Consider the following 57,671-nt stretch of genomic DNA (forward strand, 5'->3'; position numbering starts at 1 on the left):
AGTTGCGACTGTTGGGAATTTTATCCGCTCAAAGGGTGCTGATACAATTTTGTCAATCTTACAATCAGCTAATCCTGATCTTTATGAGTTTCATATATTTGGTTATATGCAACCAGATTATGAAAATGTTCTCAGAGAAATGAAGAAGGATAATGTGATACTACATGGATCCTATGGGTTGGGTGAGGTTGCAGCACTACAAGTTGCGGATGTAGCAATGACCTTGTCTATATGGCCTGAAACTTATTGTATTTCTCTATCTGAAGCATGGCAAAACGGATTAATTCCGATTGTTACCGATGTTGGTGCATTGGGGGATCGTGTAAAAGACGGAGTTAATGGGTTTAAGGTTGAGATTGGTGCGGTGAATACTGTGATTGATCGTCTAGAGCTTATCCGATCAGACGAGATGCTACGCAAACAAATAATGGAAAATATTACCCCAGAATTGTGGGTAACTGCCGCTGATTATGCAAAAGAATTATTAAAGGTTTATGAGGATGTTATTCCTTATGATAAGCTGGGGATCAGCAATTTGAAATGGGATATTGGTCGCCTACATTATTTGCCACATGCATCATGGAAAGATCAAGCGCCACCTCGCCATATTTTTGATCCACCAACAGGCAATGATTTGCATGTTGAATTACCACAAATTGTTGATGATTGGGCGGTGGTTCAAGGGGCAAATTATTATTTGGATGACATTTGTTATCATATACTGAACATCGATGATAACAAAAAATTCAAGCCTGCACATGAGTTCCATATCCGTGGTTGGTTTATTTCCCCTGGATTATCAAATGCGGGGTCGTTATATACAGTTTTGATTCACGCGGATAGCGATTTGACGATCTTCTTAGAATGTCAACGTGAAAATCGTGCGGATGTTGCGGAAAGTTTTACAAATGCACCTATTCGTAACGGTTTTTCTGGGCAAGCTGCCTTAAGAGGAAAATGGTGTGAAGGTCGTTTCAGAATTGGTTTAATTAATATTGTTAACGGTTCTGCTGCGTTTCAGCTGACAACAAATGAAATAGAAGTGGAAGAGGGGCAAGTTAAGAAGATTGATACTATTTCTCATAGTAACCAAGTTATTTTGGATGATTTCAATCGTATTATTGAAAAAGATGGTTTAATTCGTGGAATCAAGTTGGATACATTTATTGAGAAAAATATTCTTGCTCAACGTTTTGGCGAGTTGGAATATTGTATCGAACATTTTACTGGATTTATTCAAGATGATGAAGGTGAAAATGCTGTTGCAACAGTAGATAAAAGCACCTTAAAAATTGCTGGATGGGCCTTTAATCGTACTAATCTGATGGCTGGTCGGATGTATATTGTATTTATAAATGATCAATCAGAAGATTGCTTTATTGTAGGCACATCAAGATCTATGCGTCATGAAACCTCTGACATCTTTCAATCAGCACCTTTGAATAATGGTTTTGTGGCTAATATTCGTTTGAAGCAAGGATGTTTTAAGCAGTTTAATGGGCATTATCATGTGTATCTAGTCAATATTGTGCATAATGAATATCAAATTGCCAATACAAATATTCTTGTTAACATTGTGAATAATGCTGTTGAGGACGTCGCAGACAGTGTTTTGACTGAGGATATTATGAATAAAAACGTTCAAATAATTAATAAAAAATTCAAATAGTTTATTGATTTTTTCTGAATAGAATAGGTGTTGATCTGGTTTATTATTTAATAAACCAGATTGTTTTTACAGTATGGTTTATTGATATTATGGTAAAAAAAGATATATTAACTCCGAAATGGGAAAAGTTTGACAATGAATGGTATCGTCAGCGCTATTCTTCCATTCTCCCGATAATTGAGGATATTTATGCTGGAGATGTTTACTTATACTATCAAGAAAAAGGCAGAAAGATTGGGCATTCACCTAATCCATATTTTGACGAAAAATGGTATTTAAAAACATATCCTATTGTTGCTGAAGCCGTTCAATTAAATCAATTTTTGTCTGGTTTTGATCATTATTGTCGTGAAGGATATAAAGATCATTCGCCTCATTGGTTATTTACAGAAGATTACTATCAAAAACAATATAATGAATTAACCAATCATTTTGCTGGTTATAAAAATGGTTACGATCATTATTTAAATGAAGGCGATTTATATCTATTTTCAGGGAGCATCTTTTTTAATCCTTCGCTTTATGTCTTGCAGCAAGATAACCAAGAGCTTATTTCTGTAGCAGGTGGATCTTACCAGCATTTCTTAGGAAACTTGATTTCCAATATTGGTAAAATAAGACTATCTTGGTTTTTCGATGAAGAATGGTATGTAAACACTTATCCAGATGTTCAAAATTCAATTAAACGTCATGAATATTCGTGCGGATTGCATCATTATTTGTCAAACCCAACGCCTTTAGATTTTTCCCCTTCAGCTGATTTTTCTGAATCATTTTATCGTCAATATTACAATGATGTGGCTTCTTCTGTTGGTGTTGGTCATCCCTTAAGAAATGGATATATGCACTTCATTTTTCATGGTTATAAAGAGGGACGTAAACCAAATGAAAATTTTAAGTTAGAGCAATTAGTATTACAAGGTGATATCATCAAAGCGATATCTTCTCGTATGTTCCATAATGCTTTTGAATATTGGGTTGCAAAACAAGATCAGGTATTGTTTGATCAATATTGTAATGAATTCAAGTCCAAGATCCAGGCTGAAGACCTCACTGCGGCTCAATTGTCCTTATCAAAAGAAACAAAAGTAGTTCATGAAACTGCTTCTCAGGTTGTATCAAAATCAGTTGAAGACAGTGATGCAACTGATGAGGTGATACAGTCCTTAGGTAAGGATTCCATTCCAACTATAGCAAAAGATCCGATAATTGATGAGGATGAAGATTTTCCAGTTTTGACGGTAGATGAAGATAAATCTTTATTGACGATTGAACCTCAGAAAGAAAAAATTAAATTTACAGAATATTCAAAGATATCAGATGCTTTAAACGAAGATGAGGACAGTAATGTATTATCTGAGATGGATCGCAAGAAAGATCCTCAACCTAGTCCTGTTCCAAGTCCCAATAAAGCTTTTTGGAAAGATTTCGATGAAGAATGGTATGTTCGCAAATATAGTGACGTAACTTCGGAAATCAAAGCCTTGGATCTTGATAGTGTTGAAGAATATTATCATTCATTTGGTTGTCATAAGGGGCATTCCCCCAATCCTTATTTTGATGAGCAATGGTATTTAAAAACTTACCCCGAAGTGAAAAGCCAGATTGAGCAACATCAGTATGTTTCTGGTTTCGAACATTACTGTCATCAAGGATATCAAAAATATTCACCGCATTGGTTATTTTCAGAGGCTTATTATCGCCAGAAATTAACACATTTAACGGATGAAAACCTAGCAAGAAATGGTTTTGTAAATGGGTATGATCATTATTTGCGCGCAGGCGATAGGGAAGGGATCAGTGGTAGTGTATTTTTTGCCCCTGAATTTTTTATAGGTCATTATAATTCTCCAATACAATCAGGATTGGGTGCTTATACGCATTATTTAAAGCATATTGATACGATCAGCAACTTGACTAGAACGTCATGGTATTTTGATCCAGCCTGGTATTTGCAACAATATCCTGATGTGCAGGCACTAATTGATAATGGTGAGTTTATTAATCCATTACATCACTATTTAACCAATGACGATCCAAAAAATTATTCTCCTTTACTGTGGTTCGATGAGCAGTTCTACAATAGTGAGTATGCTGACTTATTTGAACAATTAGAGCCAGAGCAAAACTATAGAAATGGTTATGCTCATTTTATTGATAAAGGAATTGGTTTATTATTACAGCCGTCATTACCGATCAACCTAGATATATATTCTTTTAAAACAGAAGTTAAACGAGATATTAATAATGGTTTATATTCAAATGCTTATGTACATTGGCTAGCAAATCATGCAGATATTCACGATGTGGCAGACTTAAAAGAGGACGACACTGAATATTATACGCATATCAGTGATATTCTAGCAGATGAAAATGCTTATCAAGGTGCAGTATGGGCACAATTTGATGAGGAATGGTACTTAATGACCTATTCAGATGTTCCACAAAAAATGGAGATCTGTGGTATTGAGAGCGTTAAAGAATATTACGAACAAATTGGTGTTTTTTTAGGTCATTCTCCTAATCCATATTTTGACGAGCAATGGTATCTTTTTGAGTATGAATTTGTAAAGAAAGACATCAAGAGAGGAAAGTTTAAAACAGGTTTTGATCATTATTGTCGTATAGGCCACAAAAAATGCCAACCACATTGGCTGTTTTCTTCTGAATATTACTTATATCATAACCCGAATTTTACATATGAAATTAATGCGTCATCCGAATATGTGAATGCTTATGATCATTACTTAAAAAAGGGAGATGCGCTACGTAAAACAGGATCGCTCTTTTTTGATCCATTGGTTTATGAACGTCATTGTTATGAAGCTGGTAATGTAGAAAAGACTTATTTTCCGTTTCGTAATTACTTGTTAAATATGGGAAAAACCGATCTTAGAGCAACGGTTTCACTATATTTTGACTCGAGATGGTATCTAGATAGATATCCCGAAGTTTTACATGAAATAAAAGGGGGTAAATATACAAGTACTTTACAACATTATTTTATGAACCCAACGCCAACTTCATATGAGCCTTTGCCTTGGTTTTCTGAAAAATTTTATGTGGAAGAATATCCAGATTTAGCGGGTGTTATTTCAACTGACAGAAATAGTAAATTTCGTAATGGTTATGAACATTTTCTGTTACACGGTTCATTGGAATGCAGAAACCCTCATCCAGATGTGAATTTAAAAAAATATTATCTATCAGGCTCTGTTCGTGATGATATTGAAAATGGGTTTTACAGAGATGCGTTTGGACATTGGGTCTTTGATAAGCGTCTGGAAGCGTGGATTGATCATCTTCCAGAAGATTCTCACTATCGGTTAAATGATAAAACTGTCCAGTCTAGAGAATATTTTCAGAAGAAAGCGCATTTTATGTTGCCCACGGTGGCTCATCAAAAATTGGATTTTTCTTACGAAGGAAAACCAGATATTAGTGTCATTATGTTGGTTAAAAATCAGCTTGCAGTGACATTGACTGCACTGGCTTCGTTGCGTGCGAATTTCAAAGGAAAAATTCAGCTGCTTATTGGGGATAATCATTCAACTGACGATACAATTTTTATACAAAATTGTTTGATTGGTGCTCATTTAACCAGATTTGCTTATAATTTTGGTTATGGCAGAGCTTGTAATTACTTAATTGAACAAGTCAAAGCCCCGATTACAGTTTTCTTGAATAATGATATTTACTTATATCCTGGTGCTATCGATATTTTGTGTAAACATCTAGTATCAAAAACAGATATAGCCGCTGTTGGCGGAAAAATTATTCATCCTGATGGTCATTTGCAAGAAGCGGGCTCTATTATTTGGCGAGACGGGACGACGATTGGATATTTGCGGGGGGATGACCCTTTAATTCCAGAGGCAAATTTTGTGCGTAATGTTGATTATTGCTCTACAGCAATGATGGCTATTAAAACATCTATTTTATTGCAATTGGAAGGATTTTCGTCGATTTATTATCCAGCATATTTCGAAGACACCGATTTGTGTGTCAGGATTATTAAAGCGGGATACCGTGTTGTTTATCATCCTGATGCTGTGGTGGAACATATGGAATATGCTTCGAGTGATCCTATTGTTTCCAGTGGTTTGACGCGTCGTAACCATCAGAAGTTTATGAAGGCTCACGCAGATTTTTTACGTTTCCAACACCCAAGACACTCTGATAATGTTGTCATAGCTCGAGAAAGAACAGAGAAGAATAAACGCATTTTGTTTATAGAGGATAGAGTTCCCTTACGTAATTTAGGGTCAGGATATGTGCGCTCGAATGATATTGTTCGCCAAATGGCAAAATTGGGCTATAGCGTAACTGTTTATCCGATTAATGATCAATATCCTCATCTGTTTCAAATTTACTCTGATTTACCTGAAACAGTAGAAGTTCTCTATAATAGGACTATTCATGAACTATCTGAATTCTTTTTTAAACGTGCTGGATATTATGATGTAATTTGGATTGGGCGTACTCACAATTTACAGCGCATTTTACCAATGATGGGCGAGGCTAATCGCTATATTCCTCAGGATTGTTTAATATTAGATACAGAAGTTATCGCAACACCAAGAACATTGCTACGCCAAGATATCTTAGGTCTTAAAAAAGATGAAGAAGACACATTAGAAATTGGCCTTGAGCGCGAGCTTTCCTGTGCAAGACATTGTCAAACGATGGTCACTGTGAATGAAATTGATGCCAATTATGTAAAAGCAACAGGGTTTGATCAAGTATCAATCTTAGGGCATATGCTGGATGTTCGTCCTACCCCAAAAACTTGGGAAGAGCGAACAGGGTTATTATTTGTGGGGGCATTGCATGATTCTTTATCACCAAATTTCGATAGTTTAGAATGGTTCTTGAGTGAAGTTTTTCCAATCGTTGTTAAAAAAATGGATCAAGAATTTACATTCACGATTGCTGGATATGTTCATCCATCTGTTGATATGTCGGTATTTGCAAAATATCCTCAGGTTAAATTATTAGGTGCTGTAGATGATTTAACGTATTTGTATAATGATAATCGTGTATGTATCGCACCAACACGTTTTGCAGGGGGTATTCCTTATAAGCTACATGAGGCAGCGTCTTTTGGTATACCGATTGTGGCTACTGAACTATTGGTTCGTCAATTGGGTTGGACAGATGACAAGGATATCTTTGCAGCATCAATTTATAATCCAGAATTTTTTGCGTCTCAAATTGTAAGACTTTATCAAGAGGAAAAACTATGGAATAAACTGCGTAATAACGCATTGTCACGCATTGATAAAGAATGTAATGAACAGCAATTTAGAGACAATCTTCAACAAATCTTAACACAAGTAACTTCTCATAAATAGGGAATGGGCAAAATGGCAGTAAGAACAACTAAAAAGAAAGCTCCAGCAAAAGTATCGAATGCTACTGAAGCGACTAAAACAAAAACGACAAAGGTAACCAATGCTGATGCAACACCTAAAGATGTTGCTGTGACTAAGGTTATAAGTGAAAAAATGAGTGGCAAAGTATTGGTTTGCAGCGGTGGTAGATATGAATCCCAAGCAAATGCTCAAATCCGTGAAGCCATTATGTCAGGTTGGGAAAGCGTTTTTGGTGAAGGGAATGTGATTTCAACTAATATTGCTGGTGCTTCTGCGGCAATTGATTATATTAAACCAAGAATTGTATTCTCGATTGGCTCTTATTTGCCAGAAAGCACCTATTTTGGTGAAGTATGCCAAAAGGCTAAAGCTGTTGGGGCAACTACCATTTTTTGGGCAACAGAAGATCCTTATGAACAAGATGCTAATTACCGTGTTGTTGATGATTTCGATGTAATTTTTTCATGCGATCGTTGGGGAACCAATTTTTACGAACATCCACACGTGCATTTTCTGCCATTAGCAGCATGTGAAAAATTACATTATCGACCTCTTGATGAAACCCTCGAAAAGAATATTGATGTCATGTTTTGTGGTGTTGCATTTGGTAGTCGCAAAGATGTTATGCGTAGTATTAAACCTGCTTTAGCTGACTTGAATATCAAAATTGTTGGCCCGGGTTGGGGAGAATTCGGAATTGGATTTTCAGATGCACGTATTGAAAAAGATCAATTAATTGAATTATACCAGCGTTCTAAAATTGTATTAAATTTGGGTCGTAGTTTGCATTTCGAGAATAAACGGTTTATCATTATGCCTTCTAATCCTGGTCCCAGAACGTTCGAAGCTGCTGCCGCTGGTGCGATGCAGCTATTTCACGAGGATAATTATGCAATTCATGATTTCTATGAACGTGATGAATTACCTGTTTTCTCAACTTGTTACGATTTTCAACAAATATTGGATAAATATTTAAATAATCCAGAATTAATTATTGAAACTGCTAAAAAAGCACAAGCAAGAACCTTAAAAGACCATACTTATTCAAAGCGTATCGAAACAGTATTGTCTTTTGTAAAGCAAGATGGATTTTTAGATTAAATTCTTGATCATTTGGAATAAAAAGAGAGCATGCTGTATATAGAGCATGCTTTTTTTTATTTGTGGAATATTATTTGCTATAGTCGTTATATATAAAAATATTAATTCAGAATGGTGATTTTATAAAATGATAATTGAAAGAGTAACAATAACAAAAGTTGATATTTTACAATCTATTGCTCGGAAATGTTTTTTCGATACATTTTACGAAGTTAATAGCAAGGAGGATATGGATGATTATCTGGAAAATAAATTATCAATAAAGCAATTAAGTTTTGAGTTGAATAATCCTCTTTCACATTTTTATATGGCTAAAATAAATGAGCATTACGTTGGATATATTAAACTAAATTTTGGTATGGCTCAGAATGAGTTTGAGAATGACGATGCGATCGAAATAGAAAGATTGTACGTTCTACAACAACATCATGGAAAAAAGATAGGGCAAGCATTATTTTCGCATGCTATGTCGATTGCGGATCAAAAGAGAGCTGATTATGTTTGGCTAGGTGTTTGGGAGCATAATCAAAAAGCGATCTCTTTTTATAAAAAAAATGGGTTTGTTGCTTTCAGTCAACATGAGTTTATACTGGGGCAAGATAAACAAATCGATATATTAATGAAAAAGAAACTGTAAATATTGAAGTCAAAATGGATGAATCGTATAAGTCTTCTCTAAACTATGAATTTTTAATAGCATGCACAGAACGATTGCAAAATCTGTTAAATGAACATGGAAAAGATGATGTTTCTCTGAGAGCGCTATATGAAATACTAGAACCATTATTCAAAAAAATTTATCAAAAACAATTACAAGATGGAATGGATGAATCTTTCATCAATGGGATCATAAGTTGTGCTGGGTATCAAATCAGCGATTCAGGTCTAGATTTTTATTATCCTGATCTAAAAATACTTTATTCCGATTTTTACTGGGAAGTTCAAGGAATAGGCAATCATCCTGAGAGAAAAGCTGGGCAATATTCTAGGAATAGTATGAAAGAAGAAAAATATAGAAAAGGATAGTTCTTGATGAATAAAACTATTTTTTTTTATATAGATTTCTTATTATTCCTAGATCATGTGTTTTTATTAATTTATTATGACTGCCCAACAAAATAAGATAATTTACCAGGATCAATAGAGATAGAATGTAATGCATTACGCCATTTTTTTGTATAATGAGGGTTGAACAGCATTTCTTCATTACACGGGGCAATATGCCAAATACTATTTCTTAATTCATCCTCTAATTGCCCAGGTGCCCAGCTGGCATGTCCTAATGCTAATAAAGAATATTTAGGACCTTTCCCAATCGAAAGATCTCTTAAGACGTCAAGGCTGGCATTTAACAAAACTTGATCTGTAACAGCAATACATCCGTTTGTTTCCCAGTCAGTAGAGTGTAAGACCAAGCCATGAGCATTTTCAACGGGACCTCCAGCACTAACAGAAAATATCGCTTCTTGTGGAATAGGGGCTATGCCAAGTTGCTGTAACAATTCCTCGGGTGTAGGTTTGGTCAGATGGCGGTTGACAATAATTCCCATCGCTCCTTCTTGAGGAGAATAGGCACAAAGAAAAATAACCGTTTGTGCAAAAGGTGGTGCGGTAATAAATGGGCTGGCGATTAAAATTTGACCAGCAAGACCGCTGGAAAGATCAGAAAAATTCAAGACTATTTTACCTTGTTTATATAAGGAAACAAAATACGATATTATAAAATCATTTTATGGGAACAATGAAGTTTTTTAAAGAGTATAATGTAAAGATATGTTTAAATTATTATTTTTTCAGTGGCGAATTATTTTTATTATTTTATAATTTACTATAAATATTGTTATAACAAGGAAAAAATAATGGCAGAACAAAAAATTGCTTTGGTAACGGGTGCTTCTGCTGGGTTCGGAAGGGAAATCACGTGTCGGCTGGTTCGTGATGGATACAAAGTTATTGCAACAGCACGTCGTAAAGAAAAACTGGAACAATTAGCTCAAGAGTTATTTGGGAATATTTATCCTGTTGTGATGGACATGGCTGATACCAAAGAAATTGAAAGAGTCATCCAAACATTACCTACTGAATGGCAAGATATTGATGTGTTGGTGAATAATGCAGGGCTAGCTTTGGGAATTGACCCTATTCCCAATATCTCTTTGCCAGATTGGGATCAAATGATTCAAACAAATGTGATTGGGCTTATTCATTTGACACAGCTTATAATCAGTGGGATGCTGAAAAGAAAGAAAGGGCATATTCTTTCCCTTGGTAGTATCGCAGGGACATATCCTTATCCAGGAGGGAATGTTTATGGTGCAACAAAAGCATTTGTAACGCAATTTATGTTGAATTTAAAAACAGACTTATTGGGCACTCCAATCCGAGTGACAAATATAGAGCCTGGCCTTTGTGGTGGCACTGAATTTAGTGAAGTTAGGTTGCAAGATTCTCAAAAAGCAAAAGAAGTCTATAAAGGAACAAACCCTTTGACCGCAGAGGATATTGCTGAAACGATAAGTTGGATCATTGGATTGCCATCCCACGTCAATATTAATCGGATTGAGATGATGCCTGTGTGTCAGGCACCTGCAGGCGTTGCTGTAGCAAGAGAAATTAAATAATATATCAAAGCAATTGGAGAATAATAATGGTTGATAAATCGGTATGTGAAATATTAAGATCAAAATATAAAGTTGAGCATGGAAAGAAATTTAAACTTTCTGATTATGATCCTTCTGATACAGCGGGACTTTCTTTAACTAAAAAAGAAGCAAAAAAAGCGTTAAGAAAACGAGTCAAACGTTTATGTGAATTGCAAGAGTTGTTATACGCTAATGATGATCGCACTTTGGTGGTCGCTTTGCAAGGAATGGATACGTCGGGCAAAGATGGCACTATTAAACATGTAACGTCAGGGGTGAACCCACAAGGTATTCATGTGGCTTCTTTTAAACAACCTGGCCCTGTTGAGCTAGCTCATGATTATTTGTGGCGTATTCACGTTGCTGTGCCACCTAAAGGCAAAATCGGAATATTTAATCGTAGCCATTATGAAGAAGTATTGGTAACCAAAATTCATTCGGAAGTCTTAGAAAAACAAAGGCTTCCTGAAGAAGTAATGAAAGATAAGAATTTCTGGAAATACCGTTATGAAGATATTTGTAATTTTGAAGCCTATTTGCATAGACAAGGCTACGCTTTTGTTAAGATATTTTTGAATATATCCAAGGAAGAGCAACGTTTGCGTTTGTTATCACGTTTGGATCGTACTGAAAAACAATGGAAATTCTCTCCAAGTGATCCAAAAGAAAGAAAATTTTGGGATCAATATCAAGAAGCTTATCAAGAAGCGATTGAAATGACAGCCACCCCAGAAGCACCGTGGTTCGTGGTTCCAGCGAATAATAAGTGGTTCGCACGTCTTGTGGTAGTCGAGTTAATGATTGCTGAATTAGAAAAATTTGAAATGGTTGCGCCAAAACCTAATCCTGAGATTCTTGCGTCTCTGAATTTGCTTAAAGCAGAGTTAGGTGGTGATCCAGATCATAAAGCATTGGTAAAAGAGAAAAAAGCAAAGAAGATTGCAAAGTTAAAGGAAATTGAAAAAAAGATTAAAGAAGAGAAGCAAAATATTAAAGCGCAGTAATTAATCTTAACTTAAGATAGATTAGTCATTTGTAATATCCTTTGTTAATATGGTTACATATTGGCAAAGGGTAGGATGAATGACTTATGTCAGATTTTGAAATCAAGATTTGAGTAAATAATTTTCCCTTTACGAGAAGATTACAAAGTAAAACCAGCCATATTTGACTGGTTTTATAAAAAATTATTTATGAAGATTCTAAAGCTGCTTTCTTTTGTCGTTTACGCTTCTGTAAAGCCGCTGCTTTATATTCGAAACTCAGCTGATCGTTATCGACCTGAATATGAACCTCTCCACCGTTGACGAGTTGTCCAAATAAAATTTCTTCCGCCAAAGTTTTACTAATATTATCTTGAATAATCCTGTTTAATGGCCTTGCACCATAAACAGGATCATATCCGTGCTTGATTAACCAATCTTTTGCTGGTTGGGACAGAGTCAAGCTAACCTTTTGTTCGTTCAACCGTTCTTGTAATTCTTGCATAAATTTATTGACGACTTTGCTGATCGTCAATTTTGATAAGGGCGCAAATGGAACGATTGCATCAAGACGATTTCTAAATTCAGGTGAAAAAGTTTCTTTAATCGCTTCGTTATTATCTATATTAATATGATTATTTACAAATCCAATAACAGGTTTGCTGAACTCTGATGCTCCTGCATTAGTGGTCATAATGATAACGGCGTTTCTAAAGTTAACCACTTTGCCATTATGATCGGTTAATGTGCCATGATCCATCACCTGCAATAGGATATTATATATATCAGCATGTGCTTTTTCGATTTCATCAAGTAATAGTACACAATGAGGGTGCTGATCGACAAAATCAGTCAATAACCCACCTTGGTCAAAACCAACATAACCAGGAGGGGCTCCAATTAATCTGGAAATAGAATGTTTTTCCATATATTCAGACATGTCAAACCGTATTAACTTAACCCCTAAGACATGTGCCAGCTGACGTGCAACTTCTGTTTTACCAACACCTGTAGAACCACAAAATAAATAGCTGCCTATTGGTTTTTCAGATGGGCGTAATCCTGCTCTGGACATTTTAATGGCTGAGGTTAATAAATCAATTGCTTGGTCTTGTCCAAAGATGGCTTTTTTAAGTTTTAGGTCAATCTGCTTTAATGATTTTTTATCATCTGAGGAAACTGTTTTTTCAGGAATTCGAGCAAGTTTTGCAATTGTCTTTTCGATATCGTGAACGTTAATAATTTTTTTTCGTTTATTTACTGGCAAAAGGGCTTGGATTGCTCCGACCTCATCGATAATATCTAGTGCTTTATCAGGCAGTTTTCGATCATGAATATATTTAATTGACAAAGTTACAGCTGTTTGAATAGCTTCTTTTGTATAAGAAATATTATGATGTTTTTCATAGTTTTCTTTTAATCCTAAAAGAATTTGAAATGTTTCATCTGCCGTTGGTTCAATCACGTCAATTTTTTGAAACCGTCTTACCAACGCATGATCTTTTTCGATATGTTGGCGATATTCTTTATAAGTTGTGGAACCAATACAACGTAGGCTGCCATTTGCCAAAGCAGGTTTTAATAAATTGGATGCATCTAAAGAACCATTGGAAGTCGACCCTGCACCAACGATCGTGTGGATTTCATCAATAAAGAGAATTGCTTTCTCTTCGTTTTGTAGGGCTTGAATAATTGCTTTTAGTCGCTCTTCAAAATCACCGCGATAGCGTGTACCTGCCATCAAAATTCCCATATCAAGGGCATAAATGGTAGAATTTTTCAAAATCTCTGGAATAGTTTCATCAACAATTTTTAATGCTAATCCTTCAATAATTGCGGTTTTGCCAACGCCAGGATCGCCCACCAACAATGGGTTGTTTTTTGTGCGACGACATAGGATTTGAATAGTCCGTTCAACTTCAGCATCGCGACCAATTAAGGGATCGATTAAACCCGAAGCTGCTTTTTCGTTTAGATTAACGCAATATTGATATAGAGGGTTTTCATTATTACTGTTTGTTTGCTCTTTTTGTTCGTCTAGAAAGAAATCTTCTAGATCGTCATTGTCTTCTGAAAGATGAGGATAGTGTGGAGGAGAAGATTTTTTTGTAATTTTGTGAGCAAGAAAGTTCAAAACGTCGAGTTTGGTTAGGTTTTGAGTTTGTAAAAAATAGACTGCATGGCTTTCATGTTCGGAGAATAAAGCAATAATAACATTGGCGGCATTCACATCTTGGGCTTCATTGGATTGGACATGGATGCTTGCACGTTGAATGACACGTTGGAATGCTGTTGTTGGTTTTGGATTGGTTTCAATATTTGTTGTTAAAATAGATAAATCATTTTGTACGAAATACTGAATATCGTGCCGTAATTGTGGAATATTTACTCGACAAGCATCAAAAATAACAATTGCATCAGGGTCTTCGGTCAATCCATACAAAAGATGCTCTAGTGTCGCGTATTCATGGTTATATTTCCCAGCTAATTCAAAAGCCCGACAGAGGGAATGCTCTAAATTATTGGATAACACAATATTACTACCTTAAAATATACTATAAAACCAACGTCGATTCATTCTATTGCAAGAAATATAATTTTCAAACAATATTTTATCAAAAAGAATGTATTATAAACATAATCTCACTTATTTTGATTTGTTATTAAATAAGTTGGCATTGAATTATTCTTTTTCAAGGACACATTGCAAGGGATGTTGGTGTTTTTTTGACAATTGCATAACCTGATTTTGTTTGGTTTCAGCAATTTCATAAGTAAAAGTTCCACAATGACCCATGCCTGTATTATGTATTTCGTACATAATTTTAATGGCTTCTTCTTTCTCTTTTTGAAAAATGCTTTCAATGACGTAAACCACAAAATCCATTGGGGTAAAATCATCATTTAACATGATAATTTTATACATTGGCGGTTTCTTTGTTTGTTGTAGTGACAGGGTATCGACGCTATCCAGTGTCTGAGAATCGACAGACAATGACGTATATTGGGTTGTGCGGTGATGAAAGGGTAACAAAACAGGCATATTCACTGACATATTTTAATGGGTATTGTTCAAGAATGATTTATAGTTTTATATAGTTTTTAAACTATCTGGAAGGGAACTAAGCATATCTTTTTTTCATTTACAAGCAGTTATTCCTTTGTTTTGCTTTGAAAATATTTTTTAAGCGATTAGTTAGTTTTTATTCGCAACATAATCAAGTTGTGATTATACTTTAAATTATTGTAATATGTGGTTGTATTTTAAGTTTTTATTTGATTCTTGGATTGATCGAGGGGGATAAAAATGTTAACCTTAGAGGGTGTACATACATGAGGACTGTGTTTGATTATGTTCAGAGAATAAAAGATAGTTTCTTTACATAATTTTTAATGAAAATGATTATTATTTTTATTCATTCAGGCAATATTTAGGGGAGCAACGTGACAGGATATATTTCTGATTGTAATCACGATCGTTTGATGAAAAAACATTTTACGATTAAAAAAACTTTGTTTAAGTTAAACACTAAGAAGGCAATTGGTTTTTTTGCGTTTTCAGTATCGTTATGTGCATTTCTTTTATCCCCTACGGCACATGCTCAATATACTGGTCGTATCAGTACTATTGTAACTGATATTAATGGCAAGGTCATTTCCAAAGATGATCCTGATTTGCAACGATATCCTGCCAGCCTTACAAAAATGATGACATTGTATATGACGTTTCGTGCGTTACATGCCAATGCGATCTCTCTAAACCAAAGAATTCCTGTTTCAATTCATGCAGCCTCTATGGAACCTTCTAAATTAGGCTTACGTGCAGGATCAACCATTACTGTTCGTGAAGCAATTTTGGGATTGGTCACTAAATCTGCGAATGATGCGGCTTGTGCGTTGGGTGAATTTATCGGTGGTGGTGACGAACCACGTTTTGCGCAAATGATGACCCAGCAAGCCAGAGTTATTGGGATGAATGATTCCACTTTTCGGAACGCATCAGGATTGCCCAACCCAGATCAAGTCACAACGGCAAGAGATATGGCAACTTTGGCGCGTCATTTGATCTTAGATTATCCAGAATATTATCCTTTCTTTAAAGTTTCTTCCTTTAATTTTCGTGGTCGTACGATACCTAATCATGATCCCTTGATTAAAGGCTATGCAGGGGCTGATGGCTTAAAAACGGGGTATACTGCGGCGGCTGGGCATAATTTAGTTGGTTCTGCAGTACAAGGAAACGTGCGTTTGGTTGGGGTCGTGATGGGAGCCCCCAGTAATTCACGACGCAATACAACAATGATGAGTGCTTTGGATGAGGGGTTTTCAAAATATGGGGTCACACCAGCTGAAAGACCTTTGGTCTTAGCGAGAGCAACACAACGAGGGGGTTCTCACAAGCGCTCCAAAGTAATCCTGGCAAGAGCTTCGCGCTCTTCCAAGGGTGGGGTTGTGCAAGTTGCTCAATTGCCAGTAAAGTCTAAAAAGGCAAAGGCTTCAAAAACAACGACAAAATATGTTGTTAAACACAAAAAGAGATAAAAATCATTCTATAATATTTGATCCTATTATTAAATGTTATCAAGAATGAGTTTACCTTACCCAACTAATATGTATTATTAGTTGGGTATTTTATTTAAAGTTTATTTAATTTGGAGGATGATATGGCAGATCGTCGGATGGTATTTTATACTCAAGAAGACTTTGTTGGGTTAAGAGCTGCAGGACGCTTGGCTGCTGAAACGTTGGACATGATTACCCCGTTTGTAAAAGAGGGTGTCACCACAGAAGAGTTAAATACAATTATTCATGAATTTACTCTGGAACATGGGGCAATTCCTGCACCATTAAATTACAGAGGTTTTCCAAAATCTTGTTGTATTTCGATCAACCACGTCGTTTGTCATGGCATCCCAGGGGATAGACGTTTAATGAATGGCGATATTTTAAATATTGATGTTACTCCTATTTTAGATGGTTGGTATGGCGATAGCAGCCGTATGTATGTCGTGGGTAAGGTGTCTCGGCTTGCACAACGATTAATTGATGTGACGTACGAATCTTTGATGCGTGCGATTAGGGAGGTAAAACCTGGCAATACGCTGGGTGACATTGGCTATGTGATCCAAGAATATGCCGAGGCACAACGTTTTTCAGTGGTCAGAGATTTTTGTGGTCATGGCATTGGTCGTGTATTTCATCAAGAACCAAATGTTTTGCATTACGGGAAAAGAGGACATGGTTTGGAATTAAAACCAGGAATGGTATTCACTATTGAACCGATGTTAAATGTTGGTAAGCCAGATGTGAAGATCCTCGACGATGATTGGACAGCTGTAACACGTGATCGCTCTTTGAGTGCGCAGTTTGAGCATATGATGGGTGTTACCGAGGATGGTGTTGAAGTATTTACCTACTCTCCCAAAGGAATGAACCAACCTCCATATGAATCATAGGATTTCATTACTTATCCGTTTTTTGTAGAAATGTAGTAGCTCATTAACATAACAAATGTATTTCATTATGTTAATGAGTAATCATATAAAAACTACGATTTGCTATATCAAGTTTCGATCGGAAACGTTTAAAAAGCAATTTGTTATTTGTCATAAAACTCTGTTACAAACAAAGCTCTATGTGAATATAAATTAATTTCAAAAACTTTATTAACCGTAATAAGCAATATATAAATCATTTATTATTTTCTTTCTTTCGGATCCTTCTTTACAGCTAACAAGCAGTTTTTAGTAATCATAGCTTCGCACACTTTATTTGCGTTCTGATAATTTAAACAAATTATAAATGAATGTTGATTTTGTTTATATAAATCTGATGTGGTAGCTGTCCATAACATACTCTTGGAGCAGATACCGTTCTGGCTTAGAGTAACGATAACGATGATAACTCAATATCAGAAGTAACAACAATAAACGTCAGCCTATCACTGTAACCCAGTATATTTAAGCGGCCATGAAATATAGGTTAAAAGCTATTTTTATTCTATTTATGGTATCTCACGTATTTATTTTTTGAGGGCTTCGAAATGTATAAAAACTTTAGCCATCTTCATGCATTGATTTAATTTTTGCTTTGCTTTGCTTTGCTTTGCTGTGCTGTGCTGTTGATTGCTGAGAGGGTGGAATATTTAATTTGAGCAGCGTAAATGATGTTCGTTCTAAAATCTTGGTAATATTGGTGGGTGGTGTCAAATGCGGCGATGGTAATTATCCAGCAATATGCGAAGCCTAAAGTGAGCATATAATTGATCAATTTAATAACTTTGGTAAGCAGCGCGATTTTTTCGTTCGCAGGAAATGGCAAAATATTATCTGCACTTTGTGATTCAAACACGACCAAAATTTGCATGTATTGATATATTTTCACAAAATCTTGAATAGTGACTTGTCATGCCTGTTTGCCTTGGTGCATAGTAATAATAGTTATTTAACAATTTTAAAAATTAAGGGATGGATCATGTCGAATTTTTTTTTTAATGATCGTAAAGAACTTGTAAATGACGCTATAGAGGGGAGCTTAGTAACAGCACCTCATAAAAATCTTGCTAAACTTGATACGGATCCTTCAATGCGTATTGTTGTGCGTAGGGATTGGGACAAGAAAAAAGTAGCGGTCGTTTCTGGTGGTGGTGCAGGGCACGAGCCAGCACATCTTGGGTTCGTTGGAAAAGGCATGTTGACGGCAGCTGTTTGCGGTGATCTGTTTGCTTCCCCCAGTGTTGATGCAGTATTAACAGCAATTATCGCTGTAACAGGTGAAGCAGGTTGTTTGCTGATTATTAAAAATTATACGGGTGATCGTTTAAATTTTGGTCTAGCTGCGGAAAAAGCAAAACATTTGGGTTATAAAGTAGAAATGGTCATCGTTCGTGATGATATTTCTTTGCCAGATAATAAACAACCTCGCGGGATTGCGGGAACTGCTTTTGTTCATAAAATGGCTGGTTACGCAGCAGAAGCGGGTTATTCTTTGGCAGAGGTCAAAGAATTCGTGGACCACGCTAATAAACAAGTATTCAGTATCGGTGTGGCAATGTCTGGCTGTCATTTACCTCAGGCTAAAGGTGATGCACAACGTATTCCAGAAGGTTCTATTGAAGTTGGCTTGGGTATTCACGGCGAACCAGGTGCTAGCAAAGTTGCCACTCAAAATAGCCGTGAAGTGATCGAATTGATGTTATCTGAATTAATCCCTCATATTACCAAGAATGATCGTGTGGCGGTGATGGTGAATAATTTAGGCGGTGTTTCTGCGTTGGAAATGGGTATTTTAACCAAAGAACTCTATCATAGCACGCTTGCATCACAAATTAATTATGTTGTTGGGCCAGCTTTGGTTGTGACCGCTCTGGATATGAAGGGCTTATCGTTAAGCCTTTTGATTCTTGATGAAAAAATTGAAAAAGCATTAACTGCGCCAACAGAAGCATCTTCTTGGGTTGGGGCTGTAAAGCCTGAAAAAATGTCTGTTGTTTCTTTGGAAACTGTTGACACGAAAGTTCAATATACACCTTCTGATGATAAGCTCTCTGGTCAAATCGTCGATGTCGTTACCCAGACATTAAGTGAGCTTGAAGATGAGCTAAACGCGCTTGATGCCAAGGTTGGTGATGGCGATACAGGTGCAACTTTCGCGGCTGGTGCGCGTGGGATATCCGCTTTGTTAAAAGCTAACGATTTACCTTTGGCAGATCAGTCAAAGCTATGCTTGGTTATTGGAGAACGTTTGGCCGTAGTGATGGGCGGTTCCAGTGGGGTGTTATTCTCAATCTTCTTTACGGGCGCTGGTCAAAAACTAGCCGAGGGTAAATCTCTGGTCGAGGGGTTGTTGTTTGGATTGAATCAAATGAAACATTATGGTGGTGCTGACCTTGGTGACAGAACCATGATTGACGCATTGCAGCCTGCTTTAGAAGCCTTACAACAAAGCAATAGTTTGGAAGAAGCTGCAAAAGCTGCAGGTAAAGGTGCAGAAGATACCGCAAAATCAACCAAAGCAAATGCGGGTCGTTCTTCTTACTTGAATAGTGACAGCTTGTCTGGAAATCCTGATCCTGGAGCGGTGGCTGTGGCTAAAGTGTTTGCAGCATTACTTAAAGCAAATATTGTTTAGCAATTATTTTTGACAAAGCATAAATGAATTAAAAGCCATGTTCTAGTATTAGAACATGGCTTTTATTATAAAATATCATAAACATGTCTGTTTCATTTGCTTAACATATCGGTGATGGATACTATCAAAAAGAGGATTATTCGAATGCAAAAGAACAGTTTTATGATGCTTTAAACGCGCCAGATGGCCATCAAAATCCATTTATATTATTACGACTGGGACAGGTTTTATATAATCTGAATGATAGTAAGGCAATAGAATTTCTCATGCGTGCCTATATGCTAGAAGGCGAAAGTATTCTAGATGATGGAAATCTTATTTATTTATCCTTAGTGAAACAAACACCATGTTAATAATATTATTATCAAGCAGCAGTAAAAATGGTATTTATTAATTTTAAGCTATTTTTTATAGTGTAACAAAATGATCGAACTTTTATTGAAAAGTTTGCTTCAGTGGAGATTTGTTTGATGGGCTTTCCCTCTCTTCGTATTGCAGTGATAACAAAATGTTATCAAGAACATGTTATGTTGCCTGTATGGATCAAGCATTACAGCCGTTTAGTTGGTGAGGAAAATTTATTTATTCTGGATCATGGTAGTTCCCCACCTTTGCAAGTTCAAAATAATATTTATGTTGAGCGTATTTCACGACAAGAATATTTAGATGAATCGGAAACGGTTCGTATTATCAGTGAATGGCAACAAAAATTATTGCAAACTTATGATTGGGTTATTTTTGTTGATACTGATGAATTTATTTTACCACGCCCATCTCGTTGGAATTCACTTGGTGAATATCTATCTCAATGTTCTGCGCAGATTTGTCGTTGTGTAGGGGTGGAAGTGATTGATCCTATGATTAAACCTCCCGTTGATTGGTCAAAATCCATCTTAAGGCAGCGTTCGAACGGCGTGATTACCAGTTGGTCTTGTAAGCCATCTGTGTCATCTGTTCCAACAATTTGGGATCCAGGATTTCATCGTTGTCAAAACTCACACTCATTTGAACATGATTTGTGGTTATTTCATTTAAAATATGCAGATCAAAATCATTTATTAGAGCATTCAGAAGCTATGCGTAGAGTGCCGCGCAATCCAGAAGATATAGAAAATGGTCTTGGGATTTCTCATTTACTATCTGATGACGATATTCTAAAGCGTTTAAATCAATATAGAAGGCGAGTCAAAGAAGGCTCGTTGGATGATTATTTGGCAACGCAGCCTGATCCAAATGAAGCTGATTCTGCGTGTCTTGCTATTCCAGAAGAATTCCTTGATTGTCTATAGATTACAATCGGACCGTATTAATGTCAGAAAAAAATATTGCTCTTTTATATCAAGCAAAAGGTGATGCACAACATATTCCAGAAGGTTCAATTGGAGTTGGCTCGGGGGTATTCACGGCGAATTAGGTTGGGTTGGGCTGTAAATCCTGAAAAAAGTTTGTTATTTCTTTGGAAACTGTTGAAACGAAAGTTCAATATACACCTTCCGATGATAAGCTTTCTGGTCAAACTGTTAATGTTGTGACACAAACATTAAGCGAACTTGAAGATGAGCTAAATGCACTTGACGCCAAAGTGGGGGATGGCGATACAAGGGCAACATTTGCTGCAGGTAAAGGTGCAGAAGATACCGCAAAATCAACCAAAGCAAATGCGGGTCGTTCTTCTTATTTAAATAGTGACAGCTTGGCTGGAATCCTGATCCTGGAGCTGTGGCTGTGGCTAAAGTATTTGCAGCATTATATAAAGCAAATATTGTTTTCAGTCAGTAAAGTATGCACAACGCTAAAAATCCTTCAGTCAATCAAAGACTAGATAATCTTGTTCTAATGAGTATAATAAGTCTGATTAAGATTTATTCTTTATTATTCAAATAATATTAGTCTAACGCGAAATGTTGATTTTTACGTGATCTGGGATAATCACGTAAAAATCAGTGGGTCTATTCTTTCTTATTGGTCGTAAACTTCAACCTGGTTTAAATGTAAAATATTACGATCTAATAAGCTGATTCTCACATACTGTGCCAGAACAGCATTTACTTTAATTACTAAGGGATTTTTATCGGCTCCACCAAATAAAATACCATCTGGGTATTCAGCTACGGTTAACCAATCATCATTATTTTCAGAGATTTCAACTTTTATTCTTGAAGCCCGTTCTGCTAATTGCAAGCGATTATAAATAATAATATGGCGAATATAAATTGTTTGATGTAATTTTACTTTCCACCAAGGTTTTTCTTCATACTCTGTGTGAAAAGAATAATCTGCATTTATATTGCCACTAACAGCTCCTTTCGCATCTTGTGAGATATTTTTATGGCGTGAAAACTGTGCAGATATAGAGGATTGTTCTGCATCTGCTCCTAATGCCCAATTAATAGCTTCAGGTCTCATAATCCATCCTTCTTGTAGAGCAAGATCATTAAATTGTTTTACTGTATTAATATTACCAGTTTTTAAGATTTTTGAATAAACAAGGTCATAAAAATATTTTGGATCAAGATTTTTTAAGCCAACTCTAAGTATGGAATTTTTGAAAAATACCGAAGATATAGGCTGTTCGGATAAACATCTTTCGGGAAAATTATTACCTCTAATAGGATGGCTTATTGTGTTTGGTACATTAACCCTAGGGTCATCATAATGATAACAGTTACTAAAATTATAGTTGTGAGGTCTGCAAAAAAAATTTAATTCGTATATTTCAGGGTTTTGCATTTGATAGATAGCAGATGGGATAAATCCTTCGCAATAGGCCCAGACTTTGTTTGCTTCATACATTTTGATTCGAGTTTGCAGTAAGTGATCTATGGCTCTACTTGAAATAGCTATAAATGGAATTAAACATTTTTTTCTTTGCTCGAAATATTCTAGACTGTTATAAAATCCCCAAGTTTTGTCGGCATCGACAATTTCATGTGCTACTAGATCGACATTATTTTTTGTAATATAATCGATGACGATATCTAAATCAAAATTAATTTGCACATCATTTTCAATCATGATGATGTGAGTTGCTTCTGGAAAAGATTGGCGTAAGGCGTATAGTGGATAATCGCCATTAAACCATAAACCTTTTTCAGTTTTACTGGCAGGTAGACCAAGGTGTGTAAAATCTGCTGTATGTCTTACTTTGGAAATTTTGCCAGTATCGAGGGGGCCGTTTGTTTCATCAGCAATAATAACAAAAACTGCTTTGGTGAACGTATTTTTAATACGAAGGGCAATTTTTTTTATATCATCATTCCAGGTATGTGTTCTAAATGCTACTATTACGGACATATTGTTGACCTCATATGTAAATTAATGATTGTTTATTAAAATAAATATTCAGCTTTTAAAAGAAAAAAATAGATAGCTTAAAAAAAACTGTTGATACAAATTATAGAAAATTTGTGATTTCAACAAATTTTATATGTATAAACTAATCCTATTTTAAGAAAGAGTCGGTTATGAGAGAAAAAAAACTAAGAAACAGATTTTGTAAATTAAAATGTGTTTTTAAAGTAGTTCTACTTTCCAGTAGTTGCATTTCCATATCTGCATATGCACAAGCGGGAAAAGGTATGGACGCCTTGGCATTTGGTGGAGTGCCTGCCGCGGATATTCCAACACAACCTGTGGCGGCATATAATGGCATGGTTGTTTCTGCCAGTGATTTGGCTGCCAAAGTGGGTGCACAAGTTTTAAAAGATGGCGGAAATGCTGCGGATGCTGCGGTTGCGGTGGCTTATGCAATGGCGGTTACATATCCTGCTGCTGGGAATATTGGTGGGGGTGGATTTTTAACCATTCGCTTGCCAAATGGTCAGGCTTATTTTGTGGATTTTCGTGAAAAAGCCCCCAGTGCTGCGACTGAAACAATGTATCAAGACAAAGATGGCAAAGTCATTCCAAATGCTTCTGTGCTGGGCTGGAAAGCGGTGGGTGTTCCTGGAACTGTGGCAGGAATGGAATTGGTTCGTGAAAAATGGGGCAGCAAATCCAGAGTAGATTTAATTTCTCCTGCGATCAAACTTGCCAAAGACGGATATGTTTTAACTAAAGAAGATATTGAACTTTTCTCAACCTCTACAGCTGATTTTGCCAAAGACCCAGAAGCTGCCAAGATTTTTCTAAAAAAAGATGGTAGTGCTTGGAAAGTTGGTGATGTATTCCGTCAAGAAGATTTAGCAAGAACGCTGACTTTAATTGCGAAAAAAGGCAATGATGCATTTTACAAAGGCAAAATCGCTAAACAAATTGTTGCTGCCAGTGTTAAACATGGTGGAATTTTGCAAATGAAAGATTTTGAGACCTATCAACCTCGTATTATACAGCCTTTAACCTGTTCTTATCGTGGATACACGATTGATACAGCACCTCCTCCAAGTGGCGGTGGGGTGGCATTATGTGAAATGCTGAATATTATTGGTGGGTATGATATGCGCAAGCTGGGATTGCAAACATTACCTTCTGCTCAACGAGAAATCGAAGCAATGCGCCGTGCATATTCTGATCGTCGGGATTTAGGCGATCCGGCATTTGTGCAAAATAATATTGAACGTTTTTTAAACCCACAATATGCCGCAGATGTTCGTAAAACTCTCAATTTCAAACATGCTGTTGATTCTGCTGCTTTAGTACCAGGACAAGTCGCATTGGCTAAAACGATCAAACCTAGTGTTAAACAAACGCACGAGAAAAATGAAACAACCCATTTTTCCATCATTGATAAAGACGGTATGGCAGTGTCAATGACTTATACCTTGAATGGTTGGTTTGGGGCTCGTGTCGTTGCTGGTGCTACTGGAATCGTCATGAACGATGAAATGGATGATTTTGCTACTGCAGCAGGTCAAGCCAATATGTACGGCATTGTTGGCAGCAAAGCAAACGCCATAGCACCAGGAAAAACCCCTTTGTCATCAATGACACCAACGATTATTTCCAAAGATAATCAACCTTTTATGGTGATTGGCAGCCCTGGTGGCTCTCGTATTCCAACGATTGTATTATCAGTGTTAACAGGCGTAATTGACTATGATTTAAATATTCAACAAGCGATTAATTTGCCTCGTATCCATCAACAATGGGAACCTGTTCCCGTGCAATTAGAATTTAATGCACTGAGCCCCAAGGTTCGTGAAGCGTTAAAGAAAAAAGGATATCCTTTGGATTTATACTCTACGTGGGGCATTGCAGAAGGCATAGTTGTCGGTAAAGACAAAGATGGAAAACGGATTTATTATGGTGGCACAGACTATCGTCATCCAGGCGGTGGGGCTGTTGGTGAATAATTTTTCATAAAATGAAAAAAAAGACTTGTCATCTACCCCGTCTTTCGTGTTAGAAGAGAGGCGGTAAGTCATAAGTGGACGAATACCTTGTGAACTCGGTCAGGTCCGGAAGGAAGCAGCCATTGCGAGTATCATTCGGGTCATTTGTGGCTTGCCACCTTACATTGATCGTTAAGGGCAAAGATGCAGGTCTTTGATTAAGTTTCCTGCTTTTGTTATTTTATTTCCTGGAATGAGTTGATGACAGATCTTCCGGACGACAATTTTCCTTTACCTGACGAGACACAATCCGCTGGTTTATTCGAAGATTTACCCCAAGCTGCACCGAAAGTTGAAAAATCTTATCGTGTCTTAGCACGTAAATATCGCCCTCAGAACTTCGATGATCTGATTGGTCAAGAAGCCATGGTCAGAACCATGCGTAACGCGTTTGCGATGGGTCGTGTGGCGCATGCCTTTATGTTGACAGGGGTGCGTGGGGTTGGAAAAACTACGACCGCTCGTATTATCGCGCGTGCATTGAATTGCGTTGGAGAAGACGGCAATGATGGGCCAACAGCTGATCCTTGTGGTGTTTGTCCGAATTGTAAAGCGATTTTAGCAGATCGTCATCCTGATGTATTGGAAATCGATGCGGCCTCTCATACTGGGGTAGATGATGTTCGTGAGATCATTGAAGGGTCTCGTTTCCGTCCGTTACAAGCACGGATGAAAGTCTATATCATCGATGAAGTTCATATGCTTTCTCGGAATGCATTTAATGCATTATTAAAAACGCTGGAAGAGCCTCCAGAACAAGTTACTTTTATTTTTGCCACCACGGAAATTCGCAAAGTCCCCGTGACAGTATTATCACGTTGTCAGCGATTTGATTTACGGCGCGTTCCTCAAGAGCAATTACAAGATCATTTTACTAAACTTGCTGAACTTGAACATGTATCGATTGCCCCAGAAGCGATTAATTTAATCGCCAGAGCCGCTGACGGTTCGGTCAGAGATGGGTTATCTTTGCTAGATCAAGCGATTGCACAAAAAGATGACGAGGATGGGGCTGGACAAATTGAAGCCTCGACAGTTTCTGAAATGCTGGGCTTCGCCGATCGTGCCTTAGTATTTGATTTGTTCAAAGCCATGATGCTTGGCAAGCCAAATCAAGTCTTGGAGTTGACAGATCAAGCCTATGCGAGTGGTGCAGATTTAGGGGTATTGCTTGCAGATTTATTAGATTTGGTGCATTTACTCTCAAGAATGAAATCAGTCCCAGCTTTAAGAAATAGTTCCGAACTCTCAGAATTAGAGCGGGTTCAGGGGGGAGAGTTAGCAGACAAACTTTCTGTGCCTGTTTTGGGACGCACGTGGCAAATGCTGTTAAAGGGAATACGTGAAGTCGATATGGCACCTAATCGCAAAGCTGCGGTTGAAATGGTGCTTATCCGTTTATGTTATGTTTCTGACCTTCCATCGCCTGATGAATTGATTAAGCAGATTAAAAATGGGGGTGGCAATCCACCAACAGGCGTAAGCAAAAATACACCACCTTCATCACCAACATTATCATCATCTGCTCAAGGGGGCGGTGAAGCATTTTTATATGCTGTCGGACAAAATGGAGCTGTTTCTACTGGATATTCCCAGCCCGAAGCTGCACAAGCCTATGCTGTGCCAGAAGTTCAAGAAAATATCGAGCCTGTTCAAGAAAATATCGAGCCTGTTCAAGAAAAAACAACTTGGTACAGTTGGCGTGAAGTGGTTGTTTTTGTCAAAGAAAAGCAAGAGCGGTTATTGCATGCGCATTTAAGAAATTCAGTTCATTTGGTGAAATTTGCACCGCCAATGATTGAGTTTAGGGTTGAGGACAAAGCCCCAAATAATGTGGCACAACAGCTGTCAAAACTGTTGAATGAATATTCGACCCAGCGCTGGACGATTGTGTTGTCTCAACATCAAGGGGAACCCTCTTTGATGGAGCAAGAAGCGATCCAAGCCGAAGCAGATTTAAAAGAAGTTGGTCAAGATCCATTTATTTTAGGAATTATGCAAATTTTTCCAGGCGCAAAGCTTGGAAAACTTGTCAATCTTCAGCTAGATGAGTATGGTTTATTTCCAGAAGATATTCCACCAATGGATGATGATGCGGGGGCAATGCGTTTTGATGATCCTGAAATCCCGCCATATGATCCTGATGAATAAAATGAATTTAACGAATGGAGTTTATAGAGTATGAAAAATTTTGCTAATCTCATGAAGCAAGCATCACAGATGCAAAGTAAAATGAATGAAATGCAAGAAAAGCTGGCTTTAATTACAGTAGAAGGCTCTTCTGGTGCTGGTATGGTTACGGTGCAATTGGCTGGAAAAGGGGAAATGAAATCGATTAAAATTGATCCTAAACTTGCTGATGCCAATGAAATGGAAATGTTGCAAGATTTGATTGTTGCTGCTTATACCGAAGCACGACGTCAACTTGACGAAAAAACCAAAGAAGAAATGCAAAAAGTAACGGGCGGCATGAATTTGCCAGAGGGGTTAAATTTACCTTTTTAAATGATTATATATTACGAAGTCGTAAGTCAGTAATAAATCATTAAAGGATAGAAGAATGGGTGGCCCTGAAATAGAACGATTAATTGCTTTATTAAGTAAATTACCAGGACTGGGGCCACGTTCTGCACGCCGAGCCACTTTGGCGTTATTAAAACAACCTCAATCGCGTATGGTGCCTTTGGCTCAGGCACTTCAACAAGCAGCCGATCATGTCAAAACCTGTTCAGAATGTGGTAATTTAGACAGTTCCGATCCATGTGTAATATGCAGCAATTCTGATCGTCATGCAGAACAAATTTGCGTTGTGGAAACGGTTGGTGATTTGTGGGCTTTGGAAAAAACTGGGATTTTTAAAGGACGATACCAAGTGTTGGGTGGGTCATTATCTCCCTTAGCAGGCATTGGGCCAGAAGATTTAAATATTGCACCCTTAATACAACGATTAGAAGACCAACAAGTTAAAGAGATCATTTTGGCGTTGGGCGCAACCGTAGACGGTGTGACAACGATGCATTGGTTATATGACCGATTATTACCCTGGGGTGTTAAAATTACGCAGGTAAGCCAAGGGATTCCAATGGGTGGATCATTGGAGGTCATGGATGAAGGTACCTTGACCGCTGCCTTGACAACCAGACGCTCTGTGTAATGCTTATTGAGCGCGTAAAACCATAATTCCTGGCTTGTCTTTGATATATTCTAACAGAGGACTATCAACCACTTTGCGGTTCTTTTTTAAAGATGACGCATTACGGAAATAAACTTGGTTGCCCTTTTTAATTAAAATACCAACATGTGAGGCATCTAGTCCGTCTTTGGGGGTATAGATGCCAATAAAATCGCCTGATCTTAATTGATTGAGAACATCACTATCGACAAAGTTGCTGGGAATATAGGTGATATTTCTGGGGATGGTTCCTATGCCTGCGAGATATTCTGTACCATCAGGTTTTTGATTAAGGCGTTTAAAAACCGTTACAGCGTTCGGGCTGATTTTTTGCGTGATTTCTTCGGCATTTTTAGGAGCAATATAATACCAGTCGGAAAAGAAATGTTTACGATTAAAAAAATTGATATTTCCATCAATATATCGGACTTTAATCAGATTTTCGATGAAATCATCCACATTCCGAGATTGCGATAATGCCAGAACATAGTCGATAAAGGTAAAGCAATCAACAGCCTCTAAATTAACGACTAACTTTTCCGGATGTGTAGAAGAGCCAATTAACGTATCGCTTTTATAAGGAGTATTTAGGAAATTCTTAGAAATTTCTTCAATTGAATGATTTTTACTTTTTAAATATTGGTTAATTTCGTGTTGTGTTTTATCGCTTAAATAGGGGTGAAAAACAGCATTGGCATTGGGTAATGAAATTAAAAAGCTGCCTAATATAAAGGATAAGGGAATGATTTTCTTGGATATAATCATGATGTCTCTGTTTAAAATAATGGATTATAATGGTTACTATCATTTCTTTGAAATGACGATAAAGTAAAGAAATAATTTAAGAAAAAGATCAATTCTCTGTGCAAAAGTAATATTTGATTAAGATAATTCTGTTATGCTTGTTAAAAAGGGTTAAGATCAAGAAAGCTTAATACGTGCTTGTTCAGAAAGGAATTAATCATGCATAATGATCTATCATATCAACTTGTTCAAATGCTTTCTGACAGTATCGATTTGATTATTCCTGATAAGTGTAAAGATGGTGTGACAAAAAATACCGAGCTTTTGCATCAATATAGCAAGCTTATTCATCAATTTGATATTCCTAAAATCAAAGAATAAGGATTATATTGTGAGTATTATTAAAGAAATTACAACGCATATTCGTTCTAGGAAATATTCTGCACAACAAGTTGTTTCTCATTACTTAGATATGATCCGTCAGTGTGATCCACCGATAAATAGTGTTACCCGTCTTTTAAATGATCGTGCTTTGCAAGCAGCAGAAGAAGTGGATCACCTTATAGCGCAAGGGAAAGATCCAGGTGTATTGGCGGGTGTGCCTTTTGGTATCAAAGATTTATTCGATCTTCAAGGTGAAGTAACAACAGCAGGATCGAAACTTTTATCAAAGAATCAGCCAGCTAAACAAGATGCAGAAATTATTCGTAAGCTATGTGAGGCTGGGGCTATTCCTGTTGCAACATTAAACATGGATGAATTTGCTTATGGATTTGTAACGGATAATGCCCACCATGGAATGACTCACAACCCTCATGATTACTCTCGGTTTGCTGGGGGATCATCAGGAGGATCGGCTGCTTCTGTTGGTGGTGGATTGCTTCCTTTTGCGTTGGGATCGGATACGAATGGATCTATTCGTGTGCCAGCATCTTTATGTGGTGTATGGGGTATCAGACCAACTTATGGTTCTCTATCTATGCAAGGGGTTTTTCCTTTTGCAGACAGCTTCGATACAATTGGACCTTTTTGCCAAACGATAGAAGATTTGAAATTAATATATGACGTGATAAGTGGTAATGAATATACATCTTTATCACCTGTAACACCATCAGAACTGCGTATTGCTCAGCTGGGTGGATGGTTCGAAAAAGATGTTGATGATGATATTTTACAAACTATCCAAGAGATTATGACTCTATTTGGAAAACAAAAGAAAATTGAACTACCAAATATTAAACAAGTGCGTACAGCTTCATATTTAATGACAGCTTCCGAAGGTGGAAAGTTACATTTGCCCTTTCTTAAAAAACGCCCTATGGAATATGACCCAGCAACGAGAGATCGTTTGATAGCGGGTGCTTTATTACCCGTATCATCATATTTAAAAGCAAAGGAAATACAATATTGGTTTCAACAATATATGGCACAAATTTTCAAAGAATATGATGTGTTAATTGCACCAGCAGTGGGGTCTGTTGCGCCTGAAATTGATAATCCTGTTGTATTTGTGGATGGAAAACCAGAATCTGCACGGGTTCATCTAGGGATTTACACGCAACCACTCAGTATGAGCCAATGTCCAGTCTTATCGGTGCCTATTTATCGGAAAGGAAAGCTGCCTATTGGATTACAATTGATCGCAAAGCCTCACCATGAAGATCTATTATTTTCAATAGGTGCAGTGTTAGAACAAAAGAATATTGCAAAGGCTTCCATTATTGAACGTAATCATATGTACTGATTTATATTATTGTAATGTTCATGATGTGTTTAGAGGAAAAAGAAAATGGAAATTAAACGACGCCACTTGCTGGGGGGTATAGGAGGATCTTTGATTGTTCCTCATGCACATGCAGCAGAACCTGTGATAGAGGAGAAAAAGATGAATAATAATATCACTTTGTCCACGCATATTTTAGATATGGTTTCAGGTAAACCAGCCCCTGATGTCAAAGTTATTTTATATAAAGACACCACTAATCTTTTTGAGGGTCATACTAATATAGATGGGCGTTGCATTGTTATACCTCAAAATCAAAAAATACTTTTACCAGGTTATTATCAGCTTGCATTTCATGTTGCAGATTATTTTAAAAGGCAACAATATGTTGTAACTGATCCTCCTTTTTTGAATATTGTCAGAATAGATTTCGGTATTGCTAAAAATCCCGTTTCTGACCATTATCATGTACCCTTGTTGTTGTCTCCATATGGGTTTTCAACGTATAAAGGAAGCTAATTGAGTCCTATAAGAGTATAAAATTCAACATTAAACAGGTCAGGATTCTTTATTGCGAATCTAGGTTATTTATATTTATTTTTTTTCATGCAAATTTATTATCAATTTTTTATATAACGTCTTAACCCCTCTGTTTAGAGGGGTTTTTTATTGCTTAAAAGACGTGGCTACAAGTCCATCTCAATCACAATGGTGTTATTGTTCTAATATTTCATTGACCAATTTCCATAAAAACGATCATATCTATCTATGAATATATTATCATATAGTGAATAAATATTCATAACTGAAATCGGTTTGTTATTGGGGTTTGTTTGATGACCAGAATTCAAGAAGTTTTGCAAAAAGATGATCCAGAGCGTATTGCAAAATTAAGTCAAATTGCTTCTGAAATTCGTGTTGATATTGTCAATACAATTGCTGCAGCAAAAATGGGACATATCGGCGGCGATTTTTCAGTCACGGATATTTTAGTTTCCTTATTTTTCGGTGTGATGAACTATAGATCTCAAGACCCAAATTGGGCGGAGAGAGATCGATTTATTTTGTCGAAAGGACATTGTGCAGCTGCATTATATTCCGTGATGGCTAAAGCAGGCTATTTCAAACATGAACAACTTGGCGAATTTATGAAGCCTTTATCTTTTTTAGGGGGGCATCCAAATCGTCGTAAACTTGCAGGAATAGAAGCAAATACAGGTCCGTTGGGACATGGTTTACCCATTGGGGTTGGTTGTGCAGTTGGGGCTTCTTTGGCTAAAAAATCATATCGAACCTTTGTTGCTTTAGGGGATGGCGAATTACAAGAAGGGTCAAATTGGGAAGCAGCAATGTTTGCGGGTCATCGTAAATTAGGAAATTTGATGGCGATTGTAGATCGCAATAGACTGCAACAAGGCGCTGGCACAGAAGAAACAAACTCGTTGGATCCATTGGCAGATAAATGGCGTGCTTTTGGTTGGGATACATATGAGCTGGATGGGCATAATTTTGCGGAATTATTAAACGTGATGGAGGCTCCAGACACAGGAAAGCCAAAAGTTATTATTGCGAATACAATTAAAGGCAAAGGTGTTTCCTTTATTGAAAATAGAGTGGAATGGCACCACAAGGTTCCTTCAGCAGAGCAAAATATTCAAGCAATTAAGGAGTTAACACACTCATGACATCTTTATCTCAACAAGAAACATTTGATTGCCGTCAAATATTTGCACAAACATTAACAGAGCTGGCACGTCAGGATGAGCGCATTGTTATTGTTTGTAATGACTCTGTTGGCTCTTCAAACTTAAATGAGTTTAAAAAAGAATTTCCTGATCGTTTGGTGAATGTTGGTATTGCCGAACAAAATATGATTGGCGTTGCTGCTGGCTTGGCGAATAGCGGATTTATTCCGTTTGTTAGTTGTGCGGGTCCTTTTTTAAGTGGTCGTGCATTAGAACAAGTCAAGGCTGATGTAGCCTATAATATGTATCCTATTATTTTATGCGCACAAAGCCCAGGGATGTCTTATGGCGAATTGGGACCAACCCATCATTCTATTGAAGATTTTTCGTGGATCAGAGCACTAACAGATATTACGTTATTAAGTCCAGCAGACCCAAAGCAAACGAAGGATGCTATTCATTGGGCAGTTCAAGCGAATAAGCCTGTATATATGCGTATTAATCGCTTTAAAATCCCTAAAACAACGCCAGAGACAGCTTCGTTCGAAGTTGGTAAAGCATTGTTGTTGAAAGAAGGGAAAGATGTCACGTTAATCACGACGGGTATTTTAGTCCCTAGAGCCTTAGAAGCAGCAGCTATTTTGGAAAAAGAGGGTATTTCAGCTAGAGTCCTAAATATGCATACGCTTAATCCTATCGATAAAGAAGCAATTATTGCAGCAGCTTCTGAAACACGTGGAATTGTCACGATGGAAGAGGCGATTACAACAGGTGGTTTGGGAGCAGCGATTTCCGAAGTTGTTGTTGAAAATCATCCTACTAAAATGCGGATTTTAGGCGTTTCTCATTTTGCACCAACAGGGTCAGCTTCGTTTTTGTTAGACCATTTTGGATTAAATGTGGAAAATATTGTGAAGTCTGCTTCAGAATTAGTGGGGTAATATGATGGGCGATCCTTTAGTTCTGGCCATCGATCAAGGTAGCAGTTCAACCAAATGTGTTATTGTTGATTATAAAGGCACAATTATTGCTTGTGACAAGGTGGAAATTGGTGAAACGCATCCTTATCCAGGTCATGTAGAACAAGATGCTGAGGAGATATGGAATAGCGTTGGATTGGCTGTATCAAAAACATTAAAACAGCTACAATCGCCTTATTATGCTTCCGATGTTATTGTTGCGGGGATTAGTACGCAACGTGAATCTTTTCTTTTATGGGATCGTCAAACAGGAACCCCTTTGCACCCGTTGATTTCTTGGCAAGATCAACGTCAAGTGGATTTACCCTCAGAATGCTTTGATGAAAGCGTGCAGAAAAAAGTTAAACAATTAACAGGGTTACCATTAGATCCAATGTTTTCTGCCTCCAAAGCAAAATGGCTATTGGATCAATATGATAAAGATCGCCAACGTTCGTTAAAAGGAGAGCTCTGTCTTGGTACGATTGATTCATGGTTGCTCTTTAAAATCTATGGTGAGCATTTAATTGAAGCAGGCAATGCATCGAGAACTCAATTAATGAATGTGCATCAGGTTGATTGGGACGACGATTTATTATCTTTATTTCACGTACCAAAAGCATGTTTGCCTAATATTATTCCATCAAATGGACCTTTTCCAAAAGTGATTAAAAATTCTTTGGGTCCTTTGACTATTCCAGTTGGGGCAGTGATGGGTGACAGTCATTCAGCATTATTTGGTCATCAGGCGTTTCATATAGGGCAGGTCAAAGCAACTTATGGAACAGGATCTTCGATTATGGGTTTGATCCGTAAAGAAGATGAACTGCATTCTGGTTTATGTTTAACCATTGGGTGGATGTTTGGGGATAAGGTTGCTTATGCCGCAGAAGGAAATATTCGCTCATTAGGTGCAACACTTCGGTGGATGGCCAGTATTTTAAATATAAGTGTTACTGAATTGGTAGAATTGGGTATGGCTGGTCAGAGTGATTCCGTTGCTTTGGTTCCTGGTTTTGGTGGCTTGGGTGCGCCATGGTGGGATGAAAAAGCAGTTGGGTTAATGACTAATTTAACTTTGGGAACCACACGACAAACGATAGCCAGTGCTACGATTGAAAGTGTTGTCTATCAAGTTGCGGATGTTGTGAATGCGATACGTCGTAATGTTGGCGAAATACATCAACTTTTTGTTGATGGTGGTCCCACCAGTCATGATGGATTAATGCAATTGCAAGCAAAGATATTGGGCTGTTCAGTTTTTAGAGCTGAAAGACCAGAATTGTCAGCTTTGGGTGTTGCGTATATGGCAGGGCTTAGTAAAGAAATATGGACACAGTCAGGTTTAGATAAATTAAACAAAGCGTATAATTTATTCGAGCCTGTTTCAAAACAAGATGAACAAGATATTGGTTTTCAAAATTGGCATGAGGCGGTGAATCAATCACGCCGTGCATATGCTTAACAATGAAGAAACTATTTTGTTTAATGTGATAAAGGAATTTTAAAATGGAACTTTTTTCTCTTTCTGGTCAAAATGCTTTTGTAACGGGTGCAGGCAGTGGAATTGGACAGAAAATTGCTCTTTATCTTGCCAAGGCAGGGGCAAATGTTGGGTGTTTTGATTTGCCAAATAGTGCAGGGTTGGCGGATACAGCAGAGCAAGTAAAAAAACTTGGGCGTCAATCGATTATATTAACTGGTGATGTTACCAACCCTGATGATCTGGAAAAATCAGTCAATCAGGTTGAAACTGAATTAGGCAATTTATCGCTTGCGGTGAATTGTGCGGGTATTGCCAACGCCAACCCAGCAGAAGAAATGTCGATAGAACAATGGCAAAGATTATATGATATTAATGTTAAGGGCTTATTCTTGTCATGCCAAGCTGAAGCAAGATTAATGTTAAAACATGGTCGTGGTTCTATTGTTAATATTGCCTCTATGTCTGGTGTTATTGTTAATCGTGGCCTAATGCAAGCGCACTATAATTCTGCAAAAGCTGCCGTTATTCATATGACAAAAAGCATGGCAGTAGAGTGGGCAGAACGTGGGGTTCGTGTAAATGCAATCAGCCCAGGTTATACTGCAACACCGATGAATACTCGACCAGAAATGGTCAATCAAATGAAGCAATTTGCCTCGGAAACCCCAATGCAACGTATTGCAGAACCCGATGAAATGGCAGGACCAGCTATTTTCTTATTATCAGAAGCAGCATCTTTTTGTACGGGTGTTAATTTGCTGGTTGATGGCGGTTTTTGCTGTTGGTAAGCATTTTCTAAATTAAAAAACCATAACGATCAATAAAGCTGTTTTTATACTAGATGAATAAATAGACAGCTTTATTCAAAAGGGGACAAGAATATGTGTTTTAAAGCAAAACTATTCTTGAAAGGGAAGCTGTGCCTTCTTTTTAAAATAAAATCTACAAATTTTCTGCAATTTTATACGATGAGTAGGGGATAATTTATGTGGAGTAATTTCGTAGAAAAAGTATTCATCTCGCCTAAATTAATGTTGGGTTATATCGGGGTGATGATTTTTATGGCTGGTGAGGGCTTGGAACAAGGCTGGTTATCCCCTTATTTAATAGAACACGGTCTTAGTGTAGAAAAATCGGCATTATTATTTAGTGTATATGGGCTCAGTGCTTCTGTTTCAGCTTTTTTCTCTGGTGTATTAACGGAAATATATGGTGTCCGTCGGGTGATGTCCACTGGGCTTATTATGTTTTGTATTGGTACATTTTTCTTTTTAACATTTGGTATTTCAAGCCATAATTTTTGGATTATGTTGCCGTCTTATGCGTTAAGAGGGCTCAGCTATCCTTTATTTGCTTATGGTTTTTTGGTTTATATAACCTATGAAGCCCCTGTAAACAGATTATCAACAGCTGGAGGGATTTTTTGGTCTTGTTATGCTTGTGGGTTAAGTGTTCTTGGGGTGATGTATTCTAGTTTTGCCTTGAAATTTGTAGCACCTATTCATGTGTTATGGAGCGCACTTTTCTTTGTTTGTCTTGGGGGTGTCATTGCTTTATGGGTTGATAAAGAGGCTATTCAATCTACTAAAAAAATAGAAACCGAAGAAAAATCTTCTCTATTATATTTACTCAAAGGGATTACGATTATTTACGAAGTTCCAAAACTTGGGCTTTGTGGATTTGTAAGAATAGTGAATACGCTGGCTTGTTATGGTTTTCCTGTATTTTTACCTTTAGTGATGCAAAATTTAGGATTTACAATCAGTCAATGGCTGCAAATGTTAGCATTTTTATGGATTTCTAATATGATTGCTAATTATTTCTTTGGGCTGTTGGGCGATAAATGGGGATGGCGTAACACCGTGATGTGGGGTGGTTGTGTTGGATGTGCAATAACTACTCTCTTATTCTATTATGTTCCAACATGGGGCGGGGGCTATATTTTAACGATGGCTGCTGCAGGGGCGTATGGCGCATGTCTTGCGGCCTATACACCAATTAATGCAATTATGCCTATGCTTGCACCAGAAAACAAAGGTGCAGCTATGTCTGTATTAACACTTGCTGCGGGTCTTAGTACATTCTTTGGACCAGCTATTGTAGGATTGTTTATTAAATCAGTGGGTGCTGTGGGTGTGATTTGGGTTTATGCAGCTTTATATATCGCTGCTGCATTTGTGATGTCTTTTGTTCACATATCTAAATCTTACGCTCAGTTAAATTTAAATAAAACAGCTAAAATCTAAAATCATACTATATCAAGGAAATAAAAAAATGAGTTTAACAAATAAAGTAGCCGTTATCACAGGTGCAAGTCGTGGTATTGGAGCAGCCATTGCAGAACGTTTGTCACAAGACGGTGCAAAAGTAGTTGTTGCTTCGAATGAGTCAAAAGTTAATGAAGTTGCAGAAAAGATAAATAAAAATGGTGGGCAAGCTGCTGCCTTTGAAATGGATGTGACTAATAAAAAAGACGTTGTTCGCTTATATGATTTTGCCGAAGAACAATTCGGGCGTGTCGATATTTCTGTTCAAAATGCAGGGGTGATTACCATTGCTAAAGTTGAGAACCTCACTGAAGAAGAGTGGAAAAAAGTGTTAGACGTTAATACGACGGGTGTATTTTTGTGCTGTCAAGAAGCGATTGCCAGAATTCGTAAACATGGTCAAGGGGGACGTATAATTAACACTGCCTCAGGTCAAGCTCGCCAAGGGTTTATCTATACGCCTCATTATGCAGCCAGTAAGTTTGGAGTGATGGGAATTACCCAAAGTTTGGCACACGAAGTTGCAAAAGAGGGGATTACTGTGAATGCATTTTGCCCAGGGATTATTGAAACAGAGATGTGGGCATATAATGATGAACATTGGGGTAAAATGCTAGGGGATTATAAACCAGGTGAATTAATGGCTGAATGGGTTTCCAAAATTCCGATGGGTCGTGCGGGAACAGGTGAAGATGTTGCGAATGTTATTTCATTCTTAGCAGGGCCAATGTCTGCTTATGTAACAGGACAAACCATCAATATTGATGGTGGTATGTTTATGTCTTAATAGGATATGATACACTGTTATTTTTATCTAATAGCAGTGTATATTGTTTATTCTATAACGTAAAATTGCCCTTGTTGAATATACCAATAATGCTTTTTAACAAGTTCATACATCTGTTTTCCAATACGATAATTGGGTGAGGAACGGGTTGCGCCTGTTATGAGTTCATGACATTTAACAGATTTTGTAACTATGTTTAATAATTTCCATATTTGTTTGATTTGTTGATCCATAAGAGCGCATAAATGAGGATCATTCTTCTGATCTGATATATTCCATCGAATTCCTAATGAAGAAGCTTGGACAGAGAAGAACTCTTCTGGATAAGCAGTCGTATCAATATAAGGATTAAAGTCTGTAGATGGACAAATACGGTTTGGATATAATTTATTATAATTAAATAATAATATTCCCCAAGAATGATTTGTAGGTAAAACAGTAAAAGCTTGTGATATAAATTTATTCGTATATTGATCGTTTTTTGGAATATCTTTTGTTAATATATCATGAAGAGATGAAACAGATGTGGGAGGGTTATTGTAATAATCATCTTCTGATTCTTTATGAGAAAAAAAGGGCTTGAAAATAATTTCAGGCATATTTGCAAGAAGTAAGTCAGAGAAAGCTAAGATATCCTGTTCTGCCATCCATAAATAACTATTTTTTGTTTTTTGTCCTTGTGTCCACGCCATATTGTATAGACTTTTTTAATTTTATGATTGTTGATCTATAGATTTGATAATCCGCATGGCGGTAAATTGGTCTGTAATTAAAATATTAATTAACCGTCCTGATAAGGCCCCCAAAATCGCCTCGATTTTGTTCTTACCTCCAGCAATACCAATAACACGAGGGATGGTTTTTAACTGTTCAAGGGTAATTCCAATAATTCTTTGGTCAATAGCGGTTTGAAGAGGCTTACCTTTGTTATTATAAAAATGCAGGCAAATATCACCAACCGCTTTTTTCTGTGCGATTGTATTCATCTCGGCTTTGGTTAAGATATTTCCACTATCGGCAAGAAGCTTTTCAGGCGAGATAGGACCAATTCCAACCAATGCCATGGTTATTTCTTTGAATTGCTCCAGAGTAGCTTGGACAAAAGGATCAGCCATTAAAATTGTTCGGGCTTCTGTTGAGCCAATAATCCCTTGTGCAGGAAGTAGGATTTGTTCTGCATGAGTAATTTTAGCTAGTTTAGAGCTGAGGATCGATGCATGTTTTTGAACGGTTGGGCTGCCGATACCGCCTTGGATTTGTATGATTTTTTTAGCGGATATTTTGAAATTATTATTTAAATTATTCACCATATTTAACAAAGATTCACTCCAAGAGGAAATCCCGATCACTTCATCTTGTTGCATGGTTGCAGAAAAAAACTGCGCTGCTGCTTGACCGATGCGTGAAAAGATTTGGGTTTCTTCATCTTGTTCGCACGAGGCAATGATAACTTCTGATAAATTAAAATGTTGTTTAATTCGTTCTTCTAATTCCAAAAAAGTGCCTTTCGGTTCGTTGATTGAAATTTGAACAATACCATTCAAAGACGCTTTTTTCAGTAATCGTGAAACGCTAGCCTGTGAAATATATAAATGTTTAGCAATATCGGGCTGTTTCATATTATCGAAATAGTACATTCTGGCTACTCTTGCGATAAATCTTAGTTCGTCAGATGTTGTCATGGATGCTTTTAATAAAAAGAGAAATATTTAAATTAAATAATTATATTATGTTCCAAATGCGGGATGTTTATTTATATATCTTAAAATTGACGACGATCCTATCATAAAATAAATATAAAGTTTTATAGCGATTTACAAATTGTATTTTGAGTTAAATCTCTTATAGTGATATTTATTCTCATTCTTAATAAACTGAAAATCTTCTTATGCTGCAAAAAACACTGTCTATTTTAACATTAATCCACCGTTGGGGCGGTTTAATTGGGGGTTGGTTTTGTTTTTTTCTGGTTGTCACAGGAACAATTTCGGTTTTTGACTTAGAGATTTCTCGATGGATGCAGCCAGAGCTGGCTGACTATACAGATACAGGAACAGTTTCTGAAAAATCTATGGATACATCCTACCAAATATGGCAAGACAATACACGACAGAACCGTTTTAGCTTTGTTATATTACCTACTGAACGATATCCCTTTATTTATGTATTATCCAGCCAAGGTGCATTATTTAACTGGCAAAATATTGATCCAGTGACTGGCAAAGTGATTCAAACACAACCGACTGTTGGGGGGTATTTTTTTGATGGCTTACATAATAGTTTTTTATTAACACGCCCTGCGGGTGATATCGTCATTATTGTTCTTTCTATTGCATTTTTTATATTTATTTTGAGCGGCTTTATTATTCATTTAAAGCATCTATGGAAAGAGTTTTTTAAAGTTCGTCCAAGAGCTTCTGCATTACGATTTGTATTGGATATTCATTTAGGAATAGGTGTTTTCTTTTTTCCGTTCTTATTATTGATGGTGGTGAGTGGGTTTTTATTTTATGCCCCTATCTATATGTCTTTTTTAAACCCATCGCCTAGTCATTATGTGGCAGCACCTTACAAAGAAGGGCAAGCAACGCAAAGCCACTCTGAAAAGAGTCTATTTTCATTAGTGCAAGAAGCAAAGACCACTTTTAAATCAATGCCAGGATTTATTTTAATTACGCCTAAACAAATTCATGTTGTGCAAAGTGATGGGGATCAATTGGCGATTATGCGGAATTACATAGAGCTTGATCGTGCTTCTCATCAAGTATCATTACAAGTCAACCACCCAACATTTGGTCGATATATATTGAATGTTATGTTCGGTTTACACTTAACGCGTGCTGGTGGCGATGTCTTGCGGTGGGTATATTTTGTGGCGGGAACGGGGTCTTCTATATTGGTGGCGACAGGGTTATTATTCTTTTCCAATAAACGTCGTCATTTTAATAAAAAGCATATATCTTCACGATTATTATTTTTTTATAAGGTCATTGATGGCATACATGTTGGGGCAATGATGGGTACATTGTTGGCTATTTTAAGCGTTTTCCTAGTAAATACTGTGGTTTTAGCGGATAATACAGCAAAAACATCTTTGGAAATCAATGCTTTTCTTGTTGTGCTTGTTTTGTCTTTTGTAGAGGGATTATTTTATTCTTTTTATTCTAGCGTCATGCATGCATGGAAACATCTAATTGTATTATTTGCTTGTTTATGTATGATCGTGCCAGTTTTGAAGATGATATTATATCCAGAAATATTAAATGCTTTTTGGAGCAGTAATTTTGTTTATACAGCAATCAATATCTTTTTTGTAATGACTGGAATTTCTTTTTTCTTATTATATGGTTACCTAAAACGTAAAAATGCTTTTATCTAAGTTTTTATTATTCTTAGATAAAAGCATATCAAATTACCAGTTATAAGAAAGCTTTCCAATAACAGTTCTGCCTTGACCAATGGCACATCCAAAAGATTTGCTGTAACAAGCGGTAAAGTAACGTTTGTTGGTCAGGTTTTGTGCTGTAAATTGTGCTTCTAACCCTTTTAACGTTGGAATGCTGTCGTCGAATTTATAATGGGCTTGCATATCGATCATTGTATAGGCTTTGGTGCGAAGATAAGAGATATAATCCCCATTTGTATTACCATTATATCTGACCCCAATAGCTCCACCAAGATTTTTAAAGGTTCCAGACTGAATGGTATAATCCCCCCAGAAAGAGAAAATATTCGCAGGGACTTGGGTTGGGCGTTGACCAGAATAATCCCCCGCAGTAAATTTTACATCTTGATAGGTATAAGCAGCAATCAGATTTAATCCAGCGATTGGAGACGTATGGGCTTCAAGTTCAAAACCTCGAGAGCGTTGTTTCCCAGATTGGATACTAAACATCGGGTTGGCAGGATCACTGGTTAAGACGTTGGTTTGCTCTAAATTATAGATGGCAGCAGAGAAGAAACCATTGAAATTTTCAGGTTGATATTTGATCCCGACTTCGTACTGTTCACCACGTGTGGGTTGATATGGTTGACCACTTTGTGAGACTTGATTAAGCGGTTGAAATGATTGAGCATAGTTGAAATATGGAGAAATATTATAAGGTAAGTTATATAAAATCCCGCCACGGAACGTAAAGGCTTGGTCACTTTGGGTAAAACTAGAGGAGGGCTTGGCATGATTTCTGGTGCTGATGCTAGACCAATCATTTCTGAAGCCTAATTGAGCATGCAAGCGTTTATAGCTCATATTATCTTGTAAAAAGATCCCTTCTTGATTGGTACTGACACCGGTTTGTATATAGGGTGCAAAAGCGGTAATCGGTGCAGAGTAGTTTGGATGATACAGATCAAGTGGAGGGGCATTAGCGTATCCATAATCGTAACCAGAACGAATATTTTGCCAACTGACCCCTAGCAATAGATCATGGGCCACAGGACCTGTATGGACTTGCCCATGAAGTTGTTCTTCAATGGTGATGGTGTCAAAATGCTCTTTTGAAGCATTGGCATAACGATACATATATTGGCTGCCAGGATAATACCCAGCACTGCCATTGGGGTTTGCACCATCAGCAGAAGAACTTCCGTAAACTTGGTTATAGTTTGCCCCAACATTGGTATAACGAGCCATTGAAAGAAATTGCCATTCTGGGTTTAATTGATAGGTAAATTTATATCCAACAGAGGCTTGGGTTTGATCAAATTTCTCAAAATTCTTATCTCCAGAAAAGAAATTAGAGGGAAAATGATAAGGTGCAGATAAAACAGAACCATAGGCTGGAAAGGTTTGATAGGAAGTATCATTGGGTTGTGCTTGATAACGCCCATAAACAGTTAAATTAATATCATCCGTAGGTTCCCAATATAAAGAGGGCTGAATTGCGTAGCGTTCTGCTTTGGTATACCAATCCCGTCCGTCTTGTCTGAATCCCGTACCAACAACACGCCAAGAAAGATTATCAAGCCCTTTGAATTTATCTCCTAGATCAAAGACACCACGAACATAATTATAATTTCCGCCTTCAAGCGAAACATGTCGATAGCGTGATCCATTTGCAAATTTACTTGTTAATGCAATAATACCGCCTGGGCTGCTTTGACCGTAAACAACAGAAGATGGTCCTTTTAATACGTCAACTTGCTGTAATAAATAAACATCAACTTGTTGAGCAGCGTAATATTGTCCCTTAAACATCAATAATCCATCAAGATATTGACTGCCATTAACATCAAAGCCACGAATTGTCCCTAAATCATAACGACTATTTGACCCACGTTGTTCCATCGATACACCAGAACTATAGCGTAAAGCCTGACCAAGGGTTGTGGCATTTTGCATTTGCATCTGTTGGGATGTGACAACTGACACTGATTCAGGAGTATAAATCAGAGGGGTAGAGCTTTTTGTTGCAGCAGACGATGATTTGGTCACAATAGAATTTTTATTGCCTTTGACGACAATTTGTTCATCTTTTGAATCATCGCCTTTTGTTTGCGATGTATTAGATGTTTGTGTGGTTGAAGTGGTCGATTGTGCAATTGCGTTGTTTTGTAAAACGAAAAAGCCTATTCCTGAAGTCACCAGCAAAAGGTAACGATAAGAGATACAAGTCATGAGCATGATAACGATCTAATTGAGAATGAAATTGATAATCGTTATCAGATAGCAGACAGAAATCTTAATTTCAATCAAATTTTCTTGGTAAGTGACGTTTAAATTCATTATTCAAAATTTCATGCCTTTAAGGTCTCAATTCATAGAAAATATATCTTTTTATTTCAATTTATATTAAACACAATAAGGGTTCAGTATCATGTCATGTATGGATGTATAAAATGATTAGAAAAATTATTGTATTGGTTGTGGCTATCGCAGCTTGCATAGGTCTTGGTGTATATATCCGATCTTATAACAGCAATAATAGTTTCAATGCTCAACAACGTTTTAACACTATTGTGCAGGCTGCTGACGAGCAAGCACAAGATCTTTTAAAAGAAACAGATGAAAAAAAGAAAAAAAATGCTCAGTTATTTATTGAGAGAAAAGATAATTTGTTACAACAGCAGCAAAAAGAATTATTCAACCAACAGTAATTTATTCTATATTTGCTTTGGTTAAATACAACTCCATAGGAACAAAAGTGACATTATTTTTCGTAAATTCTGTGTCAAAATAGGTAAAATTAAATTTCTTATAAAATCGAGTTGCCGTACTCCTTGCATTAAGATATACGCTTGCAACATGATCTTTCTTCAGTTCTTGCAAGACTGTTTTGAATAATGTGCTTCCAATTCCTCTGTTTTGATAGTGTGATTTTGTCGCAAATTTCCTGATTTGCCGGCGATTAGGTGTACGATAAAAAACAGATAAACAACTTATGACTTGATCATTTATGAGATAACCATAATGAGTTGCGTCTTCATCCCCTGGCTCTATGCAATCGTGCAGCTTAAATGAAGGCCATAAAATATCTCTTCTCAATTGCAAACAATCTTCTAGCTGAATGTGACGGATATGATACGATGTCATGATCGTGTTCCAATGTGAGTAATTATTTCTGTATTCATTGTATAGTAATTTTTAAATTGATTGGTAATGTAATTTAAAAGATTATGATTTGCAAAGGACGTTTTTATGAAATGGTTTAATCAGGCATTTATCTGTTGTGGAGTGGTTTTGATTCTGACCATTTGTCTTAATACCCCACACCAGTCAAGAGCACTAGAAGTGTTAGACCATACGGTAAATTTTGATAAACCAGACGTAAAACATTCTTTGGCTGAATTAACCAGTAATGCTGAAAAAGGGGATGTAAAGGCGCAATATCATCTAGCTCTTCGTTATCAACAAGGGCAAGATGTTCCTCAGGATCAAAATAAAGCGATTAAATGGTTTGAAAAAGCAGCAGCAGGTGGGAATGCCAAATCACAATTGGCATTAGGTATTTTCTATGGTGGTGGCATTGGCGTAGAGCGTGATTATATTCAAGCAAGAAACTATTTGGAACAAGCTGCTTTGCAACAAGAACCGGAAGCCAATTTTTATTTAGGATTGCTGTATTATAAAGGGTTAAGGGTTCCCAAATTATATTCTAAAGCCAAACATTATTTTGAATTAGCAGCTCAAAAAGGGAACAGTGATGCGCAATATTTCCTTGGGCGAATGTATTATAATGGTCAAGGTGTCGCTAAGAACTACAACAAAGCATTTGACGAGTTTAAACAATCTGCTCAACAAGGAAATAAGCATGCAAGTATGATGTTGGGAATGCTATACGATAATGGTCACGGGATAAAAAAAGATGTGAAAAGATCAATTTATTATTATACTCAGGCAGCCAAGCAGAATGTTCCCGAAGCACAATTGGCCCTTGGGATTGCCTACCTTACTGGTCATGGGGTCAAAGAGAATAAACATGAGGCAAAAGAATGGCTGTTAAAGTCATGTCGTCAAAATAATAATTCAGCATGTGAGATGGTTTCTAATACGGATTAGGAGCACAAATTGTTCATAAAAGTTTTTTCTTAATTTTTATTATTGATTATCTTATATAGTCTTATTAATTTTAATTTATTATTATTTTGTTATTATTGGTAGGATTTATATGTATCAATATATTTTTATTATACTGATTATTATATGCATCATTTGTATTGCATATGTTGTCTATGATATATGGTTACGTAAACATTTTGCCAATTTTAACACAAAGAGAACCAACTCTACTGTTCAGACTGAAGACACCTTAGAAACAGATAGTATAGAATCAAGCAGCCCGATGGATAAAGGGTTGATGTATTTTAAAGGGGATGGTGTTCCTCAAAATTATTCAAAAGCCCGAGATTTCTTCGAAAAAGCTGCTGCAGGTGGCACTGTCCAAGCAATCTTGTATCTAGCCCTTATTTATTACGAAGGAATGGGAATAGAACAAGATGATAAAAAAGCATTAGCTTTTTTTGAAGAAGCTGCCAAAAGAGGAAATGCCAAGGCGATGTTTGCTTTGGGCAGAATTAACCTTATGGGACATGTGGTAGAGCAAAATTATGATAAAGCACGTGAATATTTTGAACAATCTGCACGTCAAGGTGAAGTAGACGCCTTATTAAATCTTGGTATGATGTATTATGAAGGTGTTGGCGTCGAGCAAAATTATAGCAAGGCCAGGGTATATCTGGAACAAGCGGCTTCTAAAGGTGCAGCTGAGGCGCAAAATAGTTTAGCTTATATGTATATTGAAGCCAAAGGTGTTGAACAGGACACTGAAAAAGCCCGAGAATATTATGCATTGTCTGCGCGTCAAGGAAATATGGAAGGGGAATATCACCTAGCGTGTATGTATTGGGATGGCACAGGTGGCGAAAAAGATCGTTTAAAAGCCAGAGGATATTTTGAAAAAGCGGCTTATCAAGGTGAGGCAGAGGCCCAATTTTTTATGGGTAATATATATTATTATGGTCAAGGAACCCCTGTTGATTATAAAAGAGCAGCTTATTTTTATGATAAAGCAGCACGGCAAAATCATGTTCAAGCCCAAAATATGATTGGATATATGTATTCCGAGGGACAAGGGATCTCTAAAGATTATAAATTAGCCATCTATTGGTATAAGCAAGCAGCATTTCAAAATGATGTTCAGGCGCAATATAGTTTGGGCTATATTTATCTTACTGGGAATATTGTTCCGATTAATTTGGAAAAGGCATTTGAATATTTTAATAAAGCGGCACAAAATGGCTATGTTTTGGCGCAATTTAATTTGGCGGTTATGTATTACAAAGGCGATGGTGTCCCCCAAGATTTTTTACAAGCAGCCGAATGGTTTCAAAAAGCAGACCTTCAAGGGCATAAAAAATCTAGTTTTATCTTAGGAAAAATGTATTTAGAGGGGCAAGGCGTTCCTCATAATCATGATAAAGGGATGGCATTGATTACGAAAAGTGAAGTCGAATAAAGAGCTTGTGATATTTAATATTCTTTTTTCTATCATGAGATGAGAAAAAGCAGTATGGTATCACTCAAATGTAAATATTAAATGATTTTTTTGTTTCTATTGGTTTCTTATGTCTCGAACTCATATTGCTCTTGTTGGTAAAATAGCAGCCTTTGCTTGTGTTGTTTTTATTATTTTATGTATTTGTTTTTACAAAACAATTCGTACTGGTTTTATCGAAGCCCAATTTAACCGCGCCAGTATGTATATACAAGGCGAGGGTAACCCTCAGGATTTTAAAAAAGCTCGTGAGTATCTAGAGCAATCCGCAAATGGTGGGAATGATGATGCTCAATATATGTTGGGTGTTATGTATGAAAAAGGTCAAGGCGCTTCTCAGGATTTAAAAAAAGCAATTGAACTATATAAACAAGCTGCGATGAAAAATCATGCCAAAGCACAATATGCTTTGGGCAGCATGTACGATCATGCTCGCGGTGTTGAAGAAGATCATGCTGAGGCCGTAAAATGGTATGAAAAATCTGCTCAACTTGGCAATGCTGCAGCACGTTATGCTTTGGGCTTTGCATATTTTAATGGGATAGGTACTGCTAAAAATATTGAAAAAGGATTGGATTATTTAAAAAAAGCTGCAGGAGATGGTTACGTAAAAGCACTTGTATATCTAGGGTCTTTGTATTTCGAAGGGAAAAATATTCCTGCTGATCCAAAAAAAGCGTTTTCGTATTTCGAACAAGCTGCTTACAAAGGTAATCATGACGCTCAATATTATCTTGGTTTAATGTATGAAGATGGAAACGGTGTCGAGCGTGATTATTCCAAAGCAGTCTATTGGTATGAAAAATCCGTAAAAGTACATTCAAAATCAGCTTTCCATTTAGCCAAATTATATAGAGATGGCTTAGGGGTAGAGGTTAATTATAATAAGGCATTCGAACTTCTTAAAAAAGCAGCAGGTGGAAATAATATTCAAGCCCAATATTTATTAGCAACCTTGTATGACAAGGGGGACAATATCCCACAAGACAGTACAAAAGCAGCCTTTTGGTACGATAAAGCAGCAAAACAAGGTGATAATAATGCCTCTTATATGCTTGGCGAAATGTATATGAATGGCAGAGGTGTCAATGAAGATCCTTCTGAAGCATTTAAATTATTTCAACAAAGCGCCCAAAACGGTAACGCGTTGGCACAATATAAAATCGCCTCTATGTATTTTAAGGGGATTACCGTTCCAATAGACCATCAAAAAGCAATTGAATGGTATGAAAAAGCTGCTAATCAAAACAATGTGGGGGCTTTATGTATGCTTGGGGATATTTACGCACAAGGGCTAGACGTGCCTAAGGATATGTCAAAAGCCATAACATTCTATCAAAAAGCTGCAGATCAGGGAAATATAGAGGCTGAATTAAAGCTGGGTTCATATTACTTAAGTAATAGCAAAGAGTATGATAAAGCGATCACATGGTACCAAAAAGCTGCAGACAAAGGCAATGTTCAGGCTATCTTGCAACTGGGGCAGATCTACGAACATGGGTTGGGTGTTCCTGTCAACTATCAAAAAGCATTCGAGATTTATAATAAAGGCATTAACAGCCATAATCCTGAATTGCAATACGCGCTTGGTCAATTATATAAAAACGGGCTAGGGACTGTTAAAAACATAGATCAATCCAGAAAATTGTTCAAACAATCTGCACAACAAGGGTTTGTTGGAGCTCAACGAGAATTTGCAAAGATTGAGCTGTTAGAGAATGTTCAAAATCCTGATAAGCAGGCAGCTCTTTCTTATTTACAAGCAGCTGTCAAAAACGGTGACGCAGAGGCGATGTTCATTTTAGGGAATTTATATTCAAATGGATCAAATGTAACCAAAGATAGTAAACATGCATCCGATTTATTCGCTCAAAGTTGTCAAAAAGGGTTTAAAAATGCTTGTCACGTTTCGAAATCAGCGCATTAATCCAGGTATTGGTTTTTCAATTTAGTGGTCATTTTTATGTTTTTTATATATAAATTATAGACAATATTTCAGTTATTATTTTTAAACATCAAAACGGGAGTTAACCCCATGTATATAGGTATTGATATAGGAACGTCTGGTATCAAAGGAATTGTGTTAGATGATAATCATCATATCCTGGCCAGCCATACTGAAAAATTAACTGTATCTCGACCTCAGCCATTATGGTCTGAACAAGATCCTAACTCTTGGTGGGAAGCGACTGACAAGGTTATTCAAGCTTTGGGTAGTCAAATTTCTTTAAAAGATGTGCAATCTATCGGTCTAGCTGGTCAAATGCATGGTGCTGTTTTATTGGATAAAAATGGTAAAATCTTGCGCCCTGCGATTTTGTGGAATGATGGACGTAGCTATCAAGAATGTATAGAGCTAGAAGAGGCCGTGCCAGAGTCTCGTAAAGTCACTGGTAATTTGATGATGCCGGGCTTTACCGCACCTAAGATTTGTTGGGTACGTAAATATGAACCTGCAATTTACAGTCAAATTGACAAAGTTTTGCTGCCAAAGGATTATTTGCGTTGGTTAATGAATGGTATTTTTGCCTCCGATATGTCTGATGCTGCGGGCACAATGTGGATGGATGTGGGCAAGCGCTCTTGGTATAAACCATTATTGAATGCTTGTGGTTTATCAGAAGATAATATGCCTAAATTGTTCGAAGGCAACCAGTCAACTGGAACGCTTAAACCAGAACTTGCAAGCCGTTGGGGACTTTCTAATAAAGTCACTATTGTTGCAGGTGGTGGCGATAATGCAGCAGGAGCGATTGGCGTTGGTATTTGGCGCAAAGGTCAAGCAATGCTATCTTTGGGAACTTCTGGGGTTTATTTTGTTGCAAGCGATGGGTTTTTAAGCAATCCAGAAAAGGCAGTACATAGTTTTTGTCATGCTCTACCTAATACTTGGCATTTAATGTCTGTGATGCTTAGCGCTGCTTCTTGTTTGGATTGGGCAACGAAAATTACAGGCGTTAATTCTGTTCCAGAGCTTTTACAATTGGCTGAAACAACAGGTCAAGATCCTACGTCTATCTTATTCTTGCCCTACTTATCTGGTGAGCGTACTCCACATAATAATGCCAAAGCAACAGGATGTTTTGTTGGATTAACTCATAAACATGATCGCAAAGATATTGCTCGTGCTGTTGTTGAAGGGGTCAGTTTGGGATTGGCTGAAGGAATGGAAGTTTTGCATGCCACAGGAATAAAACCTGACCGTATCAGCTTAATTGGTGGTGGTGCAAGAAGTGCTTTTTGGAGACAATTATTGGCAGATGTGACGGGTCAAAATTTGGATTATCGTCAAGGTGGTGATGTAGGGCCTGCATTAGGGGCTGCTCGTCTCGCAATGTTGAGTGCTAATCCTGACGTTCCGTTCGGTGATTTATTACCAGAACCCTCTGTTGAGGCGTCTTATGATCCTCATCCACAGATTAGTGCTTTATACAAAGAAAAATATGAGCAATTTAAAAATACATATCGTGCATTAAAGCCAGTTTTTTAATTTTTGATTCGATGTAAAAAAGCTAATCTAGAGTTAGATTAGCTTTTTTTATTAGTGATTGTGACGATCTTGGTTATTATGATGGTCGCGATGATTATGACTGTTGTGATTACGTTGATTTTGATTATTGTTATAACCGTTATTCATATTGTCTAATTTTTTTTGTAAACCATCTCTTTTTTTACAAAATCCGATTGCAGCCCTTTGATTAGGCAAGTTATTTTTACAGTTATAATCAGCTATATCTCTTTGTTTTGTTATTTGTTGCACAGCATTATTTTTACCTTGAGCCAAAGATAATGATGGAACTAATAATAGGGATAAGGCTGATATTATATATTTTCTCATGTCTTCCTCAACAAACTATTCTTTGAATGATGCATTCAATACAAAAAATGATTTTGAATAAATTATGAAGATTAGATAGTAAGCGTTAGAAAAAGCTACTCAATTATGTTGAATAGCTTTTTTGCTTTGGTTAATCGTTATGATGGCCGTGTTTGTGGGAGTCATGATTATTTTGTTCATGACGGTCTCCAGGGTTATGATCATTGTCATCACGAGAATTACGATGATCCCCACGGTTGCGATCATTGTCATCACGAGAATTACGATGATCCCCACGGTTGCGATCATTATCGTCAAGAGAATTGCGTCGATCTCCACGGTTGTGGTCATTGTCATCACGAGATTTTTGTTGCTGACTTCCGTTATCTTCATTTTGACTAGACGTTGTCGTCGTAGTTTGTAAAGCCTCTTGTTCTTGAGCGAAAGAAACAGATGGAAGTAAAAGCATTGATAGGGCAAGTAAAGCGTATTTTTTCATTGGATCTCTCATTTATATTTAATTTGGTTTCGTTTAATATCTATAACAATTATGGATAAAATATGAAGAATGCGTGATTAAATAAAGGTATCTTTAGTTCTTGTAAGTTTTTCTGTTACAAATAAAATTACCGATAGTTTTCATATTAAATGTAAATATCATAATTACATGAAAGGAAATAACGATTATATCGTTTCTGTAAAATAGTCATTTAGTTTCGAAGAAATGAATTGGTAAGGTTCAAGAATGCTTATGTTTGACAAATAATTTTAATATCATCCAAAGCCTCTTTTATTTTTCCTGTATGTTTTCAAGGATAGATGTAATCAAAGCCATATTAACTTTTTCATACATTCTGGCAATATGTCCAATATAAGTAATGGACAAACCAACAATGTCTTCATCTTCATACATATTGATAATGTCTAAGTACATTTGTTGATATTATTCGAAATCATCGATATTAAAACTTAGATTAAGCGATGCATCAAGAATTTGCTTTTTATCTTGTTGCTGAGCAATAGTGAGGAAAGGCGTTATATTAATAAGGAACAATATTGTTGTTCATGACTAAACAAATCATTAACAATATCGTTCCCTAAAATAAACCTTATCAGTATTAAAAATTATTATTCTAATGGAGGCGGAACCTTGGCAATTTCCATTGCTTTTGCTTGGTTTTTATCCAGCTCATCAGCATCAAAATTGGCAATCATTTCTTGGAATAAATGATGCCAGTTCAATTTTGCATCCAGACGCGTAAATAAACTTCCTAACCCAATAGCAGACCGATCAACCAATACAAATTCACGTGGTGGCGTAATGCCTCCAGTCTGTTGCAAGCCTTTGTGGACTTTGGCAGCAATTTTGCGCCCTAAATCAGGATCACTATTATCTTGGATTGAACGTTCTTTATCTTGTGTCAATGGTGCATAAAGGAATTTTGCCCACTCATTTAGAATATCCATCGTATCTTTGGAAATATTTTTAAAGCCCCATGCTGTATAAGCATGATGCGCCAGTTCATCGTCATTTGTTTCAATGGCTTTACAAAGATCAATCACGCCTTTGACGAATTTGCCTTTGAAAATACGAATTGAACCGAAATCAAGCAAACATAAATGATTGTCAGGGTTAATCAGAAAATTACCCATATGTGGGTCACCATGAATAACACCATACTGGTAAAAAGGTATATACCAAGAACAGAACAGAGAACGTGCAATGTCATTACGATGAGCTTGATCCAAACCGCCCTCAATCATTTGGCGAAGGCCTTTTCCTTCAACCCAATCCATTGTTAATAACCGACTGGTTGATAATTCTTCAATCATATTTGGAACAATAGTACGTTTATTCTTTTCTAACATCAAAGAGAACAAACGCATATTCGCGGCTTCTCTCTTATAATCCAGCTCTTCTTGTAAACGCGTCACAAGTTCTTTATAGACTTCATCTTGTTTAATCGCATTATCAAGACGATGGTAAAGTCCGATTAACAAACGCAACTGTTTAAGATCAGATTCAACCGTGCTGGCCATATCTGGATATTGTAACTTACACGCAACCTGGCGGCCGTCGGGCAGCGTTGCTTTGTGCACTTGACCCAAACTGGCTGCTGCGGAGGCTTCTTGGGGAAAAGACGCAAAATGCGTTTCCCAATTGGCGCCCAGTTCTGCTTTCATACGGCGACGCACAAATGACCAACCCATCGGTGGAGCATTTGATTGTAAATGAGCCAATTCATCTGCATATTCATCAGGTAACACATTGGGAATGGTGCTCAGTAATTGAGCCACTTTCATCATTGGCCCTTTGAGCCCACCCAGAATATTTTTTAACTCTTCAGCATGTGCAGATTTATTGACCGATATCCCCATCTTTTGACCAGCCAGACGGGCAGCAATCCCGCCCACCGCTGTTGTGGATTTAATCATTCGGCGCATGCCACCCAAGAGGCTAGTTTTGTCTAAATTATCATCTTTTTCCATGGCTTATGCCTGTTCCAGTTCATCAATAAATTGAGAAATAACGTCTAATCCTTTGCGCCAAAATGCAGGGTCAGAGGCATCCAAGCCAAATGGAGCCAATAATTCTTTGTGCTTTTTAGTGCCGCCAGCTTGTAGCATTTCCATATATTTTTCTTGGAAATTGTCATGTCCATCTTGATAGACTTTGTAAAGCGCATTGACCAAACAATCCCCAAATGCATAAGCATACACATAAAATGGAGAGTGAATAAAATGCGGGATATAAGTCCAATAGGATGCATATTCTGGCGTAAATTCAAATGCTGGCCCAAGGCTGGCTTGTTGGGTTTCCATCCAGAATTGACCAATTTGTTCAGGAAGTAACTCATTCGTTTGACGAGTTTCATGAACTTTACGTTCAAATTGGTAAAAGGCAATTTGTCGAACCACCGTATTTAACATATCTTCGACCTTACGGCTTAACATGATACGGCGTTGTTCTGGTGTTTTTTGGTTTTGTAGCAGGCTTTGGAAGGTCAACATTTCACCAAATACGCTGGCCGTTTCAGCCAAAGTCAACGGAGTGTTGGATTGAATATATCCTTGTTTTGCAGCCAAAAGTTGATGAATACCATGTCCCAACTCGTGGGCGAGGGTCATCACATCTCGATTGCGTCCATGATAGTTTAATAAGATATAAGGATGGACTTGTGGAACGGTTGGATGTGCAAATGCACCCGAAGATTTCCCTGGACGTAATGTGGCGTCAATCCAAGGTTTTTCTAAAAATTCCTTAATCATACCACCCATTTCTGGATTGAAATCATTATAAGCGGTATGAACAATTTCTTTGGCTTGTTCCCAAGGAATTAATTGGTCATTATCATCAGGTAAAGGCGCATTCCGATCCCAATGTTGTAATTTATCCAGTCCTAACCATTTTGCTTTTAATGTAAAGTAACGGTGTGACAAGCGTTGATAATCTTGGGTAACTGCGTTGACCAATGCATCCACGACCTCATCTTCGATCATATTGTCGCAATTACGTTCAGAATCAACACGAGGGAATTTGCGCCATTCGTCTGTGATATGTTTGTCTTTTGCCAATGTATTGGTGATTAAAGAGAATAAACGTAAATTGCTATTAAAGCTTTCTCCTAATCCTTTGGCAGCATATTCTCTGACTTGACGATCGCCAGAGGAGAGCTTGTTTAATGCTTCACCAAGGCTGACTTTTTCATCTTGCACAGAAACTTGCATAGCGGCCAATGTTTCGTCATATAGTCGGTTCCAAGCGGCTCTGCCTGTAACGGATTTTTCATGTAAAACTTTTTCAATTTCGTCACTTAATTGATAAGGACGAAATACACGAATAGTATCCAGAAAGGGTTTCCAAGATAATAATGCTTCGTTAGAAAGCTTATTATTCAAAGCATCTTCGGAAATGCGATTTAATTCTAGGGTAAAAAAGAGCGTTTTGGTGCTAATGTTAGTGATTTGTTCGTTAATATATTGGTAAAATTGTGCGTTTTTGGCATCGGTTGAATCCGTAGCAAAAATTAATTGTGCATAAGAACCAATTCGCCCCAAGATTTCGCTGGTCTCTTGATATAATTCAATCGCCAGAGCAATTTCTTGACCCGAAGCATCTGCAAGATTGCCTTGCCAGTTGGCAGCAAAAGTTTCTACTTTTTCGCGTGCTTTTTCAAGGTCATTTTTTAATTCTGGACTGTCAGGGGAAGGATAAAGGTCGGATAAATCCCATGCAGGAAGGTCTTCACCGTTTGGTGTTCCTGATCCAGTTTGGTTTTGAGTATGATGGATAAAATGATCTGATAAAAACATGCTATTCCTATAATTAACAAAATAAATTTGGTTAAAGTAGTTTATACTAATATAGTTTACTTCAAAAAGAAAAGAATAACTCAATTTAAAATATAAGGAATAAATAATGCATATCGCAATTATTACTTTTGAAGAATATAATGAGTTAGACTCTATCATTGCTTTTGGAATACTCAATCGTGTTAAAAAACCAGATTGGCAGGTATCAATAGCCAGTAATCAACACTATGTTCGTTCAATGAATGGGCTTGTGGTAGAAGCTCACATTTCATTGACCCAAGCAAGCAAGGCGGATGCTGTTATTATTGGTAGTGGGATGAAAACGCGTGCAATTGCAAATGATGATCGGATTATGCGCCAATTGCAAATCAATTCAGATAAACAGCTATTGGCATCACAGTGCTCTGGTGTATTACTTTTATCAAAATTAGGACTTCTTAAAAATAAAAAAGCTTGCACAGATATAACAACAAAACCTTGGATGGAAGAGGATGGGATTACAATTTTGGATCAGCCTTTTTATGCAGAAGGAAATATTGCTACATCTGGAGGGTGTTTGTCGTCTGTGTATCTAGCAGCTTGGGTTATTGCTCGCCTTGAAAATATTCAAGCAGCAAAAAATGCATTACATTATGTGGCACCTATTCATGAAAAAGAAGAATATGTTGAACGCACGATAAAAAATATTATGCCCTTTATTTAAAAGATTATATGTTGCCTCAATAAGCGAAAAGTTGGTTATTCCAAATATACAGTAAAGAATGCACTATATTTTTTTCAAGATTAATGGTGTTAACTTCTTATCGTATAAAGAGATACGCAGGTTTATTATTCAAGGATGAAGAAAAACTCGTTTCCTTTTCTTCAAATGGAATAGATTTAGTCTCATCTATCTATGATAAGCGTCATAAAACATAAAATTTTTATAGATTGCTCTCAGATGTTTTTGTGTATCTATAAATAATATGATAGTTCAATATCCAATAATTCATCCAACACGACTGGGTTGTCATGATATACTTCAATCAATTCGCTGATGATTTGGAAATAATCATTTCTTGTCATATTCGGAAGAGTTTGGTGTTTTACAAAGTTCTTATAAATTTTTGCGTTTTGTATGTTATTTATATTTTGATGGCAATCCACTAGGGGCAAGCTTAAGGATATTATAAAGCTCTTTTTGATTTTATTAACATCTATATTCATATAACAGCTCTCTCACACATAGGAATTAATATCCAAGGATGGATCTGCATAATGCAGACAATTAATTTAATCATAGCTCCATGCCCTTGATAGTCATATATTATTAAAAGATATTGTTTCTGTAGGATAAAGTTCTATATATTGTTACTATACTATATTCATACATTGTGCTTCATCTTTATTAGTAATTTCCATGAAAAAAACCAAAGCTGCAGATTACAAAGTCATTTTCCATCCAGAAAAAATTCCTGCGAAACCCAAAGTCAAGAAGTTGCAGGTGGTCTCTGAATTTGAACCATCAGGCGATCAACCGACGGCGATCAAAGCCCTGTCCGAAGGAGTGATGAATGGTGAGAAAGATCAGGTTCTGTTGGGTGTCACAGGGTCTGGTAAAACCTTTACGATGGCCAAAGTGATTGAGGCTGTGCAAAAGCCTACATTGATCCTTGCCCCTAATAAAACATTGGCAGCTCAGCTTTATGGCGAAATGAAAGAGTTCTTTCCCAATAATGCGGTGGAATATTTCGTCAGCTATTATGATTATTATCAACCGGAAGCCTATATTCCACGCTCTGATACGTTTATTGAAAAAGATAGTCAAATTAACGAGCAAATCGATCGAATGCGCCATGCTGCCACGCAGGCTTTGCTAGAACGAAATGACGTGATTATCGTTGGCTCTGTTTCCTGTATTTACGGTATTGGATCGCCCGAATCTTATTCGAAAATGGTGGTTAAAGTCGAAGTCGGTGGGGAGGTTAGTCGGGATCTATTAATTAAAGGACTGGTCGAACAACAATATCGTCGTAATGATTTGGCATTTCAACGAGGCACATTCCGAGTGCGTGGGGAAACAATCGATATTTTCCCTGTGCAAAATGCAGATCGTGCTTGGCGTGTGCATTTATTCGGTGATGAAGTCGAAGAGATTGATGAGTTTGATCCGTTGACAGGGGTAAAGACTGGATCGTTACAATCGATAACCGTTTACGCCAATAGTCATTTTGTCACGCCACGCCCGACGCTTACTCAAGCCGTTAAAACCATCAAGTCTGAATTGAAGTTGAGGTTGGATCAGTTTGTTGCAGAAGGTAAGTTACTAGAAGCGGAAAGAATACAACAGCGGACTCAGTTTGATTTAGAAATGATTGAAACGACTGGGTTATGTAAAGGGATCGAAAATTACTCGCGCTATTTAACGGGGCGACATCCTGGTGAGCCACCTCCGACATTATTCGAATATTTACCAGAAGATGCATTATTGATTGTGGATGAAAGTCACGTCAGT

Annotated in this window: 48 protein-coding genes, 1 other RNA gene and 1 pseudogene (2 of these 50 cut by a window edge); 34 read left to right on the forward strand and 16 right to left on the reverse strand. The window is 37.0% G+C overall.

What is annotated here, in order from left to right; genetic code table 11:
- The 5 genes from PQG52_RS06905 to PQG52_RS06925 all read left to right on the forward strand — a co-directional run.
- On the forward strand, positions 1 to 1,669 hold the final stretch of the coding sequence (locus tag PQG52_RS06905; protein ID WP_271828693.1) for a glycosyltransferase. Its footprint begins 1,694 nt before the window's first position; 1,669 of the gene's 3,363 nt are visible here — the last part of the coding sequence; its start codon lies beyond the left edge, outside the window; the stop codon is at positions 1,667 to 1,669.
- Between the two features lie 89 nt (positions 1,670 to 1,758).
- Entirely contained in the window at positions 1,759 to 7,023 is a 5,265-nt protein-coding gene (locus PQG52_RS06910) for a glycosyltransferase (protein ID WP_271828695.1), read from the forward strand.
- A 3-nt stretch (positions 7,024 to 7,026) separates the two neighbouring features.
- Entirely contained in the window at positions 7,027 to 8,145 is a 1,119-nt protein-coding gene (locus PQG52_RS06915; RefSeq protein ID WP_271828697.1) for a CgeB family protein, read from the forward strand.
- A 127-nt stretch (positions 8,146 to 8,272) separates the two neighbouring features.
- Positions 8,273 to 8,782, forward strand: coding sequence for a GNAT family N-acetyltransferase (locus PQG52_RS06920; protein WP_271828698.1), 510 nt, complete (start codon positions 8,273 to 8,275; stop codon positions 8,780 to 8,782).
- Between the two features lie 14 nt (positions 8,783 to 8,796).
- Positions 8,797 to 9,171 (forward strand): hypothetical protein, encoded by a 375-nt coding sequence (locus PQG52_RS06925; protein ID WP_271828700.1) that lies wholly within the window; start codon positions 8,797 to 8,799, stop codon positions 9,169 to 9,171.
- A gap of 74 nt (positions 9,172 to 9,245) precedes the next feature.
- Here PQG52_RS06925 and PQG52_RS06930 read toward each other — a convergent pair whose 3' ends face one another.
- On the reverse strand, positions 9,246 to 9,821 hold the full coding sequence (locus PQG52_RS06930) for a YqgE/AlgH family protein (protein WP_271828701.1): 576 nt from the start codon (positions 9,819 to 9,821) through the stop codon (positions 9,246 to 9,248).
- A 183-nt stretch (positions 9,822 to 10,004) separates the two neighbouring features.
- On the opposite strand from PQG52_RS06930, the gene PQG52_RS06935 reads away from it, so the two are divergent.
- Positions 10,005 to 10,766 carry an SDR family NAD(P)-dependent oxidoreductase gene (locus tag PQG52_RS06935; protein ID WP_271828702.1) on the forward strand — a complete coding sequence of 254 codons (762 nt, stop codon included), beginning with the start codon at positions 10,005 to 10,007 and terminating at the stop codon, positions 10,764 to 10,766.
- Positions 10,767 to 10,792: 26 nt separating this feature from the next.
- Positions 10,793 to 11,791: a PPK2 family polyphosphate kinase gene (locus PQG52_RS06940; RefSeq protein WP_271801151.1), complete on the forward strand. Its 999-nt coding sequence runs from the start codon at positions 10,793 to 10,795 to the stop codon at positions 11,789 to 11,791.
- Between the two features lie 187 nt (positions 11,792 to 11,978).
- Here PQG52_RS06940 and clpA read toward each other — a convergent pair whose 3' ends face one another.
- Together clpA and clpS are read right to left on the reverse strand one after the other, a co-directional pair.
- Entirely contained in the window at positions 11,979 to 14,303 is a 2,325-nt protein-coding gene (clpA, locus tag PQG52_RS06945) for an ATP-dependent Clp protease ATP-binding subunit ClpA (RefSeq protein ID WP_271828703.1), read from the reverse strand.
- Between the two features lie 150 nt (positions 14,304 to 14,453).
- Positions 14,454 to 14,819: an ATP-dependent Clp protease adapter ClpS gene (gene clpS, locus PQG52_RS06950; RefSeq protein ID WP_271801153.1), complete on the reverse strand. Its 366-nt coding sequence runs from the start codon at positions 14,817 to 14,819 to the stop codon at positions 14,454 to 14,456.
- Positions 14,820 to 15,214: 395 nt separating this feature from the next.
- Between clpS and PQG52_RS06955 the strand changes: the two genes are divergently transcribed.
- Both PQG52_RS06955 and map read left to right on the forward strand, forming a co-directional pair.
- Complete coding sequence (locus PQG52_RS06955; RefSeq protein WP_271828704.1) at positions 15,215 to 16,312, forward strand: D-alanyl-D-alanine carboxypeptidase family protein; 1,098 nt, start codon at positions 15,215 to 15,217, stop codon at positions 16,310 to 16,312.
- Between the two features lie 122 nt (positions 16,313 to 16,434).
- The gene (gene map, locus PQG52_RS06960; protein WP_271828705.1) at positions 16,435 to 17,226 is read left to right on the forward strand and encodes a type I methionyl aminopeptidase; all 792 of its coding nucleotides are present in this window, start codon (positions 16,435 to 16,437) and stop codon (positions 17,224 to 17,226) included.
- 622 nt (positions 17,227 to 17,848) lie between these two features.
- On the opposite strand, the gene PQG52_RS06965 is transcribed toward map, so the two are convergent.
- The gene (locus PQG52_RS06965) at positions 17,849 to 18,136 is read right to left on the reverse strand and encodes a hypothetical protein (protein ID WP_271828706.1); all 288 of its coding nucleotides are present in this window, start codon (positions 18,134 to 18,136) and stop codon (positions 17,849 to 17,851) included.
- Positions 18,137 to 18,244: 108 nt separating this feature from the next.
- On the opposite strand from PQG52_RS06965, the gene PQG52_RS06970 reads away from it, so the two are divergent.
- The 3 genes from PQG52_RS06970 (at position 18,245) to PQG52_RS06980 (ending at position 21,722) form a co-directional block, all read left to right on the forward strand.
- A complete protein-coding gene (locus PQG52_RS06970; protein ID WP_271828707.1) occupies positions 18,245 to 19,900 on the forward strand; it encodes a dihydroxyacetone kinase subunit DhaK in 1,656 nt (551 codons plus the stop codon).
- A 470-nt stretch (positions 19,901 to 20,370) separates the two neighbouring features.
- Positions 20,371 to 21,189, forward strand: coding sequence for a glycosyltransferase family 2 protein (locus PQG52_RS06975; protein WP_271828708.1), 819 nt, complete (start codon positions 20,371 to 20,373; stop codon positions 21,187 to 21,189).
- Between the two features lie 167 nt (positions 21,190 to 21,356).
- Positions 21,357 to 21,722, forward strand: coding sequence for a hypothetical protein (locus PQG52_RS06980; protein ID WP_271828709.1), 366 nt, complete (start codon positions 21,357 to 21,359; stop codon positions 21,720 to 21,722).
- Between the two features lie 137 nt (positions 21,723 to 21,859).
- On the opposite strand, the gene PQG52_RS06985 is transcribed toward PQG52_RS06980, so the two are convergent.
- Positions 21,860 to 23,194 (reverse strand): discoidin domain-containing protein, encoded by a 1,335-nt coding sequence (locus PQG52_RS06985; protein WP_271828710.1) that lies wholly within the window; start codon positions 23,192 to 23,194, stop codon positions 21,860 to 21,862.
- A 170-nt stretch (positions 23,195 to 23,364) separates the two neighbouring features.
- Between PQG52_RS06985 and ggt the strand changes: the two genes are divergently transcribed.
- From ggt to recR, 5 genes are all read left to right on the forward strand, one after another.
- The gene (ggt, locus tag PQG52_RS06990) at positions 23,365 to 25,191 is read left to right on the forward strand and encodes a gamma-glutamyltransferase (RefSeq protein ID WP_271828711.1); all 1,827 of its coding nucleotides are present in this window, start codon (positions 23,365 to 23,367) and stop codon (positions 25,189 to 25,191) included.
- 62 nt (positions 25,192 to 25,253) lie between these two features.
- Positions 25,254 to 25,350: signal recognition particle sRNA small type (ffs, locus tag PQG52_RS06995), an RNA gene on the forward strand.
- An 81-nt stretch (positions 25,351 to 25,431) separates the two neighbouring features.
- Positions 25,432 to 27,381, forward strand: a complete 1,950-nt coding sequence (locus tag PQG52_RS07000; RefSeq protein WP_271828713.1) for a DNA polymerase III subunit gamma/tau — start codon at positions 25,432 to 25,434, stop codon at positions 27,379 to 27,381.
- A 30-nt stretch (positions 27,382 to 27,411) separates the two neighbouring features.
- Positions 27,412 to 27,735 (forward strand): YbaB/EbfC family nucleoid-associated protein, encoded by a 324-nt coding sequence (locus tag PQG52_RS07005; RefSeq protein WP_271828714.1) that lies wholly within the window; start codon positions 27,412 to 27,414, stop codon positions 27,733 to 27,735.
- 55 nt (positions 27,736 to 27,790) lie between these two features.
- Entirely contained in the window at positions 27,791 to 28,384 is a 594-nt protein-coding gene (recR, locus tag PQG52_RS07010; RefSeq protein WP_271828715.1) for a recombination mediator RecR, read from the forward strand.
- A gap of 3 nt (positions 28,385 to 28,387) precedes the next feature.
- Here recR and PQG52_RS07015 read toward each other — a convergent pair whose 3' ends face one another.
- Positions 28,388 to 29,167 carry a DUF1460 domain-containing protein gene (locus PQG52_RS07015; RefSeq protein ID WP_271828717.1) on the reverse strand — a complete coding sequence of 260 codons (780 nt, stop codon included), beginning with the start codon at positions 29,165 to 29,167 and terminating at the stop codon, positions 28,388 to 28,390.
- Positions 29,168 to 29,365: 198 nt separating this feature from the next.
- Between PQG52_RS07015 and PQG52_RS07020 the strand changes: the two genes are divergently transcribed.
- From PQG52_RS07020 to PQG52_RS07060, 9 genes are all read left to right on the forward strand, one after another.
- Entirely contained in the window at positions 29,366 to 29,527 is a 162-nt protein-coding gene (locus tag PQG52_RS07020) for an AtzG-like protein (RefSeq protein WP_271790197.1), read from the forward strand.
- 10 nt (positions 29,528 to 29,537) lie between these two features.
- Entirely contained in the window at positions 29,538 to 30,890 is a 1,353-nt protein-coding gene (locus tag PQG52_RS07025) for an AtzE family amidohydrolase (protein WP_271828719.1), read from the forward strand.
- A gap of 45 nt (positions 30,891 to 30,935) precedes the next feature.
- Complete coding sequence (uraH, locus tag PQG52_RS07030; RefSeq protein ID WP_271801164.1) at positions 30,936 to 31,388, forward strand: hydroxyisourate hydrolase; 453 nt, start codon at positions 30,936 to 30,938, stop codon at positions 31,386 to 31,388.
- Positions 31,389 to 31,705: 317 nt separating this feature from the next.
- Positions 31,706 to 32,554: a transketolase gene (locus PQG52_RS07035; protein ID WP_271801165.1), complete on the forward strand. Its 849-nt coding sequence runs from the start codon at positions 31,706 to 31,708 to the stop codon at positions 32,552 to 32,554.
- Positions 32,551 to 33,495, forward strand: a complete 945-nt coding sequence (locus tag PQG52_RS07040) for a transketolase family protein (protein ID WP_271828721.1) — start codon at positions 32,551 to 32,553, stop codon at positions 33,493 to 33,495. The genes PQG52_RS07035 and PQG52_RS07040 overlap by 4 nt, the downstream gene beginning before the upstream one ends.
- Before the next feature lies 1 nt (position 33,496).
- Positions 33,497 to 34,978 carry an FGGY-family carbohydrate kinase gene (locus PQG52_RS07045; RefSeq protein WP_271828723.1) on the forward strand — a complete coding sequence of 494 codons (1,482 nt, stop codon included), beginning with the start codon at positions 33,497 to 33,499 and terminating at the stop codon, positions 34,976 to 34,978.
- 44 nt (positions 34,979 to 35,022) lie between these two features.
- Entirely contained in the window at positions 35,023 to 35,787 is a 765-nt protein-coding gene (locus PQG52_RS07050) for an SDR family oxidoreductase (protein ID WP_271828725.1), read from the forward strand.
- A 198-nt stretch (positions 35,788 to 35,985) separates the two neighbouring features.
- Positions 35,986 to 37,245, forward strand: a complete 1,260-nt coding sequence (locus PQG52_RS07055; RefSeq protein WP_271801169.1) for an MFS transporter — start codon at positions 35,986 to 35,988, stop codon at positions 37,243 to 37,245.
- A 28-nt stretch (positions 37,246 to 37,273) separates the two neighbouring features.
- Positions 37,274 to 38,053 (forward strand): glucose 1-dehydrogenase, encoded by a 780-nt coding sequence (locus PQG52_RS07060; RefSeq protein ID WP_271828727.1) that lies wholly within the window; start codon positions 37,274 to 37,276, stop codon positions 38,051 to 38,053.
- Between the two features lie 47 nt (positions 38,054 to 38,100).
- Here the strand turns inward: PQG52_RS07060 and PQG52_RS07065 are convergent, their stop codons facing one another.
- Positions 38,101 to 38,745 (reverse strand): hypothetical protein, encoded by a 645-nt coding sequence (locus tag PQG52_RS07065; protein WP_271828728.1) that lies wholly within the window; start codon positions 38,743 to 38,745, stop codon positions 38,101 to 38,103.
- 21 nt (positions 38,746 to 38,766) lie between these two features.
- Positions 38,767 to 39,735: a sugar-binding transcriptional regulator gene (locus PQG52_RS07070; RefSeq protein WP_271828729.1), complete on the reverse strand. Its 969-nt coding sequence runs from the start codon at positions 39,733 to 39,735 to the stop codon at positions 38,767 to 38,769.
- Positions 39,736 to 39,941: 206 nt separating this feature from the next.
- Here PQG52_RS07070 and PQG52_RS07075 point away from each other — a divergent pair, with 206 nt between their 5' ends.
- On the forward strand, positions 39,942 to 41,432 hold the full coding sequence (locus tag PQG52_RS07075; protein ID WP_271828730.1) for a PepSY-associated TM helix domain-containing protein: 1,491 nt from the start codon (positions 39,942 to 39,944) through the stop codon (positions 41,430 to 41,432).
- A 33-nt stretch (positions 41,433 to 41,465) separates the two neighbouring features.
- Here the strand turns inward: PQG52_RS07075 and PQG52_RS07080 are convergent, their stop codons facing one another.
- The gene (locus tag PQG52_RS07080; RefSeq protein WP_271828731.1) at positions 41,466 to 43,676 is read right to left on the reverse strand and encodes a TonB-dependent siderophore receptor; all 2,211 of its coding nucleotides are present in this window, start codon (positions 43,674 to 43,676) and stop codon (positions 41,466 to 41,468) included.
- A 215-nt stretch (positions 43,677 to 43,891) separates the two neighbouring features.
- Here PQG52_RS07080 and PQG52_RS07085 point away from each other — a divergent pair, with 215 nt between their 5' ends.
- Complete coding sequence (locus tag PQG52_RS07085; RefSeq protein ID WP_271801175.1) at positions 43,892 to 44,149, forward strand: hypothetical protein; 258 nt, start codon at positions 43,892 to 43,894, stop codon at positions 44,147 to 44,149.
- Position 44,150: 1 nt separating this feature from the next.
- Here the strand turns inward: PQG52_RS07085 and PQG52_RS07090 are convergent, their stop codons facing one another.
- Entirely contained in the window at positions 44,151 to 44,585 is a 435-nt protein-coding gene (locus PQG52_RS07090; RefSeq protein WP_271828732.1) for a GNAT family N-acetyltransferase, read from the reverse strand.
- A 105-nt stretch (positions 44,586 to 44,690) separates the two neighbouring features.
- Here PQG52_RS07090 and PQG52_RS07095 point away from each other — a divergent pair, with 105 nt between their 5' ends.
- The 4 genes from PQG52_RS07095 (at position 44,691) to xylB (ending at position 50,536) form a co-directional block, all read left to right on the forward strand.
- On the forward strand, positions 44,691 to 45,551 hold the full coding sequence (locus tag PQG52_RS07095; RefSeq protein ID WP_271828733.1) for an SEL1-like repeat protein: 861 nt from the start codon (positions 44,691 to 44,693) through the stop codon (positions 45,549 to 45,551).
- Positions 45,552 to 45,660: 109 nt separating this feature from the next.
- Complete coding sequence (locus tag PQG52_RS07100; protein ID WP_271828734.1) at positions 45,661 to 47,007, forward strand: tetratricopeptide repeat protein; 1,347 nt, start codon at positions 45,661 to 45,663, stop codon at positions 47,005 to 47,007.
- A gap of 109 nt (positions 47,008 to 47,116) precedes the next feature.
- Positions 47,117 to 48,973, forward strand: a complete 1,857-nt coding sequence (locus PQG52_RS07105) for a tetratricopeptide repeat protein (RefSeq protein ID WP_271828735.1) — start codon at positions 47,117 to 47,119, stop codon at positions 48,971 to 48,973.
- A 108-nt stretch (positions 48,974 to 49,081) separates the two neighbouring features.
- On the forward strand, positions 49,082 to 50,536 hold the full coding sequence (xylB, locus tag PQG52_RS07110; RefSeq protein ID WP_271828736.1) for a xylulokinase: 1,455 nt from the start codon (positions 49,082 to 49,084) through the stop codon (positions 50,534 to 50,536).
- Between the two features lie 51 nt (positions 50,537 to 50,587).
- Here xylB and PQG52_RS07115 read toward each other — a convergent pair whose 3' ends face one another.
- The 5 genes from PQG52_RS07115 to PQG52_RS07135 all read right to left on the reverse strand — a co-directional run bounded on the left by PQG52_RS07115 (position 50,588) and on the right by PQG52_RS07135 (position 55,177).
- A complete protein-coding gene (locus PQG52_RS07115; protein ID WP_271790178.1) occupies positions 50,588 to 50,884 on the reverse strand; it encodes a hypothetical protein in 297 nt (98 codons plus the stop codon).
- A 130-nt stretch (positions 50,885 to 51,014) separates the two neighbouring features.
- Positions 51,015 to 51,362: a hypothetical protein gene (locus PQG52_RS07120; protein WP_271828737.1), complete on the reverse strand. Its 348-nt coding sequence runs from the start codon at positions 51,360 to 51,362 to the stop codon at positions 51,015 to 51,017.
- A 291-nt stretch (positions 51,363 to 51,653) separates the two neighbouring features.
- On the reverse strand, positions 51,654 to 51,776 hold the full coding sequence (locus PQG52_RS07125) for a hypothetical protein (protein WP_271828739.1): 123 nt from the start codon (positions 51,774 to 51,776) through the stop codon (positions 51,654 to 51,656).
- Positions 51,777 to 51,991: 215 nt separating this feature from the next.
- Positions 51,992 to 53,353, reverse strand: a complete 1,362-nt coding sequence (locus PQG52_RS07130; RefSeq protein ID WP_271828740.1) for an ABC1 kinase family protein — start codon at positions 53,351 to 53,353, stop codon at positions 51,992 to 51,994.
- A gap of 3 nt (positions 53,354 to 53,356) precedes the next feature.
- Positions 53,357 to 55,177 (reverse strand): M3 family oligoendopeptidase, encoded by a 1,821-nt coding sequence (locus PQG52_RS07135; protein WP_271828741.1) that lies wholly within the window; start codon positions 55,175 to 55,177, stop codon positions 53,357 to 53,359.
- A 106-nt stretch (positions 55,178 to 55,283) separates the two neighbouring features.
- Here PQG52_RS07135 and PQG52_RS07140 point away from each other — a divergent pair, with 106 nt between their 5' ends.
- Positions 55,284 to 55,880 carry a DJ-1/PfpI family protein gene (locus tag PQG52_RS07140; protein ID WP_271828742.1) on the forward strand — a complete coding sequence of 199 codons (597 nt, stop codon included), beginning with the start codon at positions 55,284 to 55,286 and terminating at the stop codon, positions 55,878 to 55,880.
- A 251-nt stretch (positions 55,881 to 56,131) separates the two neighbouring features.
- On the opposite strand, the gene PQG52_RS07145 is transcribed toward PQG52_RS07140, so the two are convergent.
- Positions 56,132 to 56,383: a hypothetical protein gene (locus PQG52_RS07145; RefSeq protein WP_271828743.1), complete on the reverse strand. Its 252-nt coding sequence runs from the start codon at positions 56,381 to 56,383 to the stop codon at positions 56,132 to 56,134.
- Positions 56,384 to 56,576: 193 nt separating this feature from the next.
- Between PQG52_RS07145 and uvrB the strand changes: the two are divergent.
- Positions 56,577 to 57,671, forward strand: a pseudogene (gene uvrB / locus PQG52_RS07150) (excinuclease ABC subunit UvrB) (its annotated part continues 963 nt past the right edge of the window); the annotation flags it as partial.

Origin of the sequence: Commensalibacter communis, assembly GCF_947179105.1 — a bacterium.
Taxonomy (GTDB): domain Bacteria; phylum Pseudomonadota; class Alphaproteobacteria; order Acetobacterales; family Acetobacteraceae; genus Commensalibacter; species Commensalibacter communis.

Excerpts from the sequence above, each read along its gene's own strand:
- PQG52_RS07095 (WP_271828733.1), top strand. The coding sequence starts at position 44,691 with ATGAAATGGTTTAATCAGGCATTTATCTGTTGTGGAGTGGTTTTGATT.
- PQG52_RS07085 (WP_271801175.1), top strand. The coding sequence starts at position 43,892 with ATGATTAGAAAAATTATTGTATTGGTTGTGGCTATCGCAGCTTGCATA.
- PQG52_RS07000 (WP_271828713.1), top strand. The coding sequence starts at position 25,432 with ATGACAGATCTTCCGGACGACAATTTTCCTTTACCTGACGAGACACAA.
- ggt (WP_271828711.1), top strand. The coding sequence starts at position 23,365 with ATGAGAGAAAAAAAACTAAGAAACAGATTTTGTAAATTAAAATGTGTT.
- PQG52_RS07115 (WP_271790178.1), bottom strand. The coding sequence starts at position 50,884 with ATGAGAAAATATATAATATCAGCCTTATCCCTATTATTAGTTCCATCA.
- PQG52_RS06910 (WP_271828695.1), top strand. The coding sequence starts at position 1,759 with ATGGTAAAAAAAGATATATTAACTCCGAAATGGGAAAAGTTTGACAAT.
- PQG52_RS06915 (WP_271828697.1), top strand. The coding sequence starts at position 7,027 with ATGGGCAAAATGGCAGTAAGAACAACTAAAAAGAAAGCTCCAGCAAAA.
- PQG52_RS07120 (WP_271828737.1), bottom strand. The coding sequence starts at position 51,362 with ATGAAAAAATACGCTTTACTTGCCCTATCAATGCTTTTACTTCCATCT.
- PQG52_RS06935 (WP_271828702.1), top strand. The coding sequence starts at position 10,005 with ATGGCAGAACAAAAAATTGCTTTGGTAACGGGTGCTTCTGCTGGGTTC.
- xylB (WP_271828736.1), top strand. The coding sequence starts at position 49,082 with ATGTATATAGGTATTGATATAGGAACGTCTGGTATCAAAGGAATTGTG.
- PQG52_RS07020 (WP_271790197.1), top strand. The coding sequence starts at position 29,366 with ATGCATAATGATCTATCATATCAACTTGTTCAAATGCTTTCTGACAGT.
- PQG52_RS07055 (WP_271801169.1), top strand. The coding sequence starts at position 35,986 with ATGTGGAGTAATTTCGTAGAAAAAGTATTCATCTCGCCTAAATTAATG.
- uraH (WP_271801164.1), top strand. The coding sequence starts at position 30,936 with ATGGAAATTAAACGACGCCACTTGCTGGGGGGTATAGGAGGATCTTTG.
- PQG52_RS07125 (WP_271828739.1), bottom strand. The coding sequence starts at position 51,776 with ATGTATGAAGATGAAGACATTGTTGGTTTGTCCATTACTTATATTGGA.
- PQG52_RS06940 (WP_271801151.1), top strand. The coding sequence starts at position 10,793 with ATGGTTGATAAATCGGTATGTGAAATATTAAGATCAAAATATAAAGTT.
- PQG52_RS07065 (WP_271828728.1), bottom strand. The coding sequence starts at position 38,745 with ATGGCGTGGACACAAGGACAAAAAACAAAAAATAGTTATTTATGGATG.
- PQG52_RS07040 (WP_271828721.1), top strand. The coding sequence starts at position 32,551 with ATGACATCTTTATCTCAACAAGAAACATTTGATTGCCGTCAAATATTT.
- PQG52_RS07035 (WP_271801165.1), top strand. The coding sequence starts at position 31,706 with ATGACCAGAATTCAAGAAGTTTTGCAAAAAGATGATCCAGAGCGTATT.
- PQG52_RS07130 (WP_271828740.1), bottom strand. The coding sequence starts at position 53,353 with ATGGAAAAAGATGATAATTTAGACAAAACTAGCCTCTTGGGTGGCATG.
- PQG52_RS07135 (WP_271828741.1), bottom strand. The coding sequence starts at position 55,177 with ATGTTTTTATCAGATCATTTTATCCATCATACTCAAAACCAAACTGGA.
- PQG52_RS06985 (WP_271828710.1), bottom strand. The coding sequence starts at position 23,194 with ATGTCCGTAATAGTAGCATTTAGAACACATACCTGGAATGATGATATA.
- PQG52_RS07060 (WP_271828727.1), top strand. The coding sequence starts at position 37,274 with ATGAGTTTAACAAATAAAGTAGCCGTTATCACAGGTGCAAGTCGTGGT.
- PQG52_RS07050 (WP_271828725.1), top strand. The coding sequence starts at position 35,023 with ATGGAACTTTTTTCTCTTTCTGGTCAAAATGCTTTTGTAACGGGTGCA.
- PQG52_RS06965 (WP_271828706.1), bottom strand. The coding sequence starts at position 18,136 with ATGCAAATTTTGGTCGTGTTTGAATCACAAAGTGCAGATAATATTTTG.
- PQG52_RS07100 (WP_271828734.1), top strand. The coding sequence starts at position 45,661 with ATGTATCAATATATTTTTATTATACTGATTATTATATGCATCATTTGT.
- PQG52_RS07070 (WP_271828729.1), bottom strand. The coding sequence starts at position 39,735 with ATGACAACATCTGACGAACTAAGATTTATCGCAAGAGTAGCCAGAATG.
- PQG52_RS07145 (WP_271828743.1), bottom strand. The coding sequence starts at position 56,383 with ATGAATATAGATGTTAATAAAATCAAAAAGAGCTTTATAATATCCTTA.
- PQG52_RS07015 (WP_271828717.1), bottom strand. The coding sequence starts at position 29,167 with ATGATTATATCCAAGAAAATCATTCCCTTATCCTTTATATTAGGCAGC.
- PQG52_RS07105 (WP_271828735.1), top strand. The coding sequence starts at position 47,117 with ATGTCTCGAACTCATATTGCTCTTGTTGGTAAAATAGCAGCCTTTGCT.
- PQG52_RS07045 (WP_271828723.1), top strand. The coding sequence starts at position 33,497 with ATGATGGGCGATCCTTTAGTTCTGGCCATCGATCAAGGTAGCAGTTCA.
- map (WP_271828705.1), top strand. The coding sequence starts at position 16,435 with ATGGCAGATCGTCGGATGGTATTTTATACTCAAGAAGACTTTGTTGGG.
- PQG52_RS07075 (WP_271828730.1), top strand. The coding sequence starts at position 39,942 with ATGCTGCAAAAAACACTGTCTATTTTAACATTAATCCACCGTTGGGGC.
- PQG52_RS06925 (WP_271828700.1), top strand. The coding sequence starts at position 8,797 with ATGGATGAATCGTATAAGTCTTCTCTAAACTATGAATTTTTAATAGCA.
- PQG52_RS06970 (WP_271828707.1), top strand. The coding sequence starts at position 18,245 with ATGTCGAATTTTTTTTTTAATGATCGTAAAGAACTTGTAAATGACGCT.
- PQG52_RS07140 (WP_271828742.1), top strand. The coding sequence starts at position 55,284 with ATGCATATCGCAATTATTACTTTTGAAGAATATAATGAGTTAGACTCT.
- PQG52_RS07090 (WP_271828732.1), bottom strand. The coding sequence starts at position 44,585 with ATGACATCGTATCATATCCGTCACATTCAGCTAGAAGATTGTTTGCAA.
- PQG52_RS06975 (WP_271828708.1), top strand. The coding sequence starts at position 20,371 with ATGGGCTTTCCCTCTCTTCGTATTGCAGTGATAACAAAATGTTATCAA.
- recR (WP_271828715.1), top strand. The coding sequence starts at position 27,791 with ATGGGTGGCCCTGAAATAGAACGATTAATTGCTTTATTAAGTAAATTA.
- PQG52_RS07080 (WP_271828731.1), bottom strand. The coding sequence starts at position 43,676 with ATGCTCATGACTTGTATCTCTTATCGTTACCTTTTGCTGGTGACTTCA.
- PQG52_RS07005 (WP_271828714.1), top strand. The coding sequence starts at position 27,412 with ATGAAAAATTTTGCTAATCTCATGAAGCAAGCATCACAGATGCAAAGT.
- PQG52_RS06920 (WP_271828698.1), top strand. The coding sequence starts at position 8,273 with ATGATAATTGAAAGAGTAACAATAACAAAAGTTGATATTTTACAATCT.